The organism is Pseudomonas sp. MPR-R2A5, from assembly GCF_058793055.1.
The window spans coordinates 1-57,671 of record NZ_JBXAFK010000015.1 but is presented as its reverse complement, the minus strand read 5'-3'; the positions used below and the strand labels follow the sequence as shown (position 1 = coordinate 57,671).

At 55.4% G+C, this 57,671-nt stretch carries 56 protein-coding genes (1 of these 56 running past the window's edge); 33 read left to right on the top strand and 23 right to left on the bottom strand.

What is annotated here, in order from left to right:
* The 13 genes from AC1Q6I_RS13200 to dnaA form a co-directional block, all read right to left on the bottom strand.
* Positions 1-115, bottom strand: the start of a protein-coding gene (locus AC1Q6I_RS13200) for a hypothetical protein (protein ID WP_024072557.1). The gene continues 323 nt to the left of window position 1, outside the view; 115 of the gene's 438 nt are visible here — the first part of the coding sequence; the start codon lies at positions 113-115; its stop codon lies off the left edge, out of view.
* On the bottom strand, positions 96-863 hold the full coding sequence (locus tag AC1Q6I_RS13195; RefSeq protein ID WP_024072556.1) for an SDR family NAD(P)-dependent oxidoreductase: 768 nt from the start codon (positions 861-863) through the stop codon (positions 96-98). Before AC1Q6I_RS13195 ends, AC1Q6I_RS13200 begins: the two co-directional genes overlap by 20 nt.
* A gap of 8 nt (positions 864-871) precedes the next feature.
* Positions 872-1,642 carry an SDR family NAD(P)-dependent oxidoreductase gene (locus tag AC1Q6I_RS13190; RefSeq protein WP_069077293.1) on the bottom strand — a complete coding sequence of 257 codons (771 nt, stop codon included), beginning with the start codon at positions 1,640-1,642 and terminating at the stop codon, positions 872-874.
* A gap of 1 nt (position 1,643) precedes the next feature.
* On the bottom strand, positions 1,644-2,792 hold the full coding sequence (locus AC1Q6I_RS13185; RefSeq protein ID WP_024072554.1) for an oxidoreductase: 1,149 nt from the start codon (positions 2,790-2,792) through the stop codon (positions 1,644-1,646).
* 13 nt (positions 2,793-2,805) lie between these two features.
* A complete protein-coding gene (locus tag AC1Q6I_RS13180) occupies positions 2,806-4,005 on the bottom strand; it encodes an AfsA-related hotdog domain-containing protein (RefSeq protein ID WP_102623668.1) in 1,200 nt (399 codons plus the stop codon).
* Positions 4,002-4,532, bottom strand: a complete 531-nt coding sequence (locus AC1Q6I_RS13175) for a DUF2867 domain-containing protein (protein ID WP_024072552.1) — start codon at positions 4,530-4,532, stop codon at positions 4,002-4,004. The genes AC1Q6I_RS13180 and AC1Q6I_RS13175 overlap by 4 nt, the downstream gene beginning before the upstream one ends.
* 13 nt (positions 4,533-4,545) lie before the next feature.
* Positions 4,546-5,139, bottom strand: a complete 594-nt coding sequence (locus AC1Q6I_RS13170) for an NAD(P)H-dependent oxidoreductase (protein WP_102623667.1) — start codon at positions 5,137-5,139, stop codon at positions 4,546-4,548.
* Between the two features lie 135 nt (positions 5,140-5,274).
* A complete protein-coding gene (locus AC1Q6I_RS13165; protein ID WP_041160802.1) occupies positions 5,275-5,850 on the bottom strand; it encodes an acyl-homoserine-lactone synthase in 576 nt (191 codons plus the stop codon).
* Between the two features lie 159 nt (positions 5,851-6,009).
* A complete protein-coding gene (locus tag AC1Q6I_RS13160; protein ID WP_051448857.1) occupies positions 6,010-6,726 on the bottom strand; it encodes a helix-turn-helix transcriptional regulator in 717 nt (238 codons plus the stop codon).
* 419 nt (positions 6,727-7,145) lie between these two features.
* A complete protein-coding gene (gene gyrB / locus AC1Q6I_RS13155) occupies positions 7,146-9,563 on the bottom strand; it encodes a DNA topoisomerase (ATP-hydrolyzing) subunit B (protein WP_024072543.1) in 2,418 nt (805 codons plus the stop codon).
* Between the two features lie 4 nt (positions 9,564-9,567).
* On the bottom strand, positions 9,568-10,671 hold the full coding sequence (recF, locus tag AC1Q6I_RS13150; RefSeq protein WP_102623666.1) for a DNA replication/repair protein RecF: 1,104 nt from the start codon (positions 10,669-10,671) through the stop codon (positions 9,568-9,570).
* A 20-nt stretch (positions 10,672-10,691) separates the two neighbouring features.
* Complete coding sequence (dnaN, locus tag AC1Q6I_RS13145) at positions 10,692-11,795, bottom strand: DNA polymerase III subunit beta (protein ID WP_005783345.1); 1,104 nt, start codon at positions 11,793-11,795, stop codon at positions 10,692-10,694.
* Positions 11,796-11,833: 38 nt separating this feature from the next.
* Positions 11,834-13,354, bottom strand: coding sequence for a chromosomal replication initiator protein DnaA (dnaA, locus tag AC1Q6I_RS13140; RefSeq protein WP_102623665.1), 1,521 nt, complete (start codon positions 13,352-13,354; stop codon positions 11,834-11,836).
* Between the two features lie 585 nt (positions 13,355-13,939).
* On the opposite strand from dnaA, the gene rpmH reads away from it, so the two are divergent.
* The 27 genes from rpmH (at position 13,940) to AC1Q6I_RS13005 (ending at position 43,191) form a co-directional block, all read left to right on the top strand.
* A complete protein-coding gene (gene rpmH / locus AC1Q6I_RS13135; RefSeq protein ID WP_003213577.1) occupies positions 13,940-14,074 on the top strand; it encodes a 50S ribosomal protein L34 in 135 nt (44 codons plus the stop codon).
* 13 nt (positions 14,075-14,087) lie between these two features.
* Complete coding sequence (gene rnpA / locus AC1Q6I_RS13130; protein ID WP_371858337.1) at positions 14,088-14,495, top strand: ribonuclease P protein component; 408 nt, start codon at positions 14,088-14,090, stop codon at positions 14,493-14,495.
* A complete protein-coding gene (gene yidD, locus AC1Q6I_RS13125) occupies positions 14,488-14,733 on the top strand; it encodes a membrane protein insertion efficiency factor YidD (RefSeq protein WP_077430980.1) in 246 nt (81 codons plus the stop codon). Before rnpA ends, yidD begins: the two co-directional genes overlap by 8 nt.
* 2 nt (positions 14,734-14,735) lie before the next feature.
* Positions 14,736-16,418 carry a membrane protein insertase YidC gene (yidC, locus tag AC1Q6I_RS13120; protein WP_024078260.1) on the top strand — a complete coding sequence of 561 codons (1,683 nt, stop codon included), beginning with the start codon at positions 14,736-14,738 and terminating at the stop codon, positions 16,416-16,418.
* Positions 16,419-16,497: 79 nt separating this feature from the next.
* Positions 16,498-17,868 carry a tRNA uridine-5-carboxymethylaminomethyl(34) synthesis GTPase MnmE gene (mnmE, locus tag AC1Q6I_RS13115; protein ID WP_102623663.1) on the top strand — a complete coding sequence of 457 codons (1,371 nt, stop codon included), beginning with the start codon at positions 16,498-16,500 and terminating at the stop codon, positions 17,866-17,868.
* 550 nt (positions 17,869-18,418) lie between these two features.
* Positions 18,419-20,311, top strand: a complete 1,893-nt coding sequence (mnmG, locus tag AC1Q6I_RS13110; protein ID WP_102623688.1) for a tRNA uridine-5-carboxymethylaminomethyl(34) synthesis enzyme MnmG — start codon at positions 18,419-18,421, stop codon at positions 20,309-20,311.
* On the top strand, positions 20,308-20,952 hold the full coding sequence (rsmG, locus tag AC1Q6I_RS13105) for a 16S rRNA (guanine(527)-N(7))-methyltransferase RsmG (RefSeq protein WP_102623662.1): 645 nt from the start codon (positions 20,308-20,310) through the stop codon (positions 20,950-20,952). The genes mnmG and rsmG overlap by 4 nt, the downstream gene beginning before the upstream one ends.
* A gap of 18 nt (positions 20,953-20,970) precedes the next feature.
* Positions 20,971-21,768, top strand: a complete 798-nt coding sequence (locus AC1Q6I_RS13100; protein ID WP_015886651.1) for a ParA family protein — start codon at positions 20,971-20,973, stop codon at positions 21,766-21,768.
* 9 nt (positions 21,769-21,777) lie between these two features.
* A complete protein-coding gene (locus tag AC1Q6I_RS13095; RefSeq protein WP_024078256.1) occupies positions 21,778-22,650 on the top strand; it encodes a ParB/RepB/Spo0J family partition protein in 873 nt (290 codons plus the stop codon).
* A gap of 148 nt (positions 22,651-22,798) precedes the next feature.
* On the top strand, positions 22,799-23,206 hold the full coding sequence (locus AC1Q6I_RS13090) for a F0F1 ATP synthase subunit I (protein ID WP_024078255.1): 408 nt from the start codon (positions 22,799-22,801) through the stop codon (positions 23,204-23,206).
* Positions 23,207-23,222: 16 nt separating this feature from the next.
* Positions 23,223-24,092 (top strand): F0F1 ATP synthase subunit A, encoded by an 870-nt coding sequence (atpB, locus tag AC1Q6I_RS13085; protein ID WP_024078254.1) that lies wholly within the window; start codon positions 23,223-23,225, stop codon positions 24,090-24,092.
* A gap of 133 nt (positions 24,093-24,225) precedes the next feature.
* Positions 24,226-24,483 carry a F0F1 ATP synthase subunit C gene (gene atpE, locus AC1Q6I_RS13080; protein WP_002555987.1) on the top strand — a complete coding sequence of 86 codons (258 nt, stop codon included), beginning with the start codon at positions 24,226-24,228 and terminating at the stop codon, positions 24,481-24,483.
* Between the two features lie 57 nt (positions 24,484-24,540).
* Positions 24,541-25,011, top strand: coding sequence for a F0F1 ATP synthase subunit B (locus AC1Q6I_RS13075; protein ID WP_015886647.1), 471 nt, complete (start codon positions 24,541-24,543; stop codon positions 25,009-25,011).
* Positions 25,012-25,023: 12 nt separating this feature from the next.
* Complete coding sequence (locus AC1Q6I_RS13070) at positions 25,024-25,560, top strand: F0F1 ATP synthase subunit delta (protein ID WP_053258794.1); 537 nt, start codon at positions 25,024-25,026, stop codon at positions 25,558-25,560.
* A 21-nt stretch (positions 25,561-25,581) separates the two neighbouring features.
* Positions 25,582-27,126: a F0F1 ATP synthase subunit alpha gene (gene atpA, locus AC1Q6I_RS13065; protein ID WP_003177064.1), complete on the top strand. Its 1,545-nt coding sequence runs from the start codon at positions 25,582-25,584 to the stop codon at positions 27,124-27,126.
* A 50-nt stretch (positions 27,127-27,176) separates the two neighbouring features.
* Entirely contained in the window at positions 27,177-28,037 is an 861-nt protein-coding gene (gene atpG / locus AC1Q6I_RS13060) for a F0F1 ATP synthase subunit gamma (protein WP_003233565.1), read from the top strand.
* A 27-nt stretch (positions 28,038-28,064) separates the two neighbouring features.
* Positions 28,065-29,441 carry a F0F1 ATP synthase subunit beta gene (gene atpD, locus AC1Q6I_RS13055; RefSeq protein ID WP_024078252.1) on the top strand — a complete coding sequence of 459 codons (1,377 nt, stop codon included), beginning with the start codon at positions 28,065-28,067 and terminating at the stop codon, positions 29,439-29,441.
* 44 nt (positions 29,442-29,485) lie between these two features.
* Complete coding sequence (locus AC1Q6I_RS13050) at positions 29,486-29,902, top strand: F0F1 ATP synthase subunit epsilon (RefSeq protein ID WP_024078251.1); 417 nt, start codon at positions 29,486-29,488, stop codon at positions 29,900-29,902.
* Between the two features lie 123 nt (positions 29,903-30,025).
* Positions 30,026-31,393 (top strand): bifunctional UDP-N-acetylglucosamine diphosphorylase/glucosamine-1-phosphate N-acetyltransferase GlmU, encoded by a 1,368-nt coding sequence (gene glmU / locus AC1Q6I_RS13045; protein WP_024078250.1) that lies wholly within the window; start codon positions 30,026-30,028, stop codon positions 31,391-31,393.
* Between the two features lie 230 nt (positions 31,394-31,623).
* Entirely contained in the window at positions 31,624-32,391 is a 768-nt protein-coding gene (locus AC1Q6I_RS13040) for a DeoR/GlpR family DNA-binding transcription regulator (RefSeq protein WP_024078249.1), read from the top strand.
* 10 nt (positions 32,392-32,401) lie between these two features.
* The gene (glmS, locus tag AC1Q6I_RS13035) at positions 32,402-34,234 is read left to right on the top strand and encodes a glutamine--fructose-6-phosphate transaminase (isomerizing) (protein ID WP_024078248.1); all 1,833 of its coding nucleotides are present in this window, start codon (positions 32,402-32,404) and stop codon (positions 34,232-34,234) included.
* 282 nt (positions 34,235-34,516) lie between these two features.
* Complete coding sequence (locus tag AC1Q6I_RS13030) at positions 34,517-35,371, top strand: TnsA endonuclease N-terminal domain-containing protein (RefSeq protein WP_019821338.1); 855 nt, start codon at positions 34,517-34,519, stop codon at positions 35,369-35,371.
* Entirely contained in the window at positions 35,368-37,536 is a 2,169-nt protein-coding gene (locus AC1Q6I_RS13025) for a TnsB C-terminal domain-containing protein (RefSeq protein ID WP_019821340.1), read from the top strand. The genes AC1Q6I_RS13030 and AC1Q6I_RS13025 overlap by 4 nt, the downstream gene beginning before the upstream one ends.
* The gene (locus AC1Q6I_RS13020; RefSeq protein WP_019821342.1) at positions 37,533-38,993 is read left to right on the top strand and encodes an ATP-binding protein; all 1,461 of its coding nucleotides are present in this window, start codon (positions 37,533-37,535) and stop codon (positions 38,991-38,993) included. The genes AC1Q6I_RS13025 and AC1Q6I_RS13020 overlap by 4 nt, the downstream gene beginning before the upstream one ends.
* A 16-nt stretch (positions 38,994-39,009) precedes the next feature.
* Positions 39,010-40,677 (top strand): TnsD family Tn7-like transposition protein, encoded by a 1,668-nt coding sequence (locus AC1Q6I_RS13015; protein WP_019821343.1) that lies wholly within the window; start codon positions 39,010-39,012, stop codon positions 40,675-40,677.
* 361 nt (positions 40,678-41,038) lie between these two features.
* On the top strand, positions 41,039-42,670 hold the full coding sequence (locus tag AC1Q6I_RS13010; protein ID WP_158080547.1) for a TnsD family Tn7-like transposition protein: 1,632 nt from the start codon (positions 41,039-41,041) through the stop codon (positions 42,668-42,670).
* 188 nt (positions 42,671-42,858) lie between these two features.
* Positions 42,859-43,191: a DUF2790 domain-containing protein gene (locus tag AC1Q6I_RS13005; protein WP_032874284.1), complete on the top strand. Its 333-nt coding sequence runs from the start codon at positions 42,859-42,861 to the stop codon at positions 43,189-43,191.
* Between the two features lie 305 nt (positions 43,192-43,496).
* Here AC1Q6I_RS13005 and AC1Q6I_RS13000 read toward each other — a convergent pair whose 3' ends face one another.
* From AC1Q6I_RS13000 to AC1Q6I_RS12975, 6 genes are all read right to left on the bottom strand, one after another.
* Positions 43,497-43,964: a DUF411 domain-containing protein gene (locus tag AC1Q6I_RS13000; protein WP_102623661.1), complete on the bottom strand. Its 468-nt coding sequence runs from the start codon at positions 43,962-43,964 to the stop codon at positions 43,497-43,499.
* Positions 43,954-44,769, bottom strand: coding sequence for a c-type cytochrome (locus AC1Q6I_RS12995; RefSeq protein ID WP_024078244.1), 816 nt, complete (start codon positions 44,767-44,769; stop codon positions 43,954-43,956). Before AC1Q6I_RS12995 ends, AC1Q6I_RS13000 begins: the two co-directional genes overlap by 11 nt.
* Positions 44,770-44,778: 9 nt before the next feature.
* Positions 44,779-45,753 (bottom strand): copper resistance protein B, encoded by a 975-nt coding sequence (locus AC1Q6I_RS12990; protein WP_019821351.1) that lies wholly within the window; start codon positions 45,751-45,753, stop codon positions 44,779-44,781.
* A complete protein-coding gene (locus tag AC1Q6I_RS12985) occupies positions 45,725-45,973 on the bottom strand; it encodes a hypothetical protein (RefSeq protein ID WP_154502361.1) in 249 nt (82 codons plus the stop codon). Before AC1Q6I_RS12985 ends, AC1Q6I_RS12990 begins: the two co-directional genes overlap by 29 nt.
* Positions 45,974-45,985: 12 nt before the next feature.
* Positions 45,986-47,962 carry a copper resistance system multicopper oxidase gene (locus tag AC1Q6I_RS12980; protein ID WP_024078243.1) on the bottom strand — a complete coding sequence of 659 codons (1,977 nt, stop codon included), beginning with the start codon at positions 47,960-47,962 and terminating at the stop codon, positions 45,986-45,988.
* A 217-nt stretch (positions 47,963-48,179) separates the two neighbouring features.
* A complete protein-coding gene (locus AC1Q6I_RS12975) occupies positions 48,180-48,386 on the bottom strand; it encodes a co-regulatory protein PtrA N-terminal domain-containing protein (protein ID WP_019821356.1) in 207 nt (68 codons plus the stop codon).
* Positions 48,387-48,770: 384 nt separating this feature from the next.
* Here AC1Q6I_RS12975 and flgB point away from each other — a divergent pair, with 384 nt between their 5' ends.
* Positions 48,771-49,184 (top strand): flagellar basal body rod protein FlgB, encoded by a 414-nt coding sequence (gene flgB, locus AC1Q6I_RS12970; protein ID WP_019821357.1) that lies wholly within the window; start codon positions 48,771-48,773, stop codon positions 49,182-49,184.
* 118 nt (positions 49,185-49,302) lie between these two features.
* On the opposite strand, the gene AC1Q6I_RS12965 is transcribed toward flgB, so the two are convergent.
* The gene (locus AC1Q6I_RS12965) at positions 49,303-49,503 is read right to left on the bottom strand and encodes a heavy-metal-associated domain-containing protein (protein WP_019821359.1); all 201 of its coding nucleotides are present in this window, start codon (positions 49,501-49,503) and stop codon (positions 49,303-49,305) included.
* Between the two features lie 411 nt (positions 49,504-49,914).
* Here AC1Q6I_RS12965 and AC1Q6I_RS12960 point away from each other — a divergent pair, with 411 nt between their 5' ends.
* The 3 genes from AC1Q6I_RS12960 to AC1Q6I_RS12950 all read left to right on the top strand — a co-directional run bounded on the left by AC1Q6I_RS12960 (position 49,915) and on the right by AC1Q6I_RS12950 (position 52,746).
* Positions 49,915-50,859 carry a chromate resistance protein ChrB domain-containing protein gene (locus tag AC1Q6I_RS12960; RefSeq protein WP_024078242.1) on the top strand — a complete coding sequence of 315 codons (945 nt, stop codon included), beginning with the start codon at positions 49,915-49,917 and terminating at the stop codon, positions 50,857-50,859.
* Entirely contained in the window at positions 50,852-52,210 is a 1,359-nt protein-coding gene (gene chrA, locus AC1Q6I_RS12955; protein WP_019821362.1) for a chromate efflux transporter, read from the top strand. The genes AC1Q6I_RS12960 and chrA overlap by 8 nt, the downstream gene beginning before the upstream one ends.
* A gap of 83 nt (positions 52,211-52,293) precedes the next feature.
* Positions 52,294-52,746, top strand: a complete 453-nt coding sequence (locus AC1Q6I_RS12950) for a chromate resistance protein ChrB domain-containing protein (RefSeq protein ID WP_019821364.1) — start codon at positions 52,294-52,296, stop codon at positions 52,744-52,746.
* 48 nt (positions 52,747-52,794) lie between these two features.
* Here AC1Q6I_RS12950 and AC1Q6I_RS12945 read toward each other — a convergent pair whose 3' ends face one another.
* Positions 52,795-52,926 carry a YHYH domain-containing protein gene (locus tag AC1Q6I_RS12945; RefSeq protein WP_094030665.1) on the bottom strand — a complete coding sequence of 44 codons (132 nt, stop codon included), beginning with the start codon at positions 52,924-52,926 and terminating at the stop codon, positions 52,795-52,797.
* A 286-nt stretch (positions 52,927-53,212) separates the two neighbouring features.
* On the opposite strand from AC1Q6I_RS12945, the gene AC1Q6I_RS12940 reads away from it, so the two are divergent.
* Entirely contained in the window at positions 53,213-54,523 is a 1,311-nt protein-coding gene (locus tag AC1Q6I_RS12940; protein ID WP_019821365.1) for an MFS transporter, read from the top strand.
* Positions 54,524-54,765: 242 nt separating this feature from the next.
* Positions 54,766-55,755, top strand: coding sequence for a zinc ABC transporter substrate-binding protein ZnuA (gene znuA, locus AC1Q6I_RS12935; protein WP_019821367.1), 990 nt, complete (start codon positions 54,766-54,768; stop codon positions 55,753-55,755).
* Positions 55,756-55,831: 76 nt separating this feature from the next.
* Here znuA and AC1Q6I_RS12930 read toward each other — a convergent pair whose 3' ends face one another.
* Positions 55,832-56,329, bottom strand: a complete 498-nt coding sequence (locus AC1Q6I_RS12930) for a tetratricopeptide repeat protein (protein WP_019821370.1) — start codon at positions 56,327-56,329, stop codon at positions 55,832-55,834.
* Positions 56,330-56,609: 280 nt separating this feature from the next.
* Positions 56,610-57,407, bottom strand: a complete 798-nt coding sequence (locus AC1Q6I_RS12925; RefSeq protein ID WP_019821372.1) for a sulfite exporter TauE/SafE family protein — start codon at positions 57,405-57,407, stop codon at positions 56,610-56,612.
* Positions 57,408-57,671: the final 264 nt, after the last annotated feature.

Here is a 57,671-nt window from a genome sequence, read left to right as displayed (position 1 = left end):
ATTGGATCATTGAATAGGCCCAGACGGACACCATCGGCAAGGCGAATGGGGCCATTGCAAGAATGTCGTATATAGCGCCAACGCGTACGATTTTCTCATGTGTGGATTGGGTCATTGCGGGTCTCCTCCTTGAGTGGTTGGTTCAGCAAGTCGCGAATTTCTTGGAACTCTCCCGATTTCAGTCCATTACGATGGCGCTCGGCCAAAACCTGGACAATATGCCCAGCGCGGGAGTCGGCGTCGACGATGTAGCCGGGAACTGCCGCTCGTTGCCGCAGCGCGACAAGATCGCTGAAACGTTCATCCGCCGCCATGATGGTCCGCGCCACAGTCGTCTGGACGTTGCAGAGCCCCAGAACTGCAAAGAATGTGTGTGGGTTTTCCAATTGATAGATTTTTGCCAGAGCATTCAACGCTGCCTTGGATACGGAATATGAGAGCATCCCCGCACGTTGGCGCAGTGCCGAAATCGATGATGAGAAGACCACGGTACTGGGGGGCGGCGTCGCACTCAGCATAATATCCAGGACCATTTTTACGGCGCCCAGGTTGAGCGCCAAGACGCTATTGAACTCCTGCATCGAGGTCTGCGTGGCCAGTTGGGGCGCGCCGCCGAACCGTCCCGCATTCAGGTAGACGGTCTCTACCGGGGCAGGGGTGCGCGATAGTAACGTCTGCAAGATTGCCGGTGCGCGCTCGATATCGGTCAAATCGCACCGCATAAAGTGGAAGTGCTCCTGTGGCGGGATATTGGCCGCAGGATTTCGTGACACCGCGAGCACCTCGTCGCCCCTGGCCAGGTGATAGCGTGCCAGGGCGTTGCCGATACCGGTGCTTACACCGGTGATCAATATGCTAGCCATGATTACCCCTAGAATTTGCCGATGTGATAGCCGCCATCGGCGCTGAGCACTGTGCCGGTGATATAGCTGGATCTCTTGCTCAGCAAAAACATGATCGCATCGGCGATTTCCTCTGGCTGGGCAAAGCGCTTCATGGCCGTCACGTCACGCTTGCGCTGGGTGTTTTCCGGATGGGCAGCCAGCCGTTCCGGAGAGTTCATACCTCCCAGTGTCGGCCCGGGCGCTACGGCGTTGACGCGCACGGCAAAGCCGGAATCGCTGTCGCAGGCATTCTCCATGGCGGCGACCTGCGTCAAGGCATTGAGCGCTGTCTTGCTGGCGACGTAGGCCGCCTGATTGGCCATCGGCATCACGCCAGCGCACGAGGAAACATTGACGATCGCTCCATCGGGGTACTGGCTGATCAATGCCAGTTCTTTTTGCAGGCAGTAAAGGGGGCCGTTCAGGTTGGTGTGGATGACCCTGTTCCAGTCCTGCGGCTGGATTGTCGCGATCGGCGCGTAGGGGGCGGTAATGCCTGCGTTGTTGATGGCGTAGTGCAACTGATCAACCTCGCCAGCCACCTTCCCGAAGGCTTCGGCTACTGAAGTTTCCGACGCTACATCGCAAAAGATGAACTGCGCCGAAGCCCCGAGTATCTCCAGAGCGGCGGCAGCCTTTTGCTCGTTTCTGCTCATCAGGAACAGCCGCGCGCCCGCTCCGGCCAGTTGCTTTGCCACGGCTAGGCCGATACCGCTTGCTCCGCCGGTGATGACGACGTTCTTGTCTTGAAATTCCATGTTATTGATTCCCGTAATGGATGTGAGCGGGCCGCTTGTAATGCTCATTCACGCAGCAATACACCCGATCGAGTTGCGGATTGCTCTTGTCTCGAAAGCAGTTACCGTCAAACCGGCATTGCTGGACCTGATCCTCATGGCCGGCGAGCGACTTGCTGATCAGGTCGTTATCGGCAAAAAGGGCTCGGCTCATGCCGACCAGATCACAGTGACCCAGCCGCAGTTGATCTTCTGCCTCCTGCAGCGAGCCAATGAAACCGGCATAGCCGACCGGGAGCGAGGTGAACGACTTGATCAGCCGCACCCCTTCGACGAACTGTCGCTGAATCTCAGGATGGGCAGAAAGCATGTAGCGGAAGGTTTCCTTGATGGTGATCGAGCACATGATTGCCGACGTCCCGGCGTCCGCCAGAGCAGCCACTACGTCCTCGAGCAGTTCCGGTTGCTGCCCGCTGGTGCCCAGACAATCATCGATGCCCAGGCGCACGGAAACCTCCAGGTCTCCAGCGGTAACCCTATGAATGCGGTCGATGACTTCCAGCAGGAACCGCGCTCGCTTGAGCGGGCTGGCGCCATAGGCGTCACGCCGATGGTTGGTCCAGGGCGATAGAAAACTGCTCAGCAGATAGCCGTTGGATGCCTGGAGCTGGACCATTTTGGCGCCGGCCTGTCTGGCACGCAGAGCCGCTTGGGCAAACTGATCGCAGACAGCGTCGATGTCCTCAACACTCATCTCTACCAACAGATCGGCACCACTGCTACCGGATAACGCACTGCGGCTCGGGCAAAGCAGCGGTTGGCCGCTGATCTGCGTGCCACCTTGGGCTCCGTAATGCTGAAGTTGCACCACCACCGGACAGTCCCGCTGGTGGCCGTACTCCACCAGCGGCGCGAGCTTTTCCAGGTTGGCATCGCTGTGCAGGCACAGGCCTCGCGCATGCAGGCGCGTGGAGGGCGCTATGGAGGAGTTGCCCAGTACCACCATGGCGCAGCCACCGTCGATCACATGTTGATAGAAAGTGAGCATTTCTTCGGACAGCGAACCGTCCGAGGTGGCCAGGTCGATGCCCATCGGGGCGAAATACAATCGGTTTTTCAGCGAAACGCTCTTACCGATCACCAGTGGGCGTTGTGAAAGCTCATAGCTCATGGGCGAACGATCCTCATGCCACGATTTGCTCGTGGGCCAGAGGGGCTGGTGAAGAGGCCGCGGCCCATCGCATCTGCCCGGCAAAGAAGCAGTGGCACTTGATCGTTTCACGGAGTTCGCTGGCCTGGTCCTTGGACAACTTACCGAACACCAGCACCCGCTGGTCGGATTCGCCGGTGGAGCAGGTCGAAGCAACTGGCAGGCTGAGGAAACCACCCCCTTCGATGTAGAGCGATACGGTACTGACCGTGCTCCAATCGATGGCCCCGGCTTGATGAGTCACCAGCACTCCCAGTACCGAGAGCAGGCTCAGCCTGGCTTGCAACACGCTATCGGCGTGATGCACGAGGATGTTCTTGGGCAAGCGATCGGAAGGGGTAAACCAATGATCCTGAGGGTAGTTCAACGAGCGCATGCGTTTGAACAGCGGTAACTTGATCACTGCGCCTTGCAGCCAAAGACGCGACACCAGCCGACCGTTCTGATAGAAGTTCGCGCACTTGTCGATGGACTTGGGTTGTGATCGCCTGAGGCCCTGGGCCTGCTGCACCACGATTTCGACTTCATAGGCCGATTCGGTGTAGGCATTGAAGGAAATGCGCAAGTCTTCGATGGAAATGGAAACTGCGCCGCGCCGGTGCCCCAAGTAGTTGTAGACGTAGTAGTACATGGCTTGCCTGGCCACCTCGATCAACATCAGACCCGGCACATGTTCGTGCTGCTTGTTATAGAAGTAGTAATTCTTGGTGTCATTGATCAACAGATAAGACCCCTGCCTGGCCTTATCCCACTGCGCGAGCGCTTCAAGGCACTCGATCATGCGTAATACCTGGTCGGACGGTATTTCGGCGTCACCGCCCTGAAAATGCTGGGCAAGGTAGCGTTGGGCCTGCAGGGGGATGAATTCAGCCGTGAGGATGAAGTGGTCGCCGCACTCGGTATAGAAATCAGTCAGGCGGATCTCGAAGGTGGAGAGTGTGCTCGCCTGTTCCGCACTGATTTTCAAGGGCAGATAGCGCAGCACATACTGGTCATCTTGCGCACTGTACAGCGCCTCGAACAGGGCCTGATCCTGCGCGTTGCCAGCCAGTATTTCTGCACCAATCGTAGTACTGAGAAAACTGGGCAGAATCAGCCTTGGTCGAGCGATCAGGACATCCTTGGGGCTGTCTTTGTGCAACAGATGGGGGTCAATCAAGTCTGCGCAGTTCATGGGTTGCGATCTCCAAGTGAGCGAATTGGGGAATGTAGGGGGAGACGGGACAGCAAAAGCTTAATGATGGGCCCATGTACCGGCGCCACCGGCAGCATGTAGAGGCGGCCGAAAGTATTGAAGGTCTTGACGGAGGTGGTGATATGCAGGCAACGCGGTTGCGTGAGTGTTGTATCGATCGAGACCATGACCGCCAGATGGGTATCGCGTGAGGTCAGTACCAGCTTGTGTGCGCTGAGGGCCTCGATGGTGAAGAAATCGAGCTTTTCGCCGACCGTCGGGACGCACTCTGGTGTGACGCCCGAGAACCCGCCGATCTTCTCGACGTGAAAGTGCTGCGAGATGCTGTCGCGCAGCCTGAACGCACCTTTGAGCCAGGCGGGCGTCGCGGCCGTCATCAGGCAATACAGTTCGAATACCGTGGATTCGGTGTCGATGATCGCGCTGGCCGAATGCAGAAAACCTAGCTCATGGTGCTCGGCCACCAGGCTGGCGCACGGTGGGATCTGGGCGTTTGGCGTCTTCATGATGGATGACACCTTATTGCAGCAGGGCGATTTGCGCCTGCTCGGCCTGCAATAGCATGTTTTCGTAGAGCTGGTCGGCGGATGCCTGGTCCTCAATGACCTGTTCGGCGACATTCTGAGCGATGACGTCAATTGATTCGTCGTCGATGAATACCGATTCGTAAACCCCGACGACAGGCAGGTAGATACCTTTGACGTACGCCACCGTCTGCTGCAAAGGCCTGAGCAATTCATCCAGTGTGTAACGGTTGAACCCGCCAGCGCGGTAGCCTGTGGATGGCGCCCCCACTGTGGTGACGATCATGAACTCCCTGTTCTTGAGCTTGTCGCCACCGCGTGCGTAGGCATAGCCGGGGGTGAACACTTCATCGATCCACTGTTTCATGATTGCCGGGCAGGAATACCAATACAACGGAAACAGCAACACGATGCGGTCATGGGCATCGAGCAACGCCTGCTCTGCACGAACATCGAACCCGGTGGGCGTTACCGCGCAAGACAGGCTATGGACCTTGACGCCACGATGGCTGATCTTGCTCATGATCGCGATATTGACGCGGGAAACCGAGAGATCCGGATGCCCCGAAATGACAATGACTTTTTTCATGTAGGGCCCATGTCCTTTATATGGTTGAAATGCCGATGCAGCGCTATTTAAGAACAGGGGCCTGAAGTTGTAACCTAACCTTTTGGGGAGGCGGCTTGCCCAATTTGCCGGCAGCGGCAGGCCATTCGTAGTGCTTCAGGCCACTTCTCGATCAACAAGGCTGGGCGGTACCCTGATCCAGTTGGCCATGATCTTTTGCCCTTCGATCACGGTCAGCTTTTCCCCGCAATGAGCGTCGAAGCCCGCTTTGCGCAACAATCGGGCGATCCCGGGCGGAGATACCGTGATCAATTGGCGAACCTCGTGGCGAGCCGCGACCTTGAGCACTTCGTGCAGCAGCGCCACGGCGTTCGGCGATGACATTGAATGGCCAGTGAAGGTCTGTTGTTGCAGGTCGACGGCGGCAAAACGGGAGATTTCCCAGATGTCCGCGGAATGAGGGAGTGCCTGGTCGCCGAGCACCTGGGGAAAAACTTCTCCCAGCAGATAGGGCTTGTGTGTGGGCAGCAACCGCGCTACGCCGACGATGCGCGGGCCTTGATGGGCGATCACGTATACCGTGTCGTCGCGATCGAATTGATCCAGCTCCTCACCGATCGCACAGTCCAGATGCCATCCAAGTTTCTCGACAAATACGCGATAGCGATATCGCAGCAGGGCCTGCCACAGTTCTATTGGTAATGTAAGGCGCGTACCCGTGGTCATATACATGAGGAACCCTCGGCAAATAATCGAGGGATAATTCAGCAGAATAATCGAATGCTTAGGTACTGCTCTTTTGGGCAGGTGCGTCTTCAACGTGCGAGTATTATTGTTGTTGTTCTCACTCGGCGCCGTTAACGCTTCAGCGGTGCACACATGAGTGGTGTCTCAGACGAGCAAGCCCAGTGTAGTGGCGCGCACTACGGTAGCGGTGCAGTTATGGACGCCCAGTTTCGAGCCTGCATTGCGCAGGTGAAACTTGATGGTTTCCCGCGATAGCGAGAGGATCAAACCGATCTCGTAGGCAGTCTTGCCGTCGGCCGCCCACTTAAGGACTTCACATTCGCGCCGCGACAGCGATTTTTCCTGCGGTAATTGCCACTGCGGTGTCAGTACTCGCAAGAACCCCTGATGGGCGACATTCACCAAAAACCGCATGTATTTTTGATTGGATGCGAGCTCTTGCGCAGTAATAGCGTCGCTGGGGCGCGCCAGTGTCAGCATGCCGCCGCTGCCGCGGCCGTCCAGACAGGATTGAGCCCAACCATGGACCAGTCCGGCTGCGCGGGCTTCCTCCCACATCTGCGGGGTTTGCTGGGTTATTTGCTCGTCCCAGACAATCGGTATCGTCGATTTCGTGCAGTGTTGCACTGTCGGGTCCACGGCAATGTATTCGCACTGGGCATAGCGTTGTCGCCACGAAGGCTGAAAATTGTTGCTCATCACGACCGCAGGGCGGGTGACGGGTATAGGTATTCGGATCCCATAGGCGCAATAGTCGAACCCTAGGTGTCTTGCAGTGCTTACTATCCGGTCCAACAATTCAGCTTCAGTTTGGGCATTGTCGATCGTGTGTAACAGGTCATCCATCCACTTCACTGTCATTCTCCTTGAATTGACCTTGTTACGCTCTATCTGCGCCGACTATCACTTTCGGACGCACTCATGACACAGGGTAGTGCTGCTACTGCTTGGTAACTTGCCAGACCAGTGATCGGTATTGGGATTACTGCCGCTAGGCAAGGGTAGCCTGACTGCGGCGGGAAATCATTGAGCTGGAACAATTCATTGACAGTTGGTGACCGAGCGTTGGGAAGTTTGAGACGTTCTGTTACCTGAACCCTGTGATGGCGTCACCACCGAATTGGCCCCGCTGCCGATAACTACAACAGCGCTAAAAATCTCTGTTTTTAAAGACAAAAAAGCCAACGTTTAAAAACGTTGGCTTTTTCAGTCAGTTGAGCTGACAAGCTTGAGTCATCTATTTGTGAAAGCTCTCATTTATTCTGAGAACCTCCACCTGATCAGAAGTCCAGGTTGGACACCGCCAGGGCATTGCTTTCGATGAAGTCACGACGTGGCTCGACCGCATCACCCATCAGGGTGTTGAAGATCTGGTCTGCGCCAATGGCGTCTTCGATGGTCACACGCAGCATGCGGCGCTGAGCTGGGTCCATGGTGGTTTCCCACAGTTGATCCGGGTTCATCTCGCCCAGACCTTTGTATCGCTGGATGGTGTGGCGCTTGGTGCTTTCAGCCATCAGCCAGTCGAGGGCTTCCTTGAATTCCTTGACCTGCTTCTTGCGTTCGCCGCGTTGAATATAAGCACCGTCGTCCAGCAGGGTGCTCAGTTGCGCGCCCAGGGTTACCACGGTCTTGTAGTCATTGCTGCCGAAGAAGTCGCGGTTGAAGGTGACGTAGTTCGACAGGCCGTGGGAGATCAGCTCGACCTCTGGCAGCCAAACGTTACGTTCACGGTCTTCACGCAGGCTGGCCTTGTACACCAGGCCAGACTTCTCGACGGTGCGCAGGCGCACCTCGTACTGAGCCAGCCAATCCTGCATGTGGGCATGATCGCCCAGCTGCTCCAGGCTCACAGCCGGCAGGTAGATGAAGTGCTCGGTCAGCTCCTGAGGGTACAGGCGCGACAAACGCTTGAGGGTCTTCATCACCATGCGGAAGTCGTTTACCAGACGCTCCAACGCCTCACCGGAAATACCCGGTGCTTCGTCGTTCAAGTGCAGGCTCGCGTCTTCCAGGGCCGACTGCGTCATGTACTCTTCCATGGCGTCGTCGTCTTTGATGTATTGCTCTTGCTTGCCTTTTTTCACTTTGTACAGTGGCGGCTGGGCGATGTAGATGTAGCCGCGCTCGATCAACTCCGGCAACTGACGGAAGAAGAAGGTCAGCAGCAGGGTACGGATGTGCGAACCGTCGACGTCAGCATCGGTCATGATGATGATGTTGTGGTAACGCAGCTTGTCGATGTTATATTCCTCGCGACCAATACCGCAGCCCAAGGCTGTGATCAAGGTGCCGACTTCCTGGGAGGAAATCATCTTGTCGAAGCGGGCTTTCTCAACGTTGAGGATCTTACCCTTCAACGGCAGGATGGCCTGGGTGCGACGGTTACGACCCTGCTTGGCGGAACCGCCAGCAGAGTCACCTTCCACCAGGTACAGTTCGGAAAGGGCAGGGTCCTTCTCCTGGCAGTCAGCCAGTTTGCCGGGCAAGCCGGCGATATCCAACGCGCCTTTACGACGAGTCATCTCACGGGCCTTACGCGCCGCTTCACGGGCACGTGCCGCATCGATCATCTTGCCGACAACCAGCTTGGCTTCGTTCGGGTTTTCCAGCAGGAAGTCGGAGAAGTATTTGCCCATCTCCTGTTCCACTGCTGTCTTCACTTCGGAAGAGACCAGCTTGTCCTTGGTCTGGGAGCTGAACTTAGGGTCCGGCACTTTTACCGAGATAATTGCGGTCAAGCCTTCACGGGCGTCATCACCGGTAGTGGCGACTTTGTGTTTCTTCGCCAGGCCTTCAGCTTCGATATAAGTATTCAGGTTACGCGTCAGCGCGGAACGGAAACCCACCAGGTGAGTACCACCGTCGCGCTGTGGAATGTTGTTGGTAAAGCACAACAGGTTCTCGTTGAAGCTGTCGTTCCACTGCAACGCGATTTCCACGCCGATGCCGTCTTCACGCTGGATGTTGAAATGGAACACCTGGTTGACCGCAGTCTTGTTGGTGTTCAGGTATTCAACGAATGCACGCAGACCACCTTCGTACTTGAACAGCTCTTCCTTGCCGCTACGCTCATCCTTGAGGACGATGCCAACACCGGAGTTGAGGAAGGACAGTTCACGAATACGCTTGGCCAGGATGTCCCAGCTGAAGTGGATATTCTTGAAGGTGTCAGCCGAAGGCTTGAAATGAATCTGGGTACCGGTGGACTCACTGTCGCCAACAATTTTCATTGGTTCTTGTGGCACACCGTGGACGTAGGTCTGTTCCCAAATTTTGCCGCTACGGCGAACAGTAAGGATCAGCTCTTCAGACAGAGCGTTCACTACCGACACACCCACACCGTGCAAACCACCGGAGACTTTATAGGAGTTGTCGTCGAACTTACCGCCGGCGTGGAGCACGGTCATGATGACCTCTGCCGCCGATACGCCTTCTTCTTTGTGCACATCTACCGGAATGCCACGACCGTTGTCGCGCACGGTGATGGACTCATCCGGGTGGATGATGATGCTGATGTCGTCGCAGTGACCGGCCAGAGCTTCGTCGATGGAGTTGTCGACCACCTCGAACACCATGTGGTGCAGACCGCTACCATCATCGGTGTCGCCAATGTACATACCGGGACGTTTGCGTACGGCATCCAAACCTTTCAGCACTTTAATGCTGGTCGAGTCGTACGTGTTTTCTTCGCTCATGCCTTCACTCCCGATGGTCGTGGGTCTGGGTGATACGGCCTTGTTCCACGTGGAACAAAGCGACTGGCGTTTCCGTCTGCCAGCCTTCCCTCAATAATTCGTGGTCTACACAGGTGATAAAAACCTGGCAGCGTAATTCTTCTAACAAACGGCATAACGCGAGGCGGTGTTGCTCGTCGAGTTCGGACGGCAAGTCATCCACCAGATAAATACACTGGCCACGCCTGGCCTGGCTAACGAGATGCCCCTGGGCGATCCGTAAAGCACACACCACCAACTTCTGCTGACCACGGGACAAGATGTCCGCGGCATTGTGTGCGCCTAATCTAAGGCGCAAATCAGCCCGTTGGGGTCCGGCCTGGGTATGGCCGATTTGCTGATCCCGCTGCAAGGACGTGGCGAGCACTGCACTCAGCTCGCGATCTTTGTCCCAACCACGGTAGTAACTCAGCGTCAGCCCCTCGAGATCCAACAACTCACTCAAGGTCTGCTCAAAGACTGGTTTCAAGGCTTTGATATAGGCGCGGCGGTATTCATCAATTTCGTCGCTGGCCAGGCACAGTTCCCGGTCCCAGGCCGCTTGCGAAGCGGCGTCAAGTGTACCATGCCGCAGCCATGAGTTCCGCTGCCGCAGGGCCTTCTGCAGGCGCTGCCACGTGGCCATGAATCGCGGTTCCACGTGGAACACTCCCCAATCGAGGAACTGACGCCGGATCTTCGGTGCGCCTTCTAATAAACGGAAACTGTCTGGGTTGATCAATTGCAGCGGTAGGATTTCCGCCAGTTGCGCCGCACTGCGAGCATTTTGCCCATCAATGCGAATTTGAAACTCCCCGCCACGATCACGGGAGATCCCCAAGCTGCTGTGCCCACCTTCAGCCAATTCCACTTGGCCAAACACTGTGCACGCCAGTTGTTCGTATTGAATCACCGGCAACAGTCGAGCACTGCGGAATGAACGGGCGAGCCCCAGCAAATGGATGGCCTCCAGCACGCTGGTTTTGCCACTGCCGTTGGCGCCATGGAGGATATTGATGCGTGGGGAGGGGGAGAAGGTCACCGGGTGCAGATTGCGCACCGCGGTGACCGAGACGCGACTGAGGGACATCTAGCTTCTGCTGAGCATGATTACAGGCGCATCGGCATAACAACGTAAGCCGAGTCGTCGTTATCGGATTCTTGCACCAGAGCGCTGCTGTTGGAGTCCGACAGGATCAGGCGCACCTGTTCCGTGGTCATCACGCCCAGCACATCAAGCAAGTAGCTCACGTTGAAGCCGATTTCCAGCGAACCGCCGTTGTAGTCGACGCCCACTTCTTCTTCCGCTTCTTCCTGCTCCGGGTTATTGGCCTGGATCTTCAACTGGCCGTTGGCCAATTGCAGGCGGATACCGCGGTACTTCTCGTTCGACAGAATCGCGGTACGGCTGAAGGCTTCACGCAGGGCCTGACGATCGCCGATGACCAGCTTGTCACCGCCTTTAGGCAGCACACGCTCGTAATCCGGGAACTTGCCGTCAACCAGCTTGGAGGTGAAGGTGAACTCACCCGTGGTCGCGCGGATGTGATGCTGACCCAGGACAATGCTGACGTTGCCATCCGGTTCGGTCAGCAAACGTGCCAATTCAAGGATACCTTTACGCGGCACGATCACCTGGTGACGGTCCGGCTGACCGATATCAGCACGCATCGAGCACATTGCCAGACGATGACCGTCGGTGGCCACGGCACGGATGATGCCTTCCGACACTTCCAGCAGCATGCCGTTGAGGTAGTAACGCACGTCCTGCTGGGCCATCGCGAAGCTGGTGCGCTCGATCAAACGGCGCAGCTTGCTTTGCTCCAGGCTGCAGGTCAGCGAGCCAGGGCCTTCTTCAACGGTGGGGAAATCATTGGCTGGCAAGGTAGACAGCGTAAAACGGCTGCGACCGGCCTTGACCACCAGCTTCTGCTCATCAACCTTGATGTCGATCAGCGCATCGTTGGGCAGGCTCTTACAGATGTCCATCAGCTTGCGCGCCGGCACGGTGATCTCGCCAGGTTCGGCGGGTTCTTCGAGCTGGACGCGCCCCACCAGCTCGACTTCCAGGTCGGTACCGGTCAAGGACAACTGCTGGCCTTCGACAACCAGCAATACGTTGGAGAGCACCGGCAAGGTCTGTCGGCGCTCGACGACGCCTGCGACCAGTTGCAGGGGTTTCAACAGGGCTTCGCGTTGAATGGTGAAATGCATGGTCTAGTCCCTTGCCTTAATAAGCTGCGCTGGTGTCATCACGTAGTCAGTGTACGCAACAGGTTCTTGTAGTCCTCGCGAATATCCGCGTCGGATTCCTTAAGTTCGTTGATTTTGCGGCACGCGTGCAAGACCGTGGTGTGGTCGCGACCGCCAAACACATCACCGATTTCCGGCAGGCTGTGGTTGGTCAACTCCTTGGAGAGTGCCATAGCCACCTGACGCGGACGAGCCACCGAGCGCGAGCGGCGCTTGGACAGCAGGTCGGAAATCTTGATCTTGTAGTACTCCGCCACGGTGCGCTGGATGTTATCCACACTGACCAGCTTGTCCTGGAGTGCCAGCAGGTCTTTCAAGGATTCGCGAATCAGCTCGATGGTGATGTCGCGGCCCATGAAGTGCGAGTGTGCGATCACCCGCTTGAGTGCGCCTTCCAGCTCACGCACGTTGGAGCGAATGCGTTGGGCAATGAAGAATGCGGCGTCGTGGGGCAGGTCGACCTTCGCCTGGTCAGCCTTTTTCATCAGGATCGCAACGCGGGTTTCCAGCTCCGGCGGCTCTACCGCAACGGTCAGGCCCCAACCAAAGCGAGACTTCAGGCGTTCTTCCAGGCCTTCGATTTCCTTCGGATAACGGTCGCTGGTCAGGATGACCTGCTGGCCGCCTTCGAGCAGGGCGTTGAAGGTGTGAAAGAACTCTTCCTGGGAACGTTCCTTGCGGGCGAAGAATTGAATGTCATCGATCAACAAGGCATCAACGGAACGGTAGAACCGCTTGAACTCGTTGATCGCATTGAGCTGCAGGGCCTTGACCATATCAGCCACGAAGCGCTCCGAGTGCAGGTACACGACCTTGGCATTCGGGTTCTTCTTTAATAGATGGTTACCCACAGCGTGCATCAAGTGAGTCTTACCCAAGCCAACGCCACCATAAAGGAAGAGTGGGTTGTAACCATGCTTGGGGTTATCGGCCACTTGCCAGGCGGCCGCCCGGGCCAGCTGGTTGGATTTACCTTCGACGAAGTTCTCGAAGGTAAAGGTGCGGTTCAAGTAGCTGGTGTGCTTGAGCGCGCCTTCCACCTGCACAGTGCGCTGTTCCGCGCGAACCGGGGCCTGCTGCGAGCTGGCACCTGCCATTGGGTCGAAGCTGTCGCGGGACGGCTCTTCATTTATAGGCGCGTTTTTCTGCGACGAGGATTTTGAAGGCGTCGGGGCAACCGGTGCTGGCGAGTTATTAACAAGCGCGACAGCGGACTGTGCCTGCGAGGCACTCGCTGCCAACGGCGCATTCGGCGCAGCGCGAGGCGCCGAGCTGCGTTTGCTGCCTATTAATAAGGAGAGCACGGGTGCGAGGCCATTGCCATGCTCATCGAGCAATTCGAGAACGCGGCTCAGGTACTTCTCGTTGACCCAGTCGAGAACAAAACGATTGGGTGCGTAGACACGCAACTCGTCGCCTTCGGCTTCGACCTGTAGCGGACGGATCCAGGTGTTGAATTGCTGGGCAGGCAGCTCATCGCGCAAAAGCTCCACGCACTGCTGCCAAAGTTCCACTGACACGGATATCCCCTAAGTTGAAAGCCGGTGAGGCAAAAACAGCCGCCATTGTAGCGGCCAGCCGCCCACTTATCCACATGTAGGTTGCTCACACACCAGCCAAAATCAATGCCTTAACCGTAAAGAAGGCGACAGATGGTCTGTGCATAAGCTCTGTGGATAAACGCACCTAAGCCCGTTGTACAAGTGGGGTCGAAAGTCTGTGGGTAACCGGCCTGTGGATAACAAGCCATTCCACACACAGCTTATCCGACAGCGCAGCACAGGCAGAGCACCGTTTCTCCCCCGTGTTGTCATTCTCTGTACATCACGTGGAATATGGCCTCAAGGCAGTTATCCACAGAAGAACGCTTCCCTAGCTTTTATAAGCTTTACAGAAAAGCTTTAAATAACTTCCTTCTTTATTTTTATATCTATGGCATTGCCCATGGAAGCCAGGCGGACAGAAAAGGCCTGGATACGTGCAAAGATCTAATTAAAGGAAAAGCTGGTTGGAAATTGACCTAGAGGCTTGCTTTCTCTAGAATCGCCGGTCTCTTAAAACGGGGGCCATTCCGGCCCGTTGTGGACGAACCAGGTAACAACGCCATGAAACGTACTTTCCAACCAAGCACCATCAAACGCGCCCGTACCCACGGCTTCCGTGCTCGCATGGCCACCAAGAACGGCCGTGCTGTCCTGTCGCGTCGCCGCGCCAAAGGTCGTGCGCGTCTGGCAGTTTGATAATCCGGTACTGGTGGTGAGTCAGGACTTCAGTCGGGAAAAGCGCCTGCTTACCCCCCGGCACTTCAAGGCAGTCTTTGACTCCCCCACCGGCAAGGTTCCGGGGAAAAATCTCCTGCTCCTTGCGCGTAACAACGATCTGGATCACCCCCGTCTCGGGTTGGTGATCGGCAAGAAGAGCGTAAAGCTCTCCGTTGAGCGCAATCGCCTCAAGCGTCTGATGCGCGAATCGTTTCGCCTCCACCAGGACACTCTGGTTGGTTGGGATATTGTTATCGTCGCGCGCAAAGGCTTGGGGGACGTAGAAAACCCCGAATTGATTCAGCATTTCGACAAGCTCTGGAAACGTTTGGCGCGTACCCACAAGCCAGCACCAGCAGTCAGCACCGAAACTGTAGGGGTAGACAGCCTTGATGCGTAAACTGGCGCTCGTTCCGATCCAGTTTTACCGTTATGCCATTAGTCCTCTGATGGCCAACCACTGTCGTTTCTACCCCAGTTGTTCCTGCTACGCGTTAGAGGCCATAGAAAATCATGGTCTTCTGCGCGGTGGCTGGCTGGCCTTTCGTCGTTTAGGCCGCTGTCATCCGTGGAATCCCGGTGGTTATGACCCGGTTCCACCTATCCCTACCTCCCGTTCTTCTTCGATGGCCGAGTAATCATGGATATTAAACGCACGATCCTGATCGTCGCCCTGGCAATCGTGTCCTACGTCATGGTTCTTAAGTGGAACCAGGACTATGGCCAAGCTGCCCTGCCGACTCAGAATGTTGCTACCAATCAGGCTGCGCCGGCTATTCCGGACACCCCGCTGGGTAACAATGCGTCCGCGAGTGCCGATGTTCCCAGCGCGAATGGCGAGACAAGCGCCCCTGTAGAAACGCCAGTAGTCACCAATAAAGACCTCATCCACGTCAAAACGGATGTGCTCGACCTGGCTATCGATCCACAAGGTGGTGATATCGCCCAGCTGAAGCTGCCGCTTTATCCACGTCGCCAAGACCATCCGGATGTTCCGTTCCAGCTGTTCGATAACGGCGGCGAACGCGTTTATCTGGCACAAAGCGGCCTGACTGGCACCAACGGTCCGGATGCTCGTGCTACCGGTCGTCCGGTTTATTCGACCGAACAGAAGACTTATCAACTGGCTGATGGCCAAAACCAGTTGAACGTTGACCTGAAATTCAGCCTCGATGGCGTCAACTACATCAAGCGTTTCAGCTTCACCCGTGGTTTGTACGACTTGAAGGTCACTTACCTGATCGACAACGAAAGCGACAAACCGTGGAGCGGCAACCTGTTTGCCCAGCTCAAGCGTGATGGCAGTTCCGATCCGTCTTCCAGCACCGCCACCGGCACCGCGACTTACCTGGGCGCCGCCCTGTGGACAAGTAACGAGCCGTACAAAAAAGTGTCGATGAAAGATATCGACAAGGGCGCGCTGAAAGAAACCGTTCAAGGTGGCTGGGTTGCCTGGCTGCAACACTACTTCGTGACCGCATGGATTCCGAACAAGGGTGAAGCCAACCTGGTGCAAACCCGCAAGGACAGCCAGGGCAACTACATCATTGGCTTTACTGGCCCGGCGTTGACCGTCGCTCCAGGCGCCAAGGCTGAAACCAGCGCTACCTTGTATGCCGGCCCGAAAAGCCAGGCAGTACTGAAAGAGTTATCCCCAGGCCTGGAACTGACTGTGGATTACGGCATCCTGTGGTTTATTGCCCAGCCGATCTTCTGGCTGCTGCAACATATCCACAGCATCGTCGGCAACTGGGGCTTCTCGATCATCTTCCTGACGATGCTGATCAAGGGGATCTTCTTCCCACTGTCGGCCGCCAGCTACAAGTCGATGGCGCGCATGCGTGCCGTGGCCCCTAAATTGGCCGCGCTGAAAGAACAACATGGTGACGACCGGCAGAAAATGTCGCAGGCCATGATGGAGTTGTACAAGAAAGAGAAGATCAACCCGCTGGGTGGATGCTTGCCGATTCTGGTACAAATGCCGGTATTCCTTTCGCTGTACTGGGTACTCCTGGAAAGCGTGGAAATGCGCCAGGCTCCGTTCATGCTGTGGATAACTGACCTGTCGATCAAAGACCCGTTCTTTATCCTGCCGATCATCATGGGCGCGACCATGTTTATCCAGCAGCGCTTGAACCCAACGCCGCCGGATCCGATGCAGGCCAAGGTAATGAAAATGATGCCAATCATCTTCACCTTCTTCTTCCTGTGGTTCCCAGCTGGCCTGGTGCTGTACTGGGTGGTCAACAACGTGTTGTCGATCTCTCAACAGTGGTACATCACACGTAAGATCGAAGCGGCTACCAAAAAAGCCGCGGCGTAACTTACTCTGTGGATAACCACTCAAGACGCCCCCTAGTGGGGCGTTTTGCTTTCCGTCACTTTTGTTCTGGAACCTGCTGATGAGCGCTCCTCGTGAAACCATCGCTGCTGTCGCTACCGCTCAAGGTCGCGGCGGTGTCGGTATCGTTCGAATTTCCGGGCCGCTCGCCGGCATTGCCGCCAAAGCCATCAGTGGTCGTGAACTCAAGCCTCGCTACGCCCATTACGGCCCCTTCCTGGATGCGGATAACGGGGTATTGGACGAAGGCTTGGCACTTTATTTCCCAGGCCCTAATTCCTTTACCGGCGAAGATGTCCTCGAATTGCAAGGACACGGTGGCCCGATCGTCCTGGATATGTTGCTGCAACGCTGCCTGCAACTGGGTTGTCGCCTGGCGCGCCCGGGAGAATTCAGCGAGCGGGCATTCCTCAACGACAAGCTCGACCTAGCGCAGGCCGAAGCGATAGCCGACTTGATCGAGGCCAGTTCTGCACAGGCTGCGCGCAATGCATTGCGCTCGCTGCAGGGGGCGTTTTCCCTGCGTGTGCATAACTTGACCGAGCAACTGATCAGCCTGCGTATCTACGTGGAAGCGGCGATTGATTTTCCGGAAGAGGAAATCGACTTCCTTGCCGATGGCCATGTATTGGCGATGCTGGACAAGGTCCGCGACGAATTATCCACAGTACTGCGCGAAGCCGGGCAAGGCGCCTTGCTGCGTGACGGCATGACCGTGGTGATTGCCGGTCGACCCAATGCCGGTAAATCCAGCTTGCTCAATGCCCTGGCGGGGCGTGAAGCGGCCATCGTTACCGAGATTGCCGGTACCACACGGGATATCCTGCGCGAACATATCCACATCGACGGTATGCCCTTGCATGTGGTCGATACCGCCGGTCTGCGTGATACAGACGACCAGGTGGAAAAGATCGGTGTAGAACGGGCGCTCAAGGCCATCGGCGAAGCGGATCGGGTGCTGCTGGTGGTGGATGCCACCGCACCTGAAGCTGTTGATCCTTTTGCGCTGTGGCCGGAATTCCTTGAACAACGGCCAGACCCGGCCAAAGTCACCTTGATCCGCAATAAGGCTGACCTCACAGGGGAAGCCATTGCCATGGAAACCAGTGACGATGGCCACGTCACCATAAGTCTGAGTGCGAAGTCGGCCGGGGATGGCCTGGAGCTGCTGCGTGACCACCTCAAGGCCTGCATGGGTTACGAACAGACTTCAGAAAGCAGCTTCAGCGCTCGTCGCAGGCATCTGGAGGCGTTGCGTCATGCCAGCGCGGCCTTGGAACACGGTCGGGCACAGCTGACCTTGGCGGGGGCAGGGGAGCTGCTGGCTGAGGATCTACGCCAGGCCCAACAGCTGTTGGGCGAAATCACGGGGGCATTCAGCTCGGATGATTTGCTGGGACGGATTTTTTCCAGCTTCTGCATCGGTAAATAGTCTTTCGTTTTCCACAGGCAGGCCATTCGCGCCTGTCTGTTTCTTTCGCTTCAACCTATTTCCTCCTTTCTCTATGCATAACCAGGTCGTGGGTGGCCTCCCCGTGCGCGCAATTTGCTTCAGTGCTCCCATTTCTGTGGATTAAGCCCTGTGAATAACCGCCCCTGTGCTCGGTTGATAACAGGGCTCGAAACCTGGGCTAAAACCCGTCTGTGGATAACTACCTGTTTAATCCACAGGCTTAAAGCACTTATCCAAGCCCCTCATGGGCACATGACCACAGACTTTTAAAGCGCTGTACATAACGAAAATAAAGGCCTGTAGAGATCTATCCACAGAAAGGTGCCTCAGTAGAAATAAACATAAAAACAAAGATTTAATAAACTTCTCTCTTTTAATTTCTATTGTCTTTGATTCATCCACAGCTGGTTAAATTTTGTGCAAAGGGTTCTTTAGGGAGGGCTAAGTCCCTATACTTGCCGCCAAAGCTCTAAAACCAGCTCAACCAATCAATTCCTAATTACCTACATAAGCAGGCACGAGGTGCGTGGTGGATTTCCCTTCCCGTTTTGAAGTGATCGTCATCGGCGGCGGTCATGCCGGTACCGAGGCAGCACTGGCGTCAGCACGCATGGGCGTAAAAACCCTGTTGCTGACGCACAACGTGGAAACCCTCGGTGCGATGAGTTGCAACCCTGCCATCGGTGGGATCGGCAAAAGCCATCTGGTCAAGGAAATCGACGCCCTTGGCGGCGTGATGGCCATGGCTACCGACAAGGGTGGCATTCAATTTCGCGTGCTCAATAGCCGTAAAGGCCCGGCCGTGCGTGCCACACGGGCTCAAGCCGACCGCATCCTGTACAAGGCCGCGGTTCGCGAAACCCTGGAAAACCAGCCGAACCTGTGGATATTTCAACAGGCCGCCGATGACTTGATCGTCGAGCAAGACCAGGTACGTGGTGTCGTCACCCAGATGGGCCTGCGTTTCTTCGCGGAATCCGTGGTGTTGACCACCGGTACCTTCCTCGGCGGACTTATCCACATCGGCATGCAGAACTATTCCGGCGGCCGCGCCGGTGATCCTCCGTCGATTGCCCTGGCCCAACGTCTACGTGAATTGCCACTGCGGGTCGGTCGCTTGAAAACCGGAACTCCGCCGCGTATCGACGGGCGTTCCGTGGATTTCTCAGTGATGACCGAGCAAGCTGGGGATACGCCGATTCCGGTCATGTCGTTCATGGGCTCTAAGGAGCAGCATCCGAAACAGGTCAGCTGCTGGATTACCCACACCAATGCCCGCACCCACGAAATCATTGCCGCGAACCTCGACCGTTCGCCAATGTACTCCGGGGTGATCGAAGGCATCGGTCCACGGTATTGCCCGTCGATCGAAGACAAGATCCACCGCTTTGCCGACAAGGAAAGCCACCAGGTCTTCATCGAACCCGAAGGCCTGACCACTCATGAGCTGTACCCGAACGGGATTTCCACTTCCTTGCCGTTCGATGTGCAAATCCAGATCGTGCAATCGATTCGCGGCATGGAAAACGCACACATCGTGCGCCCGGGCTACGCCATCGAGTACGACTACTTCGACCCGCGCGACCTGAAATACAGCCTGGAAACCAAAGTGATCGGCGGCCTGTTCTTTGCCGGGCAAATCAACGGCACCACTGGCTACGAAGAAGCCGGCGCCCAAGGTTTGCTGGCCGGGACCAACGCCGCGTTGCGCGCACAGGGCAAAGACAGCTGGTGCCCACGCCGCGATGAAGCGTACATCGGCGTATTGGTCGATGACCTGATTACCCTGGGGACCCAGGAACCGTACCGGATGTTTACCTCCCGGGCCGAATATCGACTGATCCTGCGTGAAGACAATGCCGATTTGCGCCTGACCGAAAAAGGCCGCGAATTGGGCCTGGTCGACGACGCACGCTGGGCCGCTTTCTGCCAAAAACGCGAAAGTATCGAACTGGAAGAGCAACGCCTGAAAAGCACTTGGGTTCGCCCTGGCACCGAACAGGGTGATGCAATTGCCGAAAAATTTGGCACACCGCTGACCCATGAATACAACTTGCTCAACCTGCTGTCCCGTCCGGAAATCGACTACGCTGGTCTGGTCGAAGTGACCGGCGGTGGCGCAGATGATCCACAGGTTGCCGAGCAGGTTGAAATCAAGACCAAGTACGCCGGTTACATTGATCGCCAGCAGGACGAAATCGCTCGCCTGCGTGCCAGTGAAAACACCAAGCTGCCGGCGGATATCGACTACACCGGCATTTCCGGGTTGTCGAAGGAAATTCAAAGCAAGCTGGGGATAACTCGGCCGGAAACCCTGGGCCAGGCGTCACGTATCCCTGGCGTAACCCCGGCAGCCATTTCGCTGTTGATGATTCATTTGAAAAAACGCGGCGCGGGCCGTCAGTTGGAGCAAAGCGCTTGAGTTCGTTGGTCACCTCGCAACACGCCGAAGAGTTATCCACAGGTGCACGCCAACTGGGTGTGCATCTGACCGAAACCCAGCAAGAGCTGTTGCTGGGTTACCTGGCCCTGTTGATCAAATGGAACAAGGCTTACAACCTCACGGCGGTACGCGATCCCGATGAAATGGTCTCGCGGCATTTGCTCGACAGTCTGAGCGTGATGCCGTTTATCGAAAACGGCCGCTGGCTTGACGTTGGCAGTGGCGGTGGCATGCCTGGTATTCCGTTGGCCATCCTGTTTCCGGAGTCCCACGTGACCTGCCTGGACAGCAATGGCAAGAAAACCCGCTTCCTGACCCAGGTCAAACTGGAGTTGAAGCTGGACAACCTGCAAGTTATCCACAGCCGCGTCGAAGCCTTCATACCCGAACAGCCCTTCAGCGGAATTGTTTCCCGGGCGTTCAGCAGTATGGAGAACTTCTGCAACTGGACCCGCCACCTGGGCGACCGCGAAACCCGTTGGCTGGCAATGAAGGGCGTTCATCCAAGCGACGAGCTGTTAGCATTGCCGGCAGACTTCCACCTCGATAGCGAACACGCCTTGGCCGTACCCGGTTGCCAAGGCCAACGCCATCTGCTGATACTGCGCCGCACGGCATGATTGGGAACACAAGCAAGAATGGCTAAGGTATTCGCGATAGCGAACCAGAAAGGTGGCGTGGGCAAAACCACCACCTGCATCAACCTCGCAGCATCCCTGGTCGCGACAAAGCGCCGGGTGCTGTTGATCGATCTCGATCCACAGGGCAACGCCACCATGGGTAGCGGTGTGGATAAACACGGCCTGGAAAACTCGGTCTACGACTTGCTGATTGGTGAGTGCGACCTCGCCCAGGCCATGCACTACTCCGAGCATGGCGGTTATCAACTGCTGCCGGCCAACCGCGATTTGACCGCGGCGGAAGTCGTGCTGTTGGAAATGCAGATGAAAGAAAGCCGCTTGCGCAGTGCCTTGGCGCCGATCCGCGAGAATTACGACTACATCCTGATCGACTGTCCGCCGTCGCTGTCGATGCTCACGCTCAACGCTTTGGTGGCTGCCGATGGGGTAATTATCCCCATGCAGTGCGAGTACTACGCACTGGAAGGGTTGAGCGACCTTGTGGATAACATCAAGCGTATCGCCGAGTTGCTGAACCCGAACCTGCAGATCGAAGGCTTGCTGCGGACCATGTTCGACCCGCGCTTGAGCCTGATGAACGATGTTTCGGCGCAGCTCAAGGAACACTTTGGCGAGCAACTGTACGACACCGTGATCCCGCGCAATATCCGTCTGGCCGAAGCGCCAAGCTACGGCATGCCGGCTTTGGCATACGACAAAACATCGCGTGGTGCGATTGCCTACCTGGCCCTGGCCGGCGAGATGGTTCGTCGCCAACGCCGCAATTCACGCACTGCTGCAGCCCAGCCAACTTAAGGAATCCCCATGGCCGTCAAGAAACGAGGTCTCGGACGTGGACTGGATGCGCTCCTGAGTGGTCCGACTGTCACGACCCTTGAAGAACAAGCGGTGCAGGCCGACGAGCGTGAGCTGCAACACCTGCCGCTGGACCTGATCCAGCGCGGTAAATACCAGCCACGGCGGGACATGGACCCCCAAGCGCTTGAAGAGCTGGCCAATTCGATCAAGGCTCAGGGCGTGATGCAGCCGATCGTGGTACGCCCGATTGGTGGTGGCCGCTTCGAAATCATTGCCGGTGAGCGCCGCTGGCGCGCCAGCCAGCAGGCCGGCAAGGAAACCATCCCGGCGATGGTGCGCGATGTCTCGGATGAAACTGCCATCGCCATGGCGTTGATCGAGAACATCCAGCGAGAAGACCTCAATCCGATCGAAGAAGCGATCGCCCTGCAGCGTTTGCAGCAGGAATTCCAGCTGACCCAGCAACAAGTGGCCGAGGCGGTGGGTAAATCCCGCGTCACGGTCTCCAACTTGTTGCGCCTGATCGCTCTGCCGGAAGTCATCAAGACGATGCTTTCCCATGGCGATCTGGAAATGGGTCATGCCCGCGCTTTGCTCGGTTTACCGGAAAATCAACAAGTTGAAGGGGCGCGACACGTTGTCGCACGAGGTCTCACCGTTCGTCAGACTGAAGCCCTGGTTCGCCAGTGGCTCAGTGGCAAACCTGCACCGGTCGAAACGGCCAAACCTGATCCGGATATCGCGCGTCTCGAGCAGCGCCTGGCCGAGCGCCTGGGCTCTGCGGTGCAAATTCGCCATGGCAAGAAAGGCAAAGGCCAATTGGTCATCGGATATAACTCGCTCGATGAGCTTCAGGGCGTCCTTGCCCACATTCGCTGAAACATTTGCTTATGTAGCGCGTGATCGGAAATCACTACCCGGCAGTTGAATAGGGGCAGAACCGCCCCTATACTCTGCGCGCATTTTGTCGGCACAAATTATGCCAAGTTATTGATTTCCGGCAGCCGACCATTGAGGAGCAAGAGTGATGGAAACCCGCACGCCAAACACGTTGCCGTTCCATCGCTTGGCCGTTTTCCCGGTTTTATTGGCTCAATTTGTCATGGTGCTGATCGCCGCATTGGCGCTTTGGTACTGGCATGGAGTCGTAGCCGGGTATTCAGGACTCTGCGGAGGCCTGATAGCCTTGCTGCCCAATATGTATTTTGCTCACAGGGCCTTTCGGTTTTCCGGCGCCCGAGCAGCCCAGGCCATCGTCCGGTCTTTTTATGCCGGCGAGGCGGGGAAACTGATTTTGACGGCAGTGCTGTTTGCACTGACCTTTGCAGGTGTGAAGCCATTGGCGCCGCTGGCTGTATTCGGCGTCTTCGTGTTGACCCAACTGGTCAGCTGGTTCGCTCCCCTGCTAATGAAAACAAGACTTTCGAAACCTTAGGGCGTTTGAGGCAACCATGGCAGAAACAACCGCTTCGGGCTATATCCAGCACCACTTGCAGAACCTGACCTTTGGTCAGCTTCCCAACGGCGGCTGGGGCTTCGCCCACACCGCAGCAGAAGCCAAGGAAATGGGCTTTTGGGCTTTCCACCTGGATACTCTGGGCTGGTCGGTCGCATTGGGTCTGATCTTCGTCCTGATTTTCCGCATGGCGGCAAAGAAGGCGACCTCCGGTCAGCCGGGTGCCTTGCAGAACTTCGTTGAAGTATTGGTCGAATTCGTCGATGGCAGCGTGAAAGACAGCTTCCATGGCCGTAGCCCGGTGATTGCACCGCTGGCACTGACCATCTTCGTCTGGGTGTTCCTGATGAACGCCGTCGACCTGGTACCGGTCGATTGGATTCCTCAACTGGCCATCCTGATTTCCGGCGATCACCACATTCCATTCCGTGCGGTTTCCACCACGGATCCTAACGCCACCCTGGGCATGGCTCTGTCGGTGTTCGCGTTGATCATTTTCTACAGCATCAAGGTCAAGGGCATCGGCGGCTTCATCGGCGAACTGACCCTGCACCCGTTCGGCAGCAAGAACATCTTCGTTCAAGCCCTGCTGATCCCGGTGAACTTCCTGCTGGAATTCGTAACCCTGGTCGCCAAGCCGATTTCCCTGGCACTGCGACTGTTCGGCAACATGTATGCCGGCGAGCTGGTATTCATTCTGATCGCTGTGATGTTCGGCAGTGGTCTGCTCTGGCTTAGCGGCCTGGGCGTTGTTCTGCAGTGGGCGTGGGCTGTGTTCCACATCCTGATCATCACCCTGCAGGCGTTTATCTTCATGATGCTGACCATCGTCTACCTGTCGATGGCGCACGAAGAGAACCATTAAGACCAGTCTCGACTAGTCTGATGTCCTTCCCGGTGAAACGGGAAGGTGGCCTGAAAGGGCTATGAAACGATTTGTTTTACCGCTTTAAAATCTAAAAAACCTAAACCATACGACGTAAAAGTCGGGAGGAAAGATGGAAACTGTAGTTGGTCTAACCGCTATCGCTGTTGCACTGTTGATCGGCCTGGGCGCCCTGGGTACTGCCATTGGTTTCGGCCTGCTGGGCGGCAAATTCCTGGAAGGCGCAGCGCGTCAGCCAGAAATGGTCCCAATGCTGCAAGTTAAAATGTTCATCGTTGCCGGCCTGCTCGACGCCGTAACCATGATCGGCGTTGGTATCGCTCTGTTCTTCACCTTCGCGAACCCCTTCGTTGGTCAACTCGCTGGCTAATCACTCGAATTTTCGAGTTGATTGGGGTGATGGACAACGAATGAGCGAGGTGTTGGCGTGAACATTAATGCAACCCTGATTGGCCAATCCGTTGCGTTCTTCATTTTTGTAGTGTTTTGCATGAAGTTCGTGTGGCCTCCGGTCATCGCGGCTTTGCACGAACGTCAGAAGAAGATCGCTGATGGTTTGGACGCTGCCAGCCGTGCAGCTCGCGACCTGGAGTTGGCCCAAGAGAAAGTGGGTCATCAACTGCGCGATGCTAAAGCACAGGCAGCTGAAATCATTGAGCAAGCCAAGAAGCGCGGCAACCAGATCGTCGAAGAGGCTGTTGAAAAAGCCCGCGTCGAAGCTGACCGTGTGAAGGCTTCGGCTCATGCCGAGATCGAACAGGAACTGAACGGCGTCAAAGACGCGCTGCGTGCCCAACTGGGTGCTCTGGCGGTCGGCGGTGCAGAGAAGATCCTCGGTGCCACAATCGATCAAAACGCGCACGCGGAGCTGGTTAACAAACTGGCTGCTGAAATTTAAGCGAGGGCGATCATGGCAGAACTGACCACGTTGGCCCGACCTTATGCTAAGGCAGCCTTCGAGCACGCCCAGGCCCACCAGCAGCTGGCCTCTTGGTCAGCCATGCTCGGCCTGGCTGCAGCAGTGTCGCAAGATGACACCATGCAGCGCGTGCTCAAGGCCCCGCGCCTGACGAGCGCAGACAAGGCCGCCACTTTTATTGAAGTGTGCGGCGACAAGTTTGATGTGAAAGTGCAGAACTTCATCCACGTCGTTGCCGAAAACGACCGTCTCCCGCTACTGCCGGAGATTGCCGCTCTGTTCGACCTGTACAAGGCCGAAGCGGAGAAATCGGTAGACGTTGAAGTGACCAGTGCTTTTGCATTGAACCAAGAACAGCAAGACAAACTCGCCAAGGTTCTCAGTGCACGACTCAATCGGGAAGTGCGCCTGCAAGCTACGGAGGACGCATCCCTGATTGGTGGTGTCGTTATCCGCGCCGGCGACCTGGTTATCGATGGCTCGATTCGCGGCAAAATCGCGAAACTTGCCGAAGCATTGAAATCTTGAGTTTGAAGGGGCAGCAGAGCAATGCAGCAACTCAATCCTTCCGAAATAAGTGAAATTATCAAGGGCCGCATCGACAAGCTCGATGTGACCTCCCAAGCCCGTAACGAAGGCACTGTCGTCAGCGTATCTGACGGTATCGTGCGGATTCACGGTCTGGCCGACGTCATGTACGGCGAGATGATCGAGTTTCCGGGCGGCGTCTACGGTATGGCCCTCAACCTGGAGCAAGACTCCGTAGGTGCCGTTGTATTGGGTGCGTACACCAGTCTGGCTGAAGGCATGAGCGCCAAGTGCACCGGCCGCATCCTGGAGGTTCCGGTTGGTAAGGAACTGCTGGGTCGCGTAGTCGACGCACTGGGTAACCCTGTTGACGGTAAAGGTCCACTGGGCAACACCGAGACCGATGCGGTCGAGAAAGTTGCTCCAGGCGTGATCTGGCGTAAGTCGGTAGACCAGCCTGTACAGACTGGCTACAAGGCTGTCGATGCCATGATCCCTGTCGGCCGTGGCCAGCGTGAGCTGATCATCGGTGACCGTCAGATCGGTAAAACCGCTCTGGCGATCGACGCGATCATCAACCAGAAGAACAGCGGCATTTTCTGCGTCTACGTAGCCATTGGTCAGAAGCAATCGACCATCGCCAACGTGGTTCGCAAGCTGGAAGAAAACGGCGCCCTGGCCAACACGATCATCGTGGCTGCCAGTGCTTCGGAATCTCCTGCGCTGCAATTCCTGGCACCGTACTCCGGTTGCACCATGGGTGAATTCTTCCGCGACCGCGGTGAAGACGCGCTGATCGTTTATGACGATCTGTCCAAGCAAGCAGTGGCTTACCGCCAGATTTCCCTGCTGCTGCGCCGTCCACCAGGCCGTGAAGCTTACCCAGGCGACGTGTTCTATCTCCACTCCCGTCTGCTGGAGCGCGCATCCCGCGTTTCGGAAGAATACGTAGAGAAGTTCACCAACGGCGCAGTGACCGGCAAAACCGGTTCCCTGACCGCATTGCCGATCATCGAAACCCAGGCTGGCGACGTTTCCGCGTTCGTTCCGACCAACGTGATTTCCATCACCGACGGTCAGATCTTCCTGGAATCGGCCATGTTCAACTCGGGCATTCGCCCTGCAGTGAACGCCGGTGTTTCGGTATCCCGTGTGGGTGGTGCCGCTCAGACCAAGATCATCAAGAAGCTCTCCGGTGGTATCCGTACCGCTCTGGCTCAGTACCGTGAACTGGCGGCATTCGCCCAGTTCGCTTCTGACCTGGACGAAGCGACCCGTAAGCAACTTGAGCATGGTCAGCGCGTTACCGAGCTGATGAAGCAGAAGCAATACGCCCCAATGTCGATCGCTGACATGGCGTTGTCGCTGTATGCCGCTGAGCGTGGGTTCCTGACCGACGTTGAAATCGCCAAGGTCGGCAGCTTTGAACAAGCGCTGATTGCTTACTTCAACCGCGATCACGCCGAATTGATGGCGAAGATCAACGTGAAGGGTGACTTCAATGACGATATCGACGCTGGCATGAAAGCCGGTATCGAGAAGTTCAAGGCCACCCAAACCTGGTAAGCCGCAGCGGGAGCCGCAAGGCTCCCGCTTGCTAACCTGATAGGTGTTACATGGCAGGCGCAAAAGAGATTCGCAGTAAGATTGCGAGCATCAAAAGCACGCAAAAAATTACCAGCGCCATGGAAAAAGTGGCGGTCAGCAAAATGCGCAAGGCACAAATGCGCATGGCTGCTAGCCGTCCTTATGCGGAGCGTATCCGCCAGGTAATTGGGCATCTGGCCAACGCCAACCCGGAATACCGCCACCCGTTCATGATCGACCGCGCAGTCAAGCGTGTGGGTTATGTGGTAGTGAGCAGTGACCGTGGTTTGTGCGGTGGTTTGAATACCAACCTGTTCAAGGCCCTGGTCAAGGACATGGCGGTAAACCGCGAAAACGGCGTCGAGATCGATCTGTGTGTCGTTGGTAGCAAGGGTGCGGCCTTTTTCCGTAACTTCGGCGGTAACGTCGTTGCAGCTATCAGCCACCTGGGTGAAGAACCGTCGATCAATGATCTGATCGGCAGTGTGAAGGTGATGCTGGATGCGTACCTGGAGGGCCGGATTGACCGCCTGTCCGTGGTATCCAACAAGTTCATCAACACCATGACCCAGCAGCCAACCGTGGAGCAATTGATCCCACTGGTGGCGACCCCGGATCAGGAACTCAAGCACCACTGGGACTACCTCTACGAACCAGACGCCAAAGAGCTGCTTGACGGCTTGATGGTGCGCTACGTGGAGTCGCAGGTGTACCAGGCGGTGGTCGAGAACAACGCAGCTGAACAAGCGGCGCGGATGATCGCGATGAAAAACGCTACCGATAACGCCGGTGATCTGATCAGCGATTTGCAGCTGATCTACAACAAGGCGCGTCAGGCTGCGATCACCCAAGAGATCTCGGAAATCGTCGGCGGCGCTGCCGCGGTTTAACGGTTCAAATATTCAGAGGATCCAGCTATGAGTAGCGGACGTATCGTTCAAATCATCGGCGCCGTTATCGACGTGGAATTTCCACGCGACAGCGTACCGAGCATCTACAACGCGCTGAAAGTACAAGGCGCGGAAACTACCCTGGAAGTTCAGCAGCAGCTGGGCGACGGCGTAGTTCGTACCATTGCGATGGGTTCTACCGAAGGCTTGAAGCGCGGTCTGGACGTTGTCGACTCTGGCGCTGCCATCTCCGTACCGGTCGGTAAAGCGACCCTGGGCCGGATCATGGACGTACTGGGCAACCCGATTGACGAAGCTGGCCCGATCGACACCGAAGAGCGCTGGGGCATTCACCGTCCAGCACCTTCGTTCGCGGAACAAGCTGGCGGCAACGACCTGCTGGAAACCGGCATCAAGGTTATCGACCTGGTTTGCCCGTTCGCCAAGGGCGGTAAAGTCGGTCTGTTCGGTGGTGCCGGTGTAGGCAAGACCGTAAACATGATGGAACTGATCCGTAACATCGCCATCGAGCACAGCGGTTATTCCGTGTTCGCCGGTGTGGGTGAGCGTACTCGTGAGGGTAACGACTTCTACCACGAGATGAAGGACTCCAACGTTCTGGACAAAGTGGCACTGGTTTACGGTCAGATGAACGAGCCGCCGGGAAACCGTCTGCGCGTAGCCCTGACTGGCCTGACCATGGCCGAGAAGTTCCGTGACGAAGGTAACGACGTTCTGCTGTTCGTCGACAACATCTATCGTTACACCTTGGCCGGTACTGAAGTATCCGCACTGCTGGGCCGTATGCCTTCGGCAGTAGGCTACCAGCCGACCCTGGCTGAAGAGATGGGCGTTCTGCAAGAACGTATCACTTCGACCAAGGAAGGTTCGATCACCTCGATCCAAGCGGTATACGTACCTGCGGATGACTTGACCGACCCGTCGCCTGCGACCACCTTCGCCCACTTGGACGCCACCGTCGTACTGTCCCGTGACATCGCTTCCCTGGGTATCTACCCAGCGGTCGATCCACTCGACTCGACTTCGCGCCAACTGGACCCGAACGTGATCGGCCAGGAGCACTACGACACCGCTCGCGGCGTTCAGTACGTGCTGCAGCGTTACAAAGAACTGAAGGACATCATTGCGATCCTGGGTATGGACGAACTGTCGGAAACCGACAAGCAGTTGGTATCCCGCGCTCGTAAGATCCAGCGCTTCTTGTCGCAGCCGTTCTTCGTGGCTGAAGTCTTCACCGGTGCCTCGGGTAAATACGTTTCCCTGAAAGACACCATTGCTGGCTTCAAAGGCATCCTCAACGGTGACTACGACCACCTGCCAGAACAAGCGTTCTACATGGTCGGCGGCATCGAAGAAGCGATCGAGAAAGCCAAGAAACTGTAATCCCGGCGCCCGGCAACGGGCGCTCATCAGGTTGAGGCAATCAGATGGCTATGACAGTCCATTGCGATATCGTCAGCGCGGAAGGGGAAATCTTCTCCGGTCTGGTAGAAATGGTGATTGCACACGGCGAACTCGGTGACCTGGGTATTGCCATGGGCCACGCGCCATTGATCACCAGCTTGAAGCCAGGTCCGATTACGCTGACCAAGCAAGGCGGGGAAAAGGAGGTGTTCTACATCTCCGGTGGTTTCCTCGAGGTTCAGCCGAACATGGTCAAGGTACTTGCCGACACCGTGCAACGTGCTGGCGACCTGGACGAAGCTTCTGCTCAGGAAGCCGTCAAGGCTGCCGAGAAGGCCCTGCACGAGAAAGGTGCGGACTTCGACTACAGCGCTGCTGCTGTACGTCTGGCCGAGGCTGCAGCTCAGCTGCGCACGCTCCAGCAGATCCGCAAGAAGTAAGCGGCCACGCCGTCATGCTTCATGCGCGATTGATTAAAAAGGGTAGCCTCGGCTACCCTTTTTCTTTTTTAGCAAAACACTTCTCTGGTCTGAAGCCGGACCGCCCAGGATTGGTAGCCATTCATGTCTCTTGAAATCGTCATTCTCGCCGCAGGCCAGGGCACCCGCATGCGTTCGGCATTGCCCAAGGTGCTGCACCCCGTCGCGGGTAACTCCATGCTCGGGCATGTTATCCACAGTGCCCGGCAGTTGGACCCACAACGTATCCACGTGGTGATCGGCCATGGTGCTGATGTGGTGCGTGAGCGCCTGGCCGCGGATGACCTGAATTTCGTTCTGCAAGACAAGCAACTGGGGACCGGTCACGCCACCGCCCAAGCCGTGCCGTTCATCACAGCCGACACCGTGCTGATCCTCTACGGCGATGTGCCGCTGATCGAAGTCGAAACCCTGCAACGCCTGCTCAAGCATGTAGTACCTGGCCAGATGGGCCTGCTCACCGTAGAGCTGGATGACCCTACCGGCTACGGGCGCATCGTGCGTAACACTGACGGGAAGGTCGCGGCCATCGTCGAGCACAAGGACGCCAGCGAAGCCCAGCGCGCCATTACCGAAGGCAACACCGGTATTCTTGCGGTCCCTGCCAATAAGCTTGCGGATTGGATGAGCCGTTTGTCCAACAACAACGCCCAGGGCGAGTACTACCTCACTGACGTGATCGAAATGGCTGTCAGCGATGGCCTGCTGGTCGCCACCGAGCAGCCCCACGACCCTATGGAAGTGCAAGGCGCCAACGACCGCAAGCAGCTTGCAGAGCTCGAACGTCACTACCAACTGCGTGAAGGCCGCCGCCTGATGGCCCAGGGCGTGACCCTGCGCGACCCGGCGCGTTTTGATGTACGTGGTGAAGTCACCGTGGGCCGCGACGTGCTGATCGATATCAACGTCATCCTCGAAGGCCGCGTGATCATCGAAGACGACGTGGTGATCGGCCCGAACTGCGTGATCAAGGACAGCACCCTGCGCAAAGGCGTGGTGATCAAGGCCAATAGTCATATCGACGGTGCCGTGATGGGCGAGGGCAGTGATGCGGGTCCGTTTGCACGGTTGCGTCCGGGCAGCGTGTTGGGAGCCAAGGCCCATGTGGGTAACTTTGTCGAATTGAAAAATGCCCATCTGGGCGAAGGCGCCAAGGCCGGCCACTTAACGTACCTGGGCGATGCGGTGATCGGTGCGCGGACCAACATCGGCGCCGGCACCATCACCTGCAACTACGACGGTGCCAACAAGTATCAGACGACTATTGGTGAGGATGTGTTTATAGGCTCCAATAATTCGTTGGTTGCACCTGTAACCATCGGAGATGGCTCGAACACCGCTGCCGGTTCCACCATCAATCAGGATGTGGATAAGTCCCAACTGGCCGTAGCCCGCGCCCGCCAACGCAACATTGACGGATGGAAGCGTCCGGTCAAAATCAAAAAGACCTGAGTTATCCACAGCCTCATCAGCAGTGCTATCCAAATGTGGGAGGGGGCTTGCCCCCGATGGCGAATTTTCAGTCAATATTTTAGATCGACTGATCTACCGCAATCGGGGGGCAAGCCCCCTCCCACATTTGTCGTGTGTTGTTCGAAAAATCTGTTCCCGACGCTTGACGATATCTTGCCAATAGGTTTTGATTGCCTTCGTTATCTTTCGAAACGAAACTTATCATTACCATGTCGAAACGAAATACACCCCAACGACGCCACAACATCCTGACGTTGCTCAATGAACAGGGCGAAGTCAGCGTGGACGAACTGGCCAAGCGTTTCGAAACCTCGGAAGTGACCATCCGCAAGGACCTGGCCGCCCTCGAAAGCAACGGCCTGTTGCTGCGTCGCTACGGCGGCGCAATCACCATGCCCCAGGAACTGGTCGGTGATCCGGCCCAGCCCATCTCGGCCTACAAGCGCGCTATCGCCCGTGCCGCCGTGATGCGTCTGCGCGAACACGCCCGCATCATCATCGACAGCGGCAGCACCACCGCCGCCATGATCCCCGAACTGGGCCATCAGCCCGGCCTGGTGGTGATGACCAACTCCCTGCACGTGGCCAGCGCCTTGAGCGAACTGGAACACGAGCCGGTGCTGTTGATGACCGGCGGCACCTGGGACCCCCATTCGGACTCGTTCCAGGGGCAAGTCGCCGAGCAGGTGTTGCGGTCCTACGACTTTGATCAACTGTTCATCGGTGCCGACGGCATCGATCTGCAGCGCGGTACCACCACCTTTAACGAATTGCTGGGCCTGAGCCGCGTGATGGCCGAAGTCGCCCGGGAAGTGGTGGTGATGGTCGAATCCGACAAGATCGGCCGCAAGATTCCCAACCTGGAACTGCCCTGGAGCAGCGTCCATACCCTTATTACCGATGATCGCCTGCCGCTCGAGGCCCGCGACCAGATCCAAGCCCGCGGCATTACGCTGATATGCGCGGCAATCATCTAGGAGAAACACCATGTGTGGAATTGTAGGCGCAGTCGCTGAACGCAACGTCACCGCCATCTTGCTCGAAGGCCTCAAGCGCCTGGAATACCGTGGCTATGACAGCGCCGGTGTGGCTGTCTTCACCAACGCCGGCAAGCTCGAACGCATGCGTCGCCCAGGCAAGGTCAGCGAGCTGGAGCAGGCGTTGCTCGGTGAGCCGCTGGTCGGCCGCCTGGGCATTGCCCACACCCGTTGGGCTACCCACGGTGCGCCGTGCGAACGCAACGCCCACCCGCATTTCTCCGGTGACCTGGCGGTGGTGCATAACGGCATCATCGAAAACCACGAAGTGCTGCGCGAACAACTCAAGGGCCTGGGCTACGTGTTCACCTCGGACACCGATACCGAAGTCATTGCCCACCTGCTGAACCACAAGCTCAAGGACCTCGGTGACCTGACTGTCGCCCTCAAGGCCACCGTCAAGGAGCTGCACGGCGCCTACGGCCTGGCGGTGATCAGTGCCAGCCAGCCCGACCGCCTGGTCGCCGCCCGCAGCGGTAGCCCGCTGGTGATCGGCCTGGGCCTGGGCGAGAACTTCCTCGCCTCCGACCAACTGGCCCTGCGCCAGGTCACCGACCGTTTCATGTACCTGGAAGAAGGCGATATCGCCGACATCCGCCGTGAAAGCGTGCAAATCTGGGACGTCAACGGCCAATCCGTCGAGCGCGAAGCCGTGCAATACCGCGACGGTGCCGAAGCTGCCGACAAAGGCGAGTTCCGCCACTTCATGCTCAAGGAAATCCACGAGCAGCCCGCCGTGGTGCAACGCACCCTGGAAGGTCGCCTGGGCGACAAGCAAGTGCTGGTCAACGCCTTTGGCCCGCAGGCCGCCGAGCTGTTCGCCAAAGTACGCAATGTCCAGATCGTCGCCTGCGGCACCAGCTACCACGCCGGTATGGTTGCGCGTTACTGGTTGGAAGAACTGGCCGGCATCCCTTGCCAGGTCGAAGTCGCCAGCGAGTTCCGCTACCGCAAGGTGGTGGTGCAGCCCGACAGCCTATTCGTGACCATCTCCCAGTCCGGTGAAACCGCCGATACCCTGGCTGCCCTGCGTAACGCCAAGGAACTGGGCTTCCTCGCCAGCCTGGCGATTTGCAACGTCAGCATCAGCTCCCTGGTGCGTGAGTCCGACCTGACCCTGCTGACCCAAGCCGGTCGCGAAATCGGCGTCGCGTCCACCAAGGCGTTCACCACCCAACTGGTGGGCCTGCTGCTGCTGACCCTGTCCCTGGGTCAGGTACGTGGCACATTGGCCGCCGGTGTCGAAGCCACCCTGGTAGAAGAACTGCGCCGCCTGCCGACGCGCCTGGGCGAAGCTCTGGCCATGGACAGCACGGTAGAAAAAGTTGCCGAGCTGTTTGCCGACAAGAATCACACCCTGTTCCTGGGTCGTGGCGCCCAGTACCCGGTAGCGATGGAAGGCTCCCTGAAGCTCAAGGAAATCTCCTATATCCACGCCGAAGCCTACCCGGCTGGTGAGCTCAAGCACGGCCCGCTGGCCCTGGTGGACGACGACATGCCGGTGGTCACCGTGGCGCCAAACAACGAACTGCTGGAGAAGCTCAAGTCCAACCTGCAGGAAGTCCGCGCCCGTGGCGGCCAACTGATCGTCTTCGCCGACGAAAAAGCCGGCATGACCAACGGCGAAGGCACCCACGTCATCAACATGCCGCATATCCACGACACCCTGTCGCCGATCCTCTACACCATCCCGCTGCAGCTGCTGTCTTACTACGTCGCGGTGCTCAAGGGCACTGACGTCGACCAGCCGCGTAACCTGGCGAAGTCGGTGACCGTGGAGTAACCCGTCACATCCTGGAGGCCCGTTGGTTTTGAACAATAAAGATTGACACAAAACAATAAAGTTTGACACTCATGAACATAGATTGACACAAGGCCCAAACCCCCGTATCTATGGGGGTTTTTCCTTTCCAGGCTTTCCCTTTGGTCTGGATTCATCGCTTCAACTCTCCGCGGGTGTAGTCTAGAAAACGCTTTGAAATATGGCCGCTACGGCGGTCATGTCCTTCTACGACTTTTTCTCGGCGTGAGGTGAAGCGGTCCGCATCGACTGAGGAGGCGTGGGTTGCGAGGTCGTAAGTTTGCATCACAGCAAGACATTGAACGGCATATTGCAAATGGATTTGGCGAAGGCGCCGGGGCAAGCTACGTGCCTTGGCTGCGGGTACAAGATGTCCCGTCGATAGGTCGTTCGCACAAGATCCAAGGTGTGAAGATCGAGAGGATTCATCACCTACTGTCAGATCTCGAGCGTTCGTACTTCCTTGTGTGTGAATTTTCTGAAAACGTCGTGGATATCCGTGAGCAATATCCGTTACTACCTACAGAGCGTGCGCAAGCGATAGCGTCGGCAATAGATGTACGTTATCCCAGATACCCTAGAACGACACTGCCCTATGTAATGACAACAGATTTCCTGCTAACTGTTAAGGACTTGAACGGAAACTTTAAGTCGGTAGCTAGAACTGTGAAGTATCGATCCGACCTAGTTGGCAAAGGAAGTAACCGCACGCTTGAAAAACTTGAGATTGAAAAGCGCTTTTGGCATAGCCAAGGTGTTGATTGGAAGATCGTCACAGATGAGTTTTTTACACGAGATTTGATAAAAAATCTTGGACTAATCAGAAAATACTCGAAGCTGCATCGCGATTTAATGAAAGTCCCGTTGCATTCGAATTTTATCGACTGCCTAGCAAACAGCCGGGAATATTCGTGGACCTTGGCCACCTGTCTAAGAAAAATAGCATGCCTTCTGTCCATTTCCTATATAGATGCTCAAGCAATTTTCTTCCATCTGGTTTGGAACAAGATACTGAAAATAGATTTGGTTAACACTCCTCTCCACCTTACTGGTCTAGTTCCTGACTTCGAAGTTTTCCAGATCCCTGCCCAAGTATCGTTGATGGAGAAAATGTCATGACTGTTCTCGTTAATGACGTTTTCGAGCCTGTTACCGATCTGTCGGTCATCTCTACGATAGCCAGGCTCATTTACCAGGATGAAACGCATGACTTAGCAGTTGTGATAGATCTAGCTGACCCTCCCCGGCAGCCGTACGCTGTTGGTCTTGATGAGCTGCGTCGCTCGCTAGCGTCTGGTCACACCAAACCAGCAGCCATCACCACGCCCGAGTTTATGCTTGTGCTTGAGGAGCAGTTGGATGAGAGAGCCAAGCAAGGCCGGGACGAAAAGTGGGCCGTCATCGCCCCTCTGCTAGATCCTGAATATCCAGGACAAATATTTGTACGGGGGGAGTTAGGCCGGCTTGTTAGCAAACGGGCGTCAGAGCTCGGAATCCAGCGAAAAACTATCTATCGGCTTCTTTACCGATATTGGTTTTATGGTCAAGTTCGAAACTCATTGCTTAATAATTACTCGGCGGTAGGTGTTGCCGATAGAAAATATGATCCAAGTAGGCCTCCAGGGCGAAAGCCTAAGTTTCAAGGCGTTCTTACTGCGCCTTCCAAGATGCTCGGTGCGGTTGATAAACGATGCATCCGAGTTGGGTATTCCCTTTATGTAAAAGATAAAAAGTCTTCTATTTCGAGCGCATATGACGAAATGTTGAGAAGATTCTACTCGGTTCGAGACATCTCTAAAAACAGTGAAGAAGAGCTTCGTTTGCTGCCTAGCTTAGAGCTGCCCAGCCTGAGGCAGTTCAGATATTGGGGACAGATTTTTTTCGACGAAATTGAAACCGAGCGTGGCCGTAAAGGGTTGAGGAAGTGGTTAAAGGACTGCCGTCCGCTTTCAGGTACCGTTCGCGATTGGCTGCGTGGACCGTGTCATCAGTTCGAAATCGACGCAACTATTGCCGATATTTATTTGGTCAACAGCTACTCTAGACGGATGCTCATTGGCCGGCCCGTAGTTTATATCGTTGTGGATAGTTTCTCCGGAATGATTGTTGGCCTCTATGTAGGATTGGAAGGTCCCAGTTGGAACGGGGCGAGGCAAGCGCTGTTCAACGCGTTTACCTCCAAAGTCGAGTTCTGCGCTCAGAACGGCGTTGAAATCAATTCAGATGATTGGAATTGTCACCACCTGCCCCACCAGATTTACGCCGACAGGGGAGAGATGTTGTCACTGGCAGCAGAGGGGCTATCGTCAGGCTTGGGAATTGAGATGGGCACTGCTCCGCCTTATCGGCCTGATTGGAAGCCTATGGTAGAAAGTCGGTTTGGCATTTTGAATGATTTGACGGGTATCAGATGGCTACCTGGCGGGGTAGCTGCGCGAGACAAAGAGCGAGGCGAGCGAGATTACCGGCTCGATGCCACGCTGAACCTCAAAGAGTTCACCCAGATACTCATCAATTGCGTGCTCCACTATAACCGGCACCATCGACAGCCTGACCGACTGACTCAGGCGATGATGAATGACGGCGTTGAACCTACGCCCAACGGGATATGGAATTGGGCCTGCGAAAACGACCTGATCGAATCCAACAAACGTCCCGACGAGCTGGTTTACCTCCATCTCTTGCCGCGCGAGCGCGCGACCGTTCAAAAGGGCGGGGTGATGTTTCGCGGCATGCACTACGTGTGTGATATGGCCATAGAGAAAGATTGGTTTGCCAAGGCTCGCAAAGGGGGCGTTTGGTCAATAGAGTGTTGGTTCGATCCGAACTCTGCGGCGCACATCTGGATCCAGGGAGAGGCCAAGCAGTTTATCCGCTGTGATCTTCGACGATCGGATGCCGGTTACGCGAATTACCGCTCGGACGAGATTTTTGATCTGCTCGAAGCCTATCGCCAAAAACCGCCTACTCGCCGGCGAGCCGAGCTGGAAAGCCGTGTCCAGCTTAGCGATCAGGTCCACCAGATCATCAGTCATGCGCTCGCAGAACGAAAATTGGAACCTGCTCCGCCCACCAAGGCAGAGGCCACTGGGAACATCCGCGAGAACCGCGCAGAAGAACGTCTCCGTGAGCGTGAAAATGCGGTTGTTCCTGAAGGCGTCAGGGCGGAGCCAGCTTCACTTCAATCTGAATTGACACCGAAAGCGCATGACTCATATGCCGGCGAGCGAACTGCGCAGGTTATCGATTTGCTCAAAAGAATTCGGCCAGGACAGGCAAAATGAAAGGTGCGCAGACGTTTGCCAATTACGTCAAACAGGACATAAGTGAGTATGCGGGCAATCCGCTTATCGAAGCTTTGCCTCCGATATTGTCGGAGGCGGCGGCTATTGAGCTGATCTCGAATTTTCCTCAGCCGGTGGATCCGAAAGAGCTGACCCTCGAAGGATCCACTCGAATTCACTGTATCGACCGGTTGAGAACCGTGGTGCAGCCGTTTTTGTTACACCTGGAACTGGAGGCCCTGTTTTCACTGCTCATCCGTCGAGGGTATGTTGGGCGTAACCCGATGTCGCCCGCTACCGTCCGGCATTTGCATTCTTTATCGGGGGCTCAGCGTTACCACGATGCGTTCAAGTCCACTGCAGAAACGTTCACCGTCGTCGGCCTGAGCGGCATTGGCAAGTCGACGGCACTCCACGCCATTTTGAGCCTTTATCCACAGACAATCCGTCATGAGCGTTATGAGGGAAAGCAGTTTGTTCATACCCAAATCACTTGGCTGAAGCTTGACTGCCCTCGGGATGGATCGCTGGCTGGATTTTGCCAGCAGTTTTTTTATGCAGTTGGTGACGCTCTAGGAGACAAGGACTATCACAAGCGCTACAGGCATCGAAACATCAATGATGCGCTGCAACAGATGGAGCAGGTGGCCAGCACGTTTTTCATCGGCGCCTTGTTAATCGACGAGCTGCAAAACCTCCACTTGGCGAAAACCGGTGGTAAGGAGAGCATGCTGAATTTCTTTCTGCACTTGGTTAACAACATTGGTATCCCGGTCGTTTTCAGTGGCACGAACTCTACGATTAGCCTGTTCTCAGAAGTCATGCGGACTGCCCGCCGAGTCTGTGGTGCCGGTACGCTGGAATTCAAACGATTCGAGAAAGATGATGAGGAGTGGCGGTTGTTAGTCGAAAATCTCTGGAGCTATCAGTGGTGCAAACAGACTGCTGAGCTGACCGACGAGATTTTCGACACGCTGTATGAGCACACTCAAGGCGTCACAGATTTCCTGGTCAAGCTGCTGGTATTGAGTCAGCGTTATGCGGTCCAGAGTGGCTCGGAGTGTTTGACTGCCGAGGTCCTGGTGAAGGTAAGCAACTCAAAAATGCAGATTCTAAAGCCAGCCCTTTCAGCTCTGCGTAGCCGAGATCCGAAGCGGATGCGACAGTTCGACGATTTGCTGCCGATTGAGGATCAGCTGAGCGAAATGATGGTCTTCGATGGTTTGGCACGAGAGGATCGCCTTGCCTTGCTTCGAAGTGTTGTATCCCGTGAGAAGCCGGTAGACCCATCTCCAACCATTCTTGCGAAAGGCCACCCATCGCCAATTGCTACTGCAGTGGAAAACTCAGAGGCTACAGCGCTAAGCGAACATGACGCTCCCCTCGATGCTCTGCGCGCTGCGGGCTGGCTCAACGAGGACCTGTTTGAGTTCTCACCGATGTACCACAAAGCGTGAGTCGGGAGGTGGCGAAGTGCACCTTAAACTCCATTTCTTCCCCGCCGCGTTTCCCGACGAGACGCTGCACAGCGTGATTTCTCGCTATGCCCGTCTTTGCGGTGTTCGTAATTGCCAAGAAGCATTTGCCGGACTGAAATCGGCGGCAGCATTTTCGCAAAATGTGGCATTCCCAAGTCATTTAGGGGAGTTTGTCGACGCGCTACCCAGCGGTACCGAGCTATCGATAGCCGAGGTCCTCATGCGTCACACGCTATTACCCTACTATGCGCCGTTTTTGAGTATGAGCCAGGTAGAACACGCTCGGACGCTGATGACTGCCGATGGGAAGGGCTTGATGTTGAAGCTGGGCGTCAACGCGAGCCGTATTGGATTCGCCTCCCGAGTGCGGTTATGCCCAGAATGTATCGCCCAAGATCAGGCCCAACGGGGAGTTGCTTACTGGCACAGGGTCCACATGCTTCCAGGCGTGCTGGTATGTCCGCATCACGGCACGTCACTTAGGATCCTTGATCCTCGCTGGTCCAGCCGTAGCTCTCGACAACTCAATCTGCCGAGTGATGAGAATGTGCAAGCACACACGGTACTTCTCGATACCCCGTTGCTGCGCATGCCGCCGCTTCACGAAATAGCGTTGCGATCACTTCAGGTCATCGAGTCTGAAGTCAGTGCTTTGTCGGCGGAGGCGGTGCGCTACACGCTTTTACAAAGGGCAACGCAGCTTAACCTTGCCTCTGATAACCATCGCTTGCACCTGCACATGCTGGCGCAGCACATGGCCGATTTTTTTGCTGCACTCCCGCGAGAATGGGAATTTTCTATACTCGGAGAAGTTCGTGCAGGTACACCCGCCTCATGGGTCATGAAGCTGCTTCGTACGCCAATAACCTCCCACCATCCGCTCAAATACATTTTATTGGCCGGTGCTCTGGGCATTGACATGGTGAGCTTGCTGCATGGTCAACGCCCAATGAAACAGGCGGTGGCGTGTGGTCCGAAAGCTCACATTCGACTTCACACGCGCCTTTCTCCGGTGATGCCTGGTGAAGGCCTGGACTGTTCGTCAGCCGCTGTGTGGAAACATGCTCTTGAGGGAGCTGATGCCAAAAAGATCGCTGCCGTTCTAGGCGTTTCATTGGCGTATGTCTATCGTCACATCCGAAATGTAGCCGGCGGGCAAGGTGCTTGGAGGGAGGCACGATTTCACATTGAGCTATGCGCAAGACGCGCGGCTTTCGAGGCTGATTATCGCTTTTACAAAGCACATGCATGCAGGGGGTATGCGTGGCTGTATCGCCACGATAGGCAGTGGCTTTCGGAGTCAACTGTAAACCCAAGCCCCCATCGTACGCCCCGTCTAAATAGCGCCGAAATGTTCGCTGCCCTCGATGCGAGACTGGCCGAAGAAGTCCGTCAGTGTGCTGAAGCGCTTTATGCTCTTGCGGGTAAGCCTGTCCGCATCTCGCGTACCAGAATTGGCCGGGAGCTTCATGTTCTGTCTCGCTTCGAAAAGCAGCTCTGCAAGCTTCCTCTCTGTGCAGCAATGCTCGACAAAGTATGTGAATCAATCGAAGGCTTTCACGATAGGCGTCTGCGATGGGCTAGACGCAAATTGCTCTCGGAGGGCAAGCCTGTATCACGTTCTTCGCTCTACCGGGTCGCGAGCATTCGGCCCACGCTGTAATCCAGCCCGCCATTCCCTCCATCTAAAAAACGTTCTGAATTAATTCACCGTGAACACATTGTTTTTCTGTTAATGAAAATTTGCACCTTCCAGAATAGGTCCGGAATACGCATGATCACGATCAGCAAGTAAAATGTACTAACCTGCGAGCAATCGCCATGGGCTGACCTACGCGGGTTATCGATACGTGTGTTGTATTCAAGGAGTACGGTCGCGGCAGGGTTTAAATGAATTCACTACGATTCAAAGTTGAGCGGCTGTGTCATTTCCAAATCCAGGCCGGATACAGAATTTTACGGGTTGCATATATACTGCCCTCGGATGCACGTTCTCTTCGAGCCCTACCTTTAATCGGTAAATGATGTCTGATCTATTATTTTTCCCCGTATCGATGCCGGATGAAATGCTGCACTCTCGTGTCACCCGCTATCACTATCTGTCAGGCAATAGAACCGCGACAGAAACCTACCGCGATTTGTTCGCATCGAAACCCTTTTGCATTGGTGGCATCGTACCCAAGCAGATCGAGAGGCTCGCCCACAGGCTGCCGGGGCAATCGGAGAGCAATCTCGCAGAGCTGATCAGTAGCAACACGACTTTTCCTGCTTACCGACCTTTTCTTGGGGTTAAGCAGGGTCCGGAGAACAACGTAGGACCGCTCGGTTATGACGGGGTGGTACGGGTGCCCCGCAGAGAAGAGTCCACCCATGGCAAGGCTAAGCTTTGTCCTACCTGCGTTCAGGAGGATTTGATTGATCGGGGTTCTGCCTACTGGCATCGATCTCACCAGATACCCGGTGTTGCCGTCTGTTGGCGTCATGGCGACGCATTGATCCATGCCTGCCCCGAGTGCTCTCGCCCGTTCTACCGAAAATTGAAGCTACTTCCCAATCTGACTGAGCCATGCGCGTGCGGCTGGAGCCCCTTAAACAGCGCAGCGACTCACAAGGGCTCAAATCTGGAACAGAAAGTCGCCCTGTTCGCACACGATATCTTGCAACGCAATATTCCTCCGATAGGCAGTACGGTATTAAGTTCGTGCTACGTCCGCCAATGCAAGAAACGCGGATTCATTTTCGGAAAAAATGCGGGTATCGCAAAACTATTCGACAGCATCCAAAGCGCTTACGGCGATGAGCTTTTGTCGCAGATTGATCCAGCCTATAACACCGGGAAGCATGAGCAATGGATCCGGCTCAAATCAGACAAAGGTCAGCTAAATATGCCGCTCGCGCGGCATTTGATCATTGCTCTTCATTTGTTTTCCAGTGCAGATGACTTTGAAGAGGCTCTGAAGAATGAGTCTATCCTGCTGAGTGCCTCTATTTCTCCGCGAGTTCCCAAAGGCGAAGAATCGCATCCTAACCAAAAAACTAGATATCGCCAAAAAATTGAGTTGCTTTTAGCGCTACGTGCCGACGCCGATGTCGAGTACCTCTGGAAGAAAGCGTACAAACCTACGCAATGGATTCTAGAAAATGATAACGCATGGTTAATGGCAAAACTCCGTGCACCTAAAAAAGTTGCAGTTACGGCCGAGAAGTCTGTCGACTCTAGAGACGGCGCGTATGCAGCCCTTATCGAAGCGGGCGTAGATGAGCTATACAAAGTTACGAAAGATCCGAAGAGAGTGAACATTCGGAATTTGCAATCGCTGCTCCCAAGTTCGTTACCTCATGAACTGGATCTGCGCAAGCAGAAGTTTCCCCTTACTTATCAACAGATCAAGATTCATCAAGAGTCAGTATGGCATTTCCGTCTAAGAACTTTGGTGTGGACTGTCTCTGAACTCATCAGGATGAAGCTCCCGGTGAATTACTCGACGGTAAGATTGACCTCAGCGGTAGCAAGCAAGGTTTTCCTGGTTTTTTCCAGTTTCTTCGAGTGGGATCTGGAAAGCTTGGCAAGAACCGGAGTCGACGCGGAGGCCTTGCTCAGATCTACCGGCGTATCGAGGAATTGGGAGGGACCACCGGTTCCAATAAGCTTTTGAGGGCATCTGTATTCCGTCAGCGTCTGCCAACCTCAGGTGATAATAAAAATCCCATCTGGCTCCTAAGCGTAGACGCGGAGCAGGGTCCACCTTTCACATTAGTAACATTCGCGGCAGCTTTCTGAAAGCTTTCACTTGTTACTCTTTAACTCAGAAATAATTGAGCTCTGGAGATAATTATGAAAGCAATGACAGCAATGAAAGGATTTTTTGCCGCTACTATTTTGACCTTATCTGCTTTGGCCATGGCTGAGGGAGGCGGTGACCGCGTTTATGGTCGAATGATGCAAGAGAACCAACAGGCAATGGAACAATACGCCTCAAGAAATGGTAAGACACCTCCTGAAATTGTTCATTATGAATATGGTATGAACCTCGATATCCAGAAGGTCGTCAGTGTCACACAAGCCAATAAAACCTGTGGTATTGCTCCTTCGCGCATGACCTACGAAGACTCTACCGGCAAGCTTAACACCGTGGAATATAAGGTTATGGCCGACAACTGCCCACATGGAAGCTAGACCATGCAAATTATTTAAGCGCAACATAATTTTCCGTTTGTCCGAACAAGCTTACTGCCCGCTGACGTAGAAGTAATTTTCAGGACAGGCTGAAGTTATCCATTTTATGAAATCATCTCTGTCAGTTGAAAGGTTTCTAACGCGCAGTGAAGTATTGCTCAACCACCAGATACATCCCGCCTCCTTGTTTCTCCTTTGGTTTGGGAGGCGGTTTAGGCGCCCTAGTGGCGCCTTTTTTACGTTCAAAATGAGCTATGTCCTCTGCACTGCCATGACCCTGACCATGCAGGAACAAGATTAGAAGATCAGTTTCCGGGGTATTCAGCAATGACGTGGTCTGTGCCTGCTTTGGACAAGCCGATTACCTTATAAGCGTCATGTTTCCCGTCCACTTCCATTCCTGGGGAGCCGGCCGGCATGCCAGGAACGGCGATCCCGAGAAGGTCGTCACGTTTGCTCATCGCAATGATTTGCTCGGCGGGCACGTGACCTTCAACAAACTTTCCATTGATCATTGCTGTGTGGCAGGACGAGAGTCGTGGAGCAACACCGAGATCCTGCTTGACCGCGCTCATGTTGGTTTCTACATGATCAACGACGGTGAAGCCGTTAGCTTCAAGGTGCTGGATCCACTTCTTGCAGCATCCACAGTTAGCGTCACGATGGACGTCGATCGTCAGCGACTTTGCTGCATGACCAGCTGAACTGATAAACAGAGCCGCAAATGCAGCGAGGCGAAGTGCCCGACCGGGACGAAGAAAGTTATTTCGCATGGGTATGTTCCTTCCCATCAGCGTGGGTATGAGTTTTTGGCTGAGTGGCCGGAGTTTCAGGGGCGTCATGTGAAGCCTCCACAACCTGAGGATGGGCGTGTTCGGTACTTTCATCCTGAGAAGGCGCTGCGGCCGCCTCATGGGCATGAGCGCTGTTTCTCTCGCCATGATGGTCGCCTGCTTCGGCTATCTCTTCGGCTGCACTCGCGTCATGATGCCCCGCGACAACGCCTTTTTGGCCCTCATGCTGGCCTTCATGGTTATGCATTTTGCTCTCACCGCCACCGTGTTGATGACCACCGCTGCTGGTTGCTAGAGCTTTGTATTGCTCTGCATCCAATGAAGGCAGTTGCTGGAGAAAAGCGACCATTCCCCATATGTAGGGATCGGCCATGCTTTTACCCCAAGCGGGCATGCCTGTGGATTTGATTCCATGCTTGATGATCCAGAAAGCTGCGGCAGGGTTTCCATCAACGCCCAGTTTTGAAAGATTCGGAGGTGCAGGGTAAAGGCTATTACTTAACTCGGTTCCTGCAATACCCGGAGCCAGATGGCAACCGATGCACATAGAGTTGTAGTTGCCAGCACCTGCGCGGATGAGAGCTTCTTCGCTCAGGTCGGGGACTTTAATGTCGCGTGAGCGCACTTCGATCGAGCGATCCCGAGCGGTGGAAAGTAGCGCGTAAACGGGATCGGAATGTGGTTCATCCGCCCCAACATTGATCACACCAAAATAAACCACGCCGGCACCTGTTATTGCGGCAACCACCCCGGCAGCAGTCAATGTTTTCAATGTTCTTTTCATGTCAGGCCCTCAAAACCACATCCGAATACCGGCGACAAACCGGGCCTCGTTGGCATCCTCTCCTTCATCGCTGGCCAGATCTGCCGTATTGCCGTAGGAGCGGCTCCAGCTAACACCAATGTAAGGGGCAAATTGGCGAACAATCTCATAACGCAATCGGAGCCCTACTTCGGTGTTTGCCAATCCAGACCCAATGCCGCGCTGGGGATCATTTTTTCCGTAAAAATTGGCTTCGGCCGTCGGCTGCAAGATCAGGCGATTGGTCAGCAGAATGTCGTAGTCGCCTTCCAATCGAGCAGCGGTTTGACCGTTCTCACCGATGTAGGCGGTCGCTTCGGCTTCAAAGTTATAGAGGGCCATGCCCTGAATACCGAGCGCTCCCCAAGTTTGTGGTGACCCGGGTTTGAAGTCTTGTCGTACGCCGGTGACGACATCCCACCATGGACCGATGGAGTGCCCCCAAAGTGCTGAGAGTTCAGCGTTTTCCGTTACGCCATTGGTACGTTCGCCTTCCGAGCGCAACCACAGTCGGTCAACGTCACCGCCGATCCATCCTTTTGCATCCCAGGCCAATGCACTACCGTTGTCAGCATCCTGGTACTCAAATTTATCCAGCAGCATGAAGGAATTTAGTTTTTTGTCGTGGACACCATGACCAGCGACATCTGGAAAGGCGGCTGCACGGTCAGCGTCGGTAAGTACGGGGACTGGGGTTCGACTGGTGGTAGTCGCCCCTCCATCCATACTTTCCATTCCGTCCATTTGCCCGTCATCCATACTCATCTTGCTGTGATCCATAGCCCCCATCTTGCTATGGTCCATAGCTCCGATTGAGCCGTGGTCCATCTTGGAGTGATCCATCTCTTCAGCGGCGTGAACCACGACAAAGAAAGCAGGACTGGTAGAGACTGCCAGTGCTATCAACGTTGGGCGTAAAAACTTACTGGTCATGATCTCAATCTGCCTTTTTGGTTTTTTGGTCATGATCCATCGACTCATGGCTCATCTTGCTGTGATCCATTGACCCGTGATCGGGCTTTGACTCGTTTGTCGCAGTTGGAGGCTTGCTCGTTGCTTCCGCAGGAGTAGCAGGTGAATGAACACTACTATCTTCGACTGCCAGCGCCACGGACGAGAGTCCACCCATCAAGCCGACGGCAAAGAGGCAACCGACCAGCGATTTACGATTTAGGTATGTGCTCACAGATCGTCTCCTTTACTCATCAACCCGTACTTCACGGAACATGCCCATTTCCATATGGAAAAGCAGGTGGCAGTGATAGGCCCAGCGACCTAAGGCATCGGCGGTGACTCGATAGCTGCGCTTGGTACCTGGTGGCATGTCGATTGTGTGCTTGCGCACCATGAACTTGCCGTTCTCATCTTCAAGGTCGCTCCACATGCCGTGAAGGTGGATGGGGTGGGTCATCATGGTGTCGTTCACCAGGGTGATACGCAGACGCTCCCCATACTTCAGACGAAGCGGCTCGGCGTCAGAGAATTTGATGCCGTTGAAGGACCACGAAAACTTCTCCATGTGACCGGTCAGATGAAGCTCAATGGTGCGATTGGGCTCGCGACCGTCAGGGTCTTGGAAGGTGCTTTTCAGGTCTGAGTAGGTGAGCACTCGACGACCATTGTTTCGTAACCCGATGCCTGGATCGTTTAGCTTGGGCGTTGGGTTCATGGCTTGCATGTCAACCAACGGGTTGTTGGTTTCGGACGCTGGGTGAGTTTGCATTTCGCCACCCATACCGCCCATCCCTGCCATCTTGCTGTGGTCCATGCCAGCCATGTTGGACATGTCGCCTTTGTCCATTCCCGCCATCTTGCTGTGGTCCATGCCGGCCATGTTGGACATGTCGCCTTTGTCCATTCCCGCCATCTTGCTGTGGTCCATACCGGCCATGTTAGTCATGTCACCGCTGTCCATGCCGGTCATCCCGGTCATGTCACTTTGGTCCATTCCCGCCATTTTGCTGTGGTCCATGCCCGCCATGCCTGACATGTCACCTTGTTTCATATCGCCGCCGCCCATACCAGCCATGCTGCCATGGTCCATGCCCGCCATACCGCCCATACCCATGTCATCCATGGTCAAAAGCGGCCGAGGATCGATCGCAGGTACCTGTGCCTTTAATCCTTCGCGAACTGCCAAGGTTCCACGTGCATAACCGGTTCTATCCATGGACTGGGCGAAGATTGTGTAAGCTTCTTCGCTGGCAGGTTCTACGATCACGTCATACGTTTCTGCCACGGCGATGCGGAATTCATCGACGCTGACTGGTTCGACATGTTGGCCGTCAGCCGCCACAACGGTCATTTTCAAACCAGGGATGCGGACGTCGAAATAGCTCATAGCTGAGCCGTTGATAAAGCGCAGGCGCAGCTTCTCGCCCGGCTTGAAAATACCGGTCCAGTTACCGTTAGGCGCCTGGCCATTCATGAGATAGGTGTAAGTATCCCCACTGACGTCTGCGAGATCAGTGGGGTTCATTTTCATTTCAGCCCACATCTTCCGGTCGGCCACGGCAGCAGACCAACCTTGCTTGCTGACGTCGTCGATAAAGTCGCCCACGGTACGTTTGTGGTGATTGTAGTAGTCCGATTGCTTCTTGAGCTTGGCCATGACGCGACTAGGATCTTCATCGGTCCAGTCAGTCAACATCACCACATAATCGCGGTTGTATTGAAAAGGTTCAGGCTCTTTCGAGTCGATGACGATTGGACCGTAAACGCCTGCCTGCTCCTGCAAACCAGAGTGGCTGTGGTACCAGTACGTACCGTTCTGATGCACCTTGAATTTGTACTCGTACATGCCATCGGGCGCGATGCCATGGAAACTCAAACCCGGTACACCGTCCATATTGGCGGGCAGAATGATCCCGTGCCAATGAATGGAGGTGTCTTGGTCTAGGCGATTTTTCACACGCAGTGTGACCGTCTCGCCTTCGCGCCAGCGCAGCAAAGGTCCGGGCAACGAACCATTGATGGTCATGGCTGTGCGCGGCGAGCCAGTTATGTTTACAGGGGTTTCACCAATAAACAGATCAAATTCGTTACCGGTGAGAACGCTCGGCAGACCAGGACTGGTCACTGCCCATACAGGAGTGCGCCACAGACCCAGGCCGCCGAGAATGCCACCAGCGGCCAGGCCTTTAACGAATGTCCGCCTAGAGGTTTTGGAATGCATGCCGTTTATGTCCGATCAGTCAAAAGGGAAGCCGTGCGAAACAACCAATGAGTTGCTCAAACAGGTGAAGGCACTCTCTCGGGGGGTGTAATGAGCCCGAATGAGCTCGCTCGCCGTCACTAAAAACGAGTTCTTACGGCAAGCGAGCTCAGAAATTGCCACATTTGAACCACCACAGTGATTACATTTCTGTCAGCTTGGGAGCGCAGCAAGCTATTCAGCAATTCTTGTGGTCCGTCGATTTGGCTTGGCTTTCTGCGATGGGAGGTTGGGTGCTTTGCTTTTGGGCTACTTGATACGATTCCATTGAATTATTCCTAGCCGCTTCCATACGTGCGAACGCCCGGTCACCACCGCCTTCAGCCATTGCCAAAGAAGAGACGGTCAGGGCTGCGATGACGAACAAAGTTTTGATGGGGTTCATTTGAATTTCCTCGGATGAGTATTGGTAACCCCCGAATCCACATCAAGTGATGATTCTTAGGGGTGAGCTTAAGGCTCAATAGGACTATAAGACTCATCCCCTGTCAGGAACCTTAGGTGAATATTACAGTTGTGTCAGGTTGCGATATTTCTCTTGAGGAACACGCTATTTAATCCGTAAGGTCTCGATCTTCCAGCGTCACACCGCTATTTACTGAGTATCAGTTTGAGGTGCGTGACTTTGTAAGTTTCCGTTAACTTTCAAGGGGAAGATGTTTTTTTAGTTTCTTTACTGGAACTGCATATCTGAACCTGGATGCACCGCGTCAACACTTAAGTGTTCGATGTTCATGGGAAATAGTAGCGCTACTGAGGGTGATTTAGCGTGAGTATTAATTTTGAGAAAGCGCTTGGCTTCGCAGAAAGAGCGTTAATTTATCGTAGTCAAAGAGCTGAGATCCTGAGTAACAATATCGCAAACGCTGATACGCCGAACTTCAAGGCCCGAGACTTAGATTTTTCTACTGTGCTTGCAAGCCAGACAACAGAAACTCCTGCTACTCCGTTTTATTTGAAAACAACAAATGTAAAACACGTTACCGAAAAAGAATCAGCAGGTGATATTTACGGAGGTGCGTTGCTTTACAGCACACCAGCTCAACCTGCCATTGATCAAAATACTGTCGATCAGCAGGTCGAGGTCGCAAAATACACAGAAAATGGAATACGTTTCGACGCCGCTTTTACTCGGTTGAATGGAGCATTCAAAGGTTTGCTCAAAGCTCTGCGAGGTGATTAGTAGCGCAAGGGCTTGCGAGCGGTAATTGTGGCCGACGCGGCTGCTTCGGTACTCCCTGAGGGTTCACCAAGGGGAGCCCCCTGCATACGGGGCTCTGACTAGGGGCAGGTGTCAGCATTCAAGCGCTGATCTGAGAAGGAAAACCTAACGCCTCGACAGCTTTACGAATCTGCTCTGGGCTTTCGCTGCTTTCAACACTCACCTTACCGGCTGACCGATCCACGGAAACCGTAGCTTCGTTGTCCAGTGACTGAATCGCTTTGGTAATTTTGCTGACGCAACTGCCGCAACCAATGCCTGATACATCTAAGACGAACATGGTTATTCCTCTCGTGCTGAGCGGTCTCTTTTCACCGCACCGACAGCATCAACGTTGACACGATGGCAAGGTCAATAGTTATCTGTTTCGGGTTGTGAGCGTCATTCATGGGTAATTGCACAGTCTGGACCACCCTTTTGCATTTGACCTAACCAGCCATTTGCATCGGATTCGACCAGTACGCTTCTTGGCCATGACCGGCAGAGAACGGCCAAAACCGGACGCTCATCACGAACGTCTGAAGCTTGAAAGCCTGACTGACAGGCCAACACGCACAGCACCTATTAACCCTGCCTTCGCAACCCCTTCTCCAGTTGGTCTCGCCAAAACCCTAGCTCTATAGGGCGGCTTTCCAAACGCCAAGATTAGGAGTAATGTAATACTGACTACATATTAAATAGCTATCTCTACATGAAAAATTGGCTGACTCTGATTCTTGGCTTACCCACCGCTAATGCCACCGAACGCATGCGGGCTTGGCGCGCTTTGAAAGCTTCAGGTGCGGCAGTTTTGCGCGATGGTGCTTACCTGCTGCCTGATACCGGTGTCTGTCGTGAAGCGTTAGCGTCTGTCGAACGCGACATCCTGGCCATCAACGGCACCGCTTACGTCTTGCCCGTCGTCGATTCTCACGGTGAGCGCTTTGTCGAGCTGTTCGACCGTAGCGAGGACTACACCAAGCTACGCACTGAGATCGAAGCATGCCGTGCACAGCTCAATGCTGAGAACGCACTGGCCACCACCAAGCAGATTCGCAAGCTGCGCAAAGCCTACGAACAACTGGTCAACATCGATTACTTTCCAGGTAAGCCGAAGCAGCAAATTAATTTGGCTTTGCAGGAGCTAGAGACAGCGGTTAGCAGGGCCCTGTCTCCGGATGAGCCACACAGCAGCAACCAAACAATAACGACACTCTATGTTGATGATTATCAGGGACGCGTCTGGGCAACACGCAAGCGTCCCTGGGTCGACCGACTGGCGTGTGCCTGGCTCATTCGTCGCTTCATTGACGCGCAAGCTCAGATCCTCTGGCTGAACACGCCACAGGACTGTCCAGTCGGTGCCCTGGGTTTTGATTTCGATGACGCAACCTTCAGCCATGTTGGTAACCGCGTCACCTTCGAAACCCTACAAGCCAGTTTTGAGCTTCAAGAGCCCGGCCTAAACCGTATCGCCGCATTGGTGCACTACCTCGATATCGGAGGTATCCAGCCGGTGGAGGCTGCCGGTATCGAACGGGTGCTGGCAGGGCTACGTGAAACCATTACCCATGACGACCATCTGCTGGCAGCTGCAAGTGCCATCTTCGATGGCCTGCTCGCCGGGTTCGTGAAAGAGGAGCAACCCAATGAGTAAGGTTTTGGCACCAGAGGTTGAAGAGGATATGTCGAGGCCTGAACCGATTAGTCTGCGTGAGGCGTTCTGGTTCTGGCTGAAGCTCGGCTTCATCAGTTTCGGCGGGCCAGCCGGACAGATCTCGATCATGCACCAGGAGCTGGTGGAACGGCGACGCTGGATTTCCGAGCGCAGATTCCTGCATGCCCTCAATTACTGCATGTTGTTGCCTGGGCCTGAAGCTCAGCAGTTAGCAACCTACATTGGCTGGCTAATGCATCGAACCTGGGGCGGAGTTATTGCGGGTGCTTTGTTTGTACTGCCCTCACTTTTCATCCTGATCGCTCTTTCGTGGATGTATATCGCCTTTGGCGATGTCCCCGCGGTGGCCGGACTTTTCTATGGGATCAAACCCGCCGTAACGGCCATCGTGGTGCAGGCGGCACATAGAATCGGCTCTCGGGCATTGAAGAACAATTGGCTGTGGGCAATAGCGGCGGCTTCATTTACCGCGATCTTTGCATTCAATGTTCCGTTCCCGCTGATCGTCTTGGGGGCCGCGTTAATCGGCTATGTCGGAGGTCGCCTGGCTCCCGAGAAGTTCAGAGCTGGGGGGCATAGCGCCGCCAAAAAGTCCTTCGGCCCAGCCTTGATCGATGACGACACTCCGTCCCCGGAACATGCCCGGTTCAGCTGGTTGAAATTGGCATCGCTCGCACTGATCGGCGCCGTGCTATGGGCTTTGCCGATGGGGATTTTGACCGCCCTCTTTGGTTGGGAAGGAACCTTGACCCAGATGAGCTGGTTCTTTACCAAGGCGGCATTACTGACCTTTGGCGGAGCCTACGCAGTGCTCCCATACGTCTACCAAGGCGCGGTCGGTCACTATGGCTGGCTAACCCCGACGCAGATGATCGACGGGCTGGCTCTGGGGGAAACCACGCCAGGGCCGCTGATCATGGTGGTGGCTTTCGTCGGCTTTGTCGGGGCCTATGTCTTGCAAGTATTCGGTGCCGATCAAGTATTTCTGGCGGGAGCTGTGGCCGCCGCCCTAGTGACCTGGTTCACCTTTCTACCATCGTTCCTGTTCATCCTCGCGGGTGGCCCGCTGGTGGAGTCGACCCACAACGAACTCAAGTTCACGGCACCCCTTACCGCCATTACGGCGGCGGTGGTGGGAGTTATCCTCAATCTGGCGTGTTTCTTCGGCTATCACGTACTTTGGCCGAAAGGCTTCAGCGGTAACCTGGACTGGCCCTCCGCGTTGATCGCGATTGCTGCGGCGATTGCCTTGTTCCGCTTCAAGCGAGGCGTCATTCAGGTACTGATGGCCTGCGCGCTCGTCGGGTTGGCTGTGCATTTGCTGCGCTAGAAAGCATGAATTGATTAGCAATCTTTGGCGGGCATTGGGCTCGCCTGACCACCCAGCCTATTGAGCTAGGCAGGAGGTGTTCCATGAGGTGGATTACCCGTGAACGACCCAAGATCGATCGGGTTGCTTGTCCTTGGCTGATCACTCGCTTTATCGATCCACAGGCCGAGTTCTTGTACGTACCCAGCGGTGATGTGCTGCGGATTGCAGCTGAGAAAGATGCGACACCCTACGACATTCCGGGCGTAGAGCTTACCCATGAGGGTGAGTTGTGCAGCTTCGACGCGTTTGTGAAGAAGTACCAGCTCAATGAGCCCGCCTTGCAGCAGCTCGCGAAGATCGTGCGGGGAGCAGATACCTCTCGTCTGGATCTGACGCCACAATCGGCTGGGCTGTACGCCATCTCACTGGGGCTGTCGCAGCGATATTCCGATGATCATGAAATGCTTTCGCATGGACTGATCCTGTACGACGCGCTTTATGCCTGGTGCAAGGAATGCCAAGGTGAATCGCACAACTGGCCTCCTCAAATGTAAAGAGACCAGCTCGCACTGAAGCCCAGCCTAGCGCTGGGCTTTTGCCGTTTAGTGGCAGTGGTAGTCGTTCGTTTTATGGTTGCGATGGCAACCTTTTGAATCAGTACCACCACTATGCGCGAAGGCAGCAGCGGACGAAATCGAAAGTAAAGCGGCGATCAAAAGGGCAGACAGTTTCATCAGGGCTTGCTCCATGCTCATGTTTTTATACTCGTGAGACCTCTCACGCCTTGCAGAGTATGGCCAATTGCCTTCATCGAGCAAGCAACTTCCTCGCTGTTTCCCTGACATTCGATGAAAGGCTGAGTGCCTATTTCTTGAGCTGTCCCCGCCTCTAGTTTAGGATGTTGTGATATCCCCCTAGGGAGGATATAAGAACATCTATAAACGAGAAACTCGTTGCTCTCTTTCTTCGAGAAATGCTCGACAATCTAGTGGTCACACGCCTCTCCATGTGAGATTTCTCATGCTGAAAATCCTAGCCAACCGCACCTACCGTCATCTCTTTCTCGCCCAAGTAATCGCGCTCGTAGGGACTGGACTCGCCACCGTCGCGCTGGGGCTACTGGCATTCGATCTTGCGGGCGCCCAAGCGGGCGCCGTCCTCGGTACAGCCTTGGCGATTAAAATGACGGCCTACATCGGCGTGGCGCCGATTGCCGCCGCTTTTGCAGAACGCCTACCCCGTCGAGCGATGCTGGTCTCGCTGGATTTGATACGTGCCGTGGTTGCACTGGCGTTGCCGTTCGTGACCGAAGTCTGGCAAATCTATGTGCTGATTTTCGTCCTTCAGTCCGCCTCGGCAGCGTTCACTCCGACGTTCCAGGCGACCATTCCAGACATACTGCCGGATGAGGACGATTACACCCGCGCCTTGTCGCTATCACGTCTCGCCTACGATCTTGAAAGTGTCGCCAGCCCAATGCTCGCCGCCGCGTTGCTGACCGTGATCAGCTTCCATAACCTGTTCGCCGGCACCGTCATCGGGTTCCTTGCCTCAGCGGCCTTGGTCGCCACAGTACTCCTGCCAAAGGCGAAACCGACGCCACGACGCAGCATCTACGAACGAACCACTCGTGGCCTGCGCATATTCCTGGCCACTCCTCGCTTGCGGGGGCTGCTGGCTCTCAATCTGACGGTAGCGGCTGCTAGTGCAATGGTCATCGTCAACACCGTAGTGCTGGTGCAGTCGCGCTTCGCTCTGCCTCAGAGTTCTACGGCATTAGCGCTGGCTGCGTTTGGTGGCGGCTCGATGGTCGCTGCCCTGGTCTTGCCTCGATTGTTGAAAAACATCAAAGACCGAACGGCCATGCTGTTTGGCGGAGGCATATTGGTCGCAGGCTTAGCGGTTGGCATCAACCTGACCACCTACAACTTTCTGCTGCCGCTGTGGATGGTGCTTGGGGTGGGCTACTCCTTGGCCCAGACTCCGAGCGGTCGACTGTTGCGTCGCTCTGCACATGCCGAAGATCGCCCGGCGTTGTTTGCCGCCCAATTTGCGCTATCCCATGCCTGCTGGTTGATTACCTACCCATTGGCGGGATGGCTGGGTGCCAACATCAGCCTCACGGCCTCGTTTGTTGGGCTCGTTGTCGTGGCAGGTAGCGCATTGGCGGTCAGCATCGTGATCTGGCGTCCGGCCCATGATCAAGAGAGTATCAGGCACAGCCATGAGAATCTGTCGGATGACCATACTCACCTGGACGGACACAGCGGCACCGATCATGAACATCCATATGTCATTGATGATCAACATCGTCGCTGGCCGAATAGGTAACCGCGTCAACACCTGCTTTAAGGCTGCTCCAGGCAAACTGCATGATTGGCCGCCAAAATCTGAAGAGACCAGCTCGCCCTGAAAGTCAGCCTGGAGCAGGCCGGTTCCTCGAAGCACTGCCGTGGGAGTACTGCGTGCTGCAAAGCAACGGCAGATATGCACTCCATCGCTCAATCCAGAATTCACGGATCGACTTGAACATGCCGGCTGATCGGTATGTTATTATGTAACTATAAAAATCAATGAGTGATGCCGCCTTGCCTCGCCTCTCTTCCCTTTTGCCCGCCGTGACCCTGACTTGGTTGGTGGCCGCCTCGGCCTTCGCCGAACCCCGTGTTCTAACCAGCATCAAACCGCTGCAACTCATTGCTGCGGCCGTGCAGGACGGTGTCGGGACACCTGATGTGTTACTACCAGCCGGTGCTTCACCTCACCATTACACGTTACGTCCTTCGGACTTGCGTCAGGTAAAAGAAGCAGACCTGGTTTACTGGATCGGGCCAGACTTGGAGGGCTTTCTGCCTACCGTACTTGAGGGCCGAAAGGGCAAGAGCGTGGCTGTGCAGGACATGCAGGGGCTGCACCTAAGGCATTTTGGCGAGGAGCATCGACATGACGACGAGCCTGTCGGAGATCAATCTGAGGGGCATGATGCAAAAGAGCAGGCAACAGAATTGCAGGTCGATAATCATGACCAACTTCATCGACCCGGTGCACTGGATGCCCACCTCTGGCTGAGACCTGAGAATGCACGGTTGATCGCCAAACACATGGCTTCGGATCTGGCTCTTGTCGATCCAGGCAATGCCGCTCGCTACCAAGCAAATCTGGATGCCTTCGAGCAACGCTTAAAAACCCTCGATATCAAACTAAAAGCGCGCCTCAAGCCGCTGGAAGGCAAACCGTTCTTCGTCTTCCACCAGGCTTTCGACTACTTTGAGGAGGCCTACGGATTGCAGCACACTGGAGTTTTCGCAATCAACGCCGAGGTCCCGCCTGGTGCACGCCACGTCGCAGAGATGCGAGAGCGCCTCAAGGCTGCTGGACCTACCTGTATATTTAGCGAACCACCCATGCGTCCACGTCTGGCGCAAACCTTGAGCGATGGCCTGCCAGTGCATTTTGCCGAACTAGATGCGCTGGGCTTTGGTCTAAAACCCTTGTCCAACAACTACGAGCAATTGCTGATGAATCTCAGCGATGGTCTTGCTGGGTGTCTTGATCAACTTTGAAATGGAATTATGCATACGATTGAGCCGAACTGGATGATGATCGGCACAATATTTCGGGCCATAGGTCATCGCCTTTTCAGTGAAGATACGCATCTATGGCTTTGATGGGATTGCCAGACATGTCCTGCGTCAGCTTCTGCGCGGCCTCAATCTCTTGTGGCGTCATTGAAGCGGTAATCCTATCGCGCTCTTCTAACGCAATGCTGTCAGGAGCGCTCGCGGCCGCCAGGCTAAAGAGCGCATAAGCTACCACGTGATTCTGCGGCACCCCATAACCATTGGCGTATAGCACTCCGAGGTTGGATCGAGCGAGGGCTGCCCCCTGCTCGGCAGCGAGGCGATACCACTTGATGGCCTCCTTGAAGTCCTGCGGCACGCCTTTGCCCTGGACGTACATCATTCCGAGGTTGGATTGTGCGGCAGCGTTGCCCTGTTCAGCTAAAGGTCGCCATTCACGTAAAGCGGCGGTGAAATCTCCTCGCTGAAAAGCCGAGAAACCTTCATCGAAACCTGCATAGACCGTGTTCAGAACACCAAGCAGCACAAGGTAAACTGGTACATGGCGGGCGTGCATGGCGAATCCTGATTTTGTCTTGGAGCACTATCGATAATCCTAGCAAAGAATCCACCCGTCACCTTTAAGCCATGATCCGTATACCTACTTAAGGGATGTGCTGGCGTGGCCTCCTCTACCGCGAGCGAGTGAAATTGAAGAATTGCCGCCGCATAAGTGCGAACCACAAGGGCGGCCCAAGGTTGCCGTGCGCTCAGGTACTACTAAATTGAGGTTTTTGGCCAGACCAGTAAATTCGGTTCATGGGCGAGTGCCTTTCCCTTAGCGGCCGAGTCAAAGTTCAACTATGACGCCATACTTTTACCGAGGAAATCAGGAGAATGGCGGCGAGCAACGGGAGGAGATATGTTGTCGGGATCAGACCTAGTAATTGCCCGCCGATGAATGTTCCTATGATGGAACCCGCTGCCATGACCAGTATGAATGGCCGTTGAGCGCGGATTATCGAAAAGCTCTGGTCGCGGCTGTATCGCGTGAAACCCACAATCATTGTGGGCAGGCTCACAGCAAGTGAAAGACTGCCAGCGAGCTTGATGTCAGCACCGAATAGTAGAACGATTGTGGGTATTAACAACTCACCGCCAGCAACCCCCATCAATGCAGCAACTACTCCGATACCGAAGCCAACCACGATCCCGACTATAGCCAGTGTCTCGCCTTGAAGCAGGGCGACCCCAGTTGCGCTTGCCTCATGGCCGAACAGCAAAGCAACAGCGATGCCTACGAGCAGCACTGCCAAAACGCGGTACAAGGTTTTACTCTTGAGCTTGGTTGCCCATCCCGCTCCAAACCAAGCACCCGCAAGGCTTCCAGCCAGAAGCGTGACGATGATGTCCCACCGTTCAAAGACCGCAGAGTAGGGAACGCTGAATGCGCGAAATGGAAGAGCTGTGGCTACCACCACGAGGCTCATGGCCTTGTTGAGAATGACAGCCTCCAACGCACCGAAACCAAACAATCCGATGAGTAGTGGCAGCCTGAACTCTGCGCCACCCAAGCCAATCAGCCCACCTAGGGCACCGATAATAGTGCCGCTACCAAATACTATTGGTTTGTTTTTTTCTCTACTTGAGGTCATTGCTCATTTTTCTTTTCAGCGCCCTGAAACTACAAAGCTAGACTAGGATCTTTCCTGGTCCTTCTGCCAAGCTAGATAAGTGTTCACTGGAGGGCGTCGGCTGAAGTGTTGCCGTAGCCCATCAAACAAAGAGTTCGCCAACGCTTGCTGATGGCGTGCGCTGACTAACCGCTGGCAGTCCTGTGCGTTAGGGATGGTCTGAAGTAGCCATGTATTTCCCCGGCATACCACCTAGCGCAACTTTTAAACTCGCCAAATGATCAA

Bases quoted from the DNA above. Each gene is read 5' to 3' on its own strand.
- gyrB (WP_024072543.1), bottom strand. From the start codon at position 9,563: ATGAGCGAAGAAAACACGTACGACTCGACCAGCATTAAAGTGCTGAAA.
- AC1Q6I_RS12995 (WP_024078244.1), bottom strand. From the start codon at position 44,769: ATGAAAAGAACATTGAAAACATTGACTGCTGCCGGGGTGGTTGCCGCA.
- AC1Q6I_RS12945 (WP_094030665.1), bottom strand. From the start codon at position 52,926: ATGAAACTGTCTGCCCTTTTGATCGCCGCTTTACTTTCGATTTCGTCC.
- AC1Q6I_RS12960 (WP_024078242.1), top strand. From the start codon at position 49,915: ATGAAAAATTGGCTGACTCTGATTCTTGGCTTACCCACCGCTAATGCC.
- AC1Q6I_RS13070 (WP_053258794.1), top strand. From the start codon at position 25,024: ATGGCAGAACTGACCACGTTGGCCCGACCTTATGCTAAGGCAGCCTTC.
- AC1Q6I_RS12930 (WP_019821370.1), bottom strand. From the start codon at position 56,329: ATGCACGCCCGCCATGTACCAGTTTACCTTGTGCTGCTTGGTGTTCTG.
- AC1Q6I_RS13050 (WP_024078251.1), top strand. From the start codon at position 29,486: ATGGCTATGACAGTCCATTGCGATATCGTCAGCGCGGAAGGGGAAATC.
- AC1Q6I_RS12980 (WP_024078243.1), bottom strand. From the start codon at position 47,962: ATGCATTCCAAAACCTCTAGGCGGACATTCGTTAAAGGCCTGGCCGCT.
- atpE (WP_002555987.1), top strand. From the start codon at position 24,226: ATGGAAACTGTAGTTGGTCTAACCGCTATCGCTGTTGCACTGTTGATC.
- AC1Q6I_RS13165 (WP_041160802.1), bottom strand. From the start codon at position 5,850: ATGTATATGACCACGGGTACGCGCCTTACATTACCAATAGAACTGTGG.
- AC1Q6I_RS13000 (WP_102623661.1), bottom strand. From the start codon at position 43,964: ATGCGAAATAACTTTCTTCGTCCCGGTCGGGCACTTCGCCTCGCTGCA.
- rpmH (WP_003213577.1), top strand. From the start codon at position 13,940: ATGAAACGTACTTTCCAACCAAGCACCATCAAACGCGCCCGTACCCAC.
- chrA (WP_019821362.1), top strand. From the start codon at position 50,852: ATGAGTAAGGTTTTGGCACCAGAGGTTGAAGAGGATATGTCGAGGCCT.
- atpG (WP_003233565.1), top strand. From the start codon at position 27,177: ATGGCAGGCGCAAAAGAGATTCGCAGTAAGATTGCGAGCATCAAAAGC.
- glmS (WP_024078248.1), top strand. From the start codon at position 32,402: ATGTGTGGAATTGTAGGCGCAGTCGCTGAACGCAACGTCACCGCCATC.
- AC1Q6I_RS13185 (WP_024072554.1), bottom strand. From the start codon at position 2,792: ATGAGCTATGAGCTTTCACAACGCCCACTGGTGATCGGTAAGAGCGTT.
- AC1Q6I_RS12990 (WP_019821351.1), bottom strand. From the start codon at position 45,753: ATGACCAAAAAACCAAAAAGGCAGATTGAGATCATGACCAGTAAGTTT.
- atpA (WP_003177064.1), top strand. From the start codon at position 25,582: ATGCAGCAACTCAATCCTTCCGAAATAAGTGAAATTATCAAGGGCCGC.
- AC1Q6I_RS12950 (WP_019821364.1), top strand. From the start codon at position 52,294: ATGAGGTGGATTACCCGTGAACGACCCAAGATCGATCGGGTTGCTTGT.
- AC1Q6I_RS12975 (WP_019821356.1), bottom strand. From the start codon at position 48,386: ATGAACCCCATCAAAACTTTGTTCGTCATCGCAGCCCTGACCGTCTCT.
- atpD (WP_024078252.1), top strand. From the start codon at position 28,065: ATGAGTAGCGGACGTATCGTTCAAATCATCGGCGCCGTTATCGACGTG.
- AC1Q6I_RS13170 (WP_102623667.1), bottom strand. From the start codon at position 5,139: ATGAAAAAAGTCATTGTCATTTCGGGGCATCCGGATCTCTCGGTTTCC.
- AC1Q6I_RS13180 (WP_102623668.1), bottom strand. From the start codon at position 4,005: ATGAACTGCGCAGACTTGATTGACCCCCATCTGTTGCACAAAGACAGC.
- yidD (WP_077430980.1), top strand. From the start codon at position 14,488: ATGCGTAAACTGGCGCTCGTTCCGATCCAGTTTTACCGTTATGCCATT.
- recF (WP_102623666.1), bottom strand. From the start codon at position 10,671: ATGTCCCTCAGTCGCGTCTCGGTCACCGCGGTGCGCAATCTGCACCCG.
- AC1Q6I_RS12940 (WP_019821365.1), top strand. From the start codon at position 53,213: ATGCTGAAAATCCTAGCCAACCGCACCTACCGTCATCTCTTTCTCGCC.
- AC1Q6I_RS13175 (WP_024072552.1), bottom strand. From the start codon at position 4,532: ATGAAGACGCCAAACGCCCAGATCCCACCGTGCGCCAGCCTGGTGGCC.
- AC1Q6I_RS13160 (WP_051448857.1), bottom strand. From the start codon at position 6,726: ATGACAGTGAAGTGGATGGATGACCTGTTACACACGATCGACAATGCC.
- glmU (WP_024078250.1), top strand. From the start codon at position 30,026: ATGTCTCTTGAAATCGTCATTCTCGCCGCAGGCCAGGGCACCCGCATG.
- znuA (WP_019821367.1), top strand. From the start codon at position 54,766: ATGAGTGATGCCGCCTTGCCTCGCCTCTCTTCCCTTTTGCCCGCCGTG.
- dnaN (WP_005783345.1), bottom strand. From the start codon at position 11,795: ATGCATTTCACCATTCAACGCGAAGCCCTGTTGAAACCCCTGCAACTG.
- AC1Q6I_RS13195 (WP_024072556.1), bottom strand. From the start codon at position 863: ATGGCTAGCATATTGATCACCGGTGTAAGCACCGGTATCGGCAACGCC.
- AC1Q6I_RS13020 (WP_019821342.1), top strand. From the start codon at position 37,533: ATGAAAGGTGCGCAGACGTTTGCCAATTACGTCAAACAGGACATAAGT.
- mnmE (WP_102623663.1), top strand. From the start codon at position 16,498: ATGAGCGCTCCTCGTGAAACCATCGCTGCTGTCGCTACCGCTCAAGGT.
- AC1Q6I_RS13040 (WP_024078249.1), top strand. From the start codon at position 31,624: ATGTCGAAACGAAATACACCCCAACGACGCCACAACATCCTGACGTTG.
- atpB (WP_024078254.1), top strand. From the start codon at position 23,223: ATGGCAGAAACAACCGCTTCGGGCTATATCCAGCACCACTTGCAGAAC.
- AC1Q6I_RS13190 (WP_069077293.1), bottom strand. From the start codon at position 1,642: ATGGAATTTCAAGACAAGAACGTCGTCATCACCGGCGGAGCAAGCGGT.
- AC1Q6I_RS13025 (WP_019821340.1), top strand. From the start codon at position 35,368: ATGACTGTTCTCGTTAATGACGTTTTCGAGCCTGTTACCGATCTGTCG.
- AC1Q6I_RS13100 (WP_015886651.1), top strand. From the start codon at position 20,971: ATGGCTAAGGTATTCGCGATAGCGAACCAGAAAGGTGGCGTGGGCAAA.
- AC1Q6I_RS13090 (WP_024078255.1), top strand. From the start codon at position 22,799: ATGGAAACCCGCACGCCAAACACGTTGCCGTTCCATCGCTTGGCCGTT.
- AC1Q6I_RS13095 (WP_024078256.1), top strand. From the start codon at position 21,778: ATGGCCGTCAAGAAACGAGGTCTCGGACGTGGACTGGATGCGCTCCTG.
- AC1Q6I_RS13010 (WP_158080547.1), top strand. From the start codon at position 41,039: ATGTCTGATCTATTATTTTTCCCCGTATCGATGCCGGATGAAATGCTG.
- yidC (WP_024078260.1), top strand. From the start codon at position 14,736: ATGGATATTAAACGCACGATCCTGATCGTCGCCCTGGCAATCGTGTCC.
- AC1Q6I_RS12965 (WP_019821359.1), bottom strand. From the start codon at position 49,503: ATGTTCGTCTTAGATGTATCAGGCATTGGTTGCGGCAGTTGCGTCAGC.
- AC1Q6I_RS12925 (WP_019821372.1), bottom strand. From the start codon at position 57,407: ATGACCTCAAGTAGAGAAAAAAACAAACCAATAGTATTTGGTAGCGGC.
- AC1Q6I_RS13005 (WP_032874284.1), top strand. From the start codon at position 42,859: ATGACAGCAATGAAAGGATTTTTTGCCGCTACTATTTTGACCTTATCT.